Annotated in this window: 53 protein-coding genes (2 of these 53 cut by a window edge); 20 read left to right on the top strand and 33 right to left on the bottom strand. The window is 62.8% G+C overall.

Annotated features, from left to right (window positions below; all coding sequences use genetic code 11):
• A protein-coding gene (locus tag NKI06_RS01710) for an MDR family MFS transporter (protein WP_352983701.1) crosses the window boundary here: on the top strand, positions 1 to 565 show its final stretch. Its footprint begins 920 nt before the window's first position; only the last 565 of its 1485 coding nucleotides appear in the window; its start codon lies off the left edge, out of view; it ends in the stop codon at positions 563 to 565.
• A 14-nt stretch (positions 566 to 579) separates the two neighbouring features.
• Here the strand turns inward: NKI06_RS01710 and NKI06_RS01715 are convergent, their stop codons facing one another.
• From NKI06_RS01715 to NKI06_RS01725, 3 genes are all read right to left on the bottom strand, one after another.
• A complete protein-coding gene (locus tag NKI06_RS01715) occupies positions 580 to 1611 on the bottom strand; it encodes an NAD(P)/FAD-dependent oxidoreductase (protein WP_023673506.1) in 1032 nt (343 codons plus the stop codon).
• Positions 1612 to 1715: 104 nt separating this feature from the next.
• Positions 1716 to 2036, bottom strand: a complete 321-nt coding sequence (locus tag NKI06_RS01720) for a 2Fe-2S iron-sulfur cluster-binding protein (RefSeq protein ID WP_023673507.1) — start codon at positions 2034 to 2036, stop codon at positions 1716 to 1718.
• Positions 2037 to 2193: 157 nt separating this feature from the next.
• The gene (locus NKI06_RS01725) at positions 2194 to 2532 is read right to left on the bottom strand and encodes an Hpt domain-containing protein (RefSeq protein ID WP_023688665.1); all 339 of its coding nucleotides are present in this window, start codon (positions 2530 to 2532) and stop codon (positions 2194 to 2196) included.
• A 313-nt stretch (positions 2533 to 2845) separates the two neighbouring features.
• Here NKI06_RS01725 and NKI06_RS01730 point away from each other — a divergent pair, with 313 nt between their 5' ends.
• Both NKI06_RS01730 and NKI06_RS01735 read left to right on the top strand, forming a co-directional pair.
• On the top strand, positions 2846 to 9055 hold the full coding sequence (locus NKI06_RS01730; RefSeq protein WP_352983703.1) for a kinesin: 6210 nt from the start codon (positions 2846 to 2848) through the stop codon (positions 9053 to 9055).
• A 6-nt stretch (positions 9056 to 9061) separates the two neighbouring features.
• Positions 9062 to 9808, top strand: a complete 747-nt coding sequence (locus tag NKI06_RS01735) for an RNA ligase family protein (RefSeq protein WP_352983705.1) — start codon at positions 9062 to 9064, stop codon at positions 9806 to 9808.
• A 34-nt stretch (positions 9809 to 9842) separates the two neighbouring features.
• Here NKI06_RS01735 and NKI06_RS01740 read toward each other — a convergent pair whose 3' ends face one another.
• From NKI06_RS01740 to NKI06_RS01755, 4 genes are read right to left on the bottom strand one after another with little or no spacing between them, the layout of a single operon-like run.
• A complete protein-coding gene (locus NKI06_RS01740; protein ID WP_502900567.1) occupies positions 9843 to 10484 on the bottom strand; it encodes an ABC-type transport auxiliary lipoprotein family protein in 642 nt (213 codons plus the stop codon).
• Positions 10485 to 10521: 37 nt separating this feature from the next.
• On the bottom strand, positions 10522 to 11895 hold the full coding sequence (locus tag NKI06_RS01745) for an MlaD family protein (RefSeq protein ID WP_023669035.1): 1374 nt from the start codon (positions 11893 to 11895) through the stop codon (positions 10522 to 10524).
• A gap of 14 nt (positions 11896 to 11909) precedes the next feature.
• On the bottom strand, positions 11910 to 12728 hold the full coding sequence (locus tag NKI06_RS01750; protein WP_023694175.1) for an ABC transporter ATP-binding protein: 819 nt from the start codon (positions 12726 to 12728) through the stop codon (positions 11910 to 11912).
• Between the two features lies 1 nt (position 12729).
• On the bottom strand, positions 12730 to 13917 hold the full coding sequence (locus tag NKI06_RS01755) for an MlaE family ABC transporter permease (RefSeq protein WP_023708615.1): 1188 nt from the start codon (positions 13915 to 13917) through the stop codon (positions 12730 to 12732).
• A 77-nt stretch (positions 13918 to 13994) separates the two neighbouring features.
• Here NKI06_RS01755 and dgcA point away from each other — a divergent pair, with 77 nt between their 5' ends.
• On the top strand, positions 13995 to 14978 hold the full coding sequence (gene dgcA, locus NKI06_RS01760; protein ID WP_352983711.1) for an N-acetyl-D-Glu racemase DgcA: 984 nt from the start codon (positions 13995 to 13997) through the stop codon (positions 14976 to 14978).
• Here dgcA and NKI06_RS01765 read toward each other — a convergent pair.
• Positions 14949 to 16163 (bottom strand): MFS transporter, encoded by a 1215-nt coding sequence (locus tag NKI06_RS01765; protein ID WP_023715970.1) that lies wholly within the window; start codon positions 16161 to 16163, stop codon positions 14949 to 14951. The genes dgcA and NKI06_RS01765 overlap by 30 nt on opposite strands.
• A 104-nt stretch (positions 16164 to 16267) precedes the next feature.
• On the bottom strand, positions 16268 to 17083 hold the full coding sequence (locus tag NKI06_RS01770; protein WP_352512644.1) for a UDP-2,3-diacylglucosamine diphosphatase: 816 nt from the start codon (positions 17081 to 17083) through the stop codon (positions 16268 to 16270).
• Between the two features lie 120 nt (positions 17084 to 17203).
• Here NKI06_RS01770 and NKI06_RS01775 point away from each other — a divergent pair, with 120 nt between their 5' ends.
• Together NKI06_RS01775 and NKI06_RS01780 are read left to right on the top strand one after the other, a co-directional pair.
• Positions 17204 to 17983, top strand: coding sequence for an SDR family oxidoreductase (locus NKI06_RS01775; RefSeq protein WP_352983714.1), 780 nt, complete (start codon positions 17204 to 17206; stop codon positions 17981 to 17983).
• A 159-nt stretch (positions 17984 to 18142) separates the two neighbouring features.
• Positions 18143 to 20467 (top strand): NADP-dependent malic enzyme, encoded by a 2325-nt coding sequence (locus NKI06_RS01780; RefSeq protein ID WP_023684938.1) that lies wholly within the window; start codon positions 18143 to 18145, stop codon positions 20465 to 20467.
• A gap of 5 nt (positions 20468 to 20472) precedes the next feature.
• Here the strand turns inward: NKI06_RS01780 and NKI06_RS01785 are convergent, their stop codons facing one another.
• A complete protein-coding gene (locus tag NKI06_RS01785) occupies positions 20473 to 21093 on the bottom strand; it encodes a DUF1287 domain-containing protein (protein ID WP_352983716.1) in 621 nt (206 codons plus the stop codon).
• 199 nt (positions 21094 to 21292) lie between these two features.
• Here NKI06_RS01785 and NKI06_RS01790 point away from each other — a divergent pair, with 199 nt between their 5' ends.
• Positions 21293 to 22489: a DUF2865 domain-containing protein gene (locus NKI06_RS01790; protein WP_352650009.1), complete on the top strand. Its 1197-nt coding sequence runs from the start codon at positions 21293 to 21295 to the stop codon at positions 22487 to 22489.
• Here NKI06_RS01790 and gltX read toward each other — a convergent pair.
• Positions 22407 to 23780 (bottom strand): glutamate--tRNA ligase, encoded by a 1374-nt coding sequence (gltX, locus tag NKI06_RS01795; RefSeq protein ID WP_023690149.1) that lies wholly within the window; start codon positions 23778 to 23780, stop codon positions 22407 to 22409. The two genes, NKI06_RS01790 and gltX, sit on opposite strands and share 83 nt — an antisense overlap.
• A gap of 733 nt (positions 23781 to 24513) precedes the next feature.
• On the opposite strand from gltX, the gene NKI06_RS01800 reads away from it, so the two are divergent.
• The 4 genes from NKI06_RS01800 (at position 24514) to NKI06_RS01815 (ending at position 29990) form a co-directional block, all read left to right on the top strand.
• Positions 24514 to 28278: a vitamin B12-dependent ribonucleotide reductase gene (locus NKI06_RS01800; protein ID WP_352650012.1), complete on the top strand. Its 3765-nt coding sequence runs from the start codon at positions 24514 to 24516 to the stop codon at positions 28276 to 28278.
• A gap of 14 nt (positions 28279 to 28292) precedes the next feature.
• Positions 28293 to 28598, top strand: coding sequence for a helix-turn-helix domain-containing protein (locus tag NKI06_RS01805; protein ID WP_155929804.1), 306 nt, complete (start codon positions 28293 to 28295; stop codon positions 28596 to 28598).
• Positions 28595 to 29308, top strand: a complete 714-nt coding sequence (locus tag NKI06_RS01810) for an ImmA/IrrE family metallo-endopeptidase (RefSeq protein ID WP_155929802.1) — start codon at positions 28595 to 28597, stop codon at positions 29306 to 29308. The genes NKI06_RS01805 and NKI06_RS01810 overlap by 4 nt, the downstream gene beginning before the upstream one ends.
• 475 nt (positions 29309 to 29783) lie before the next feature.
• The gene (locus NKI06_RS01815) at positions 29784 to 29990 is read left to right on the top strand and encodes a type II toxin-antitoxin system HicB family antitoxin (protein WP_023816570.1); all 207 of its coding nucleotides are present in this window, start codon (positions 29784 to 29786) and stop codon (positions 29988 to 29990) included.
• A gap of 29 nt (positions 29991 to 30019) precedes the next feature.
• Here the strand turns inward: NKI06_RS01815 and NKI06_RS01820 are convergent, their stop codons facing one another.
• From NKI06_RS01820 to NKI06_RS01830, 3 genes are read right to left on the bottom strand one after another with little or no spacing between them, the layout of a single operon-like run.
• Positions 30020 to 30625, bottom strand: coding sequence for a hypothetical protein (locus NKI06_RS01820; protein WP_245261989.1), 606 nt, complete (start codon positions 30623 to 30625; stop codon positions 30020 to 30022).
• Positions 30626 to 30649: 24 nt separating this feature from the next.
• Positions 30650 to 31150 (bottom strand): hypothetical protein, encoded by a 501-nt coding sequence (locus NKI06_RS01825; RefSeq protein ID WP_352983719.1) that lies wholly within the window; start codon positions 31148 to 31150, stop codon positions 30650 to 30652.
• A gap of 27 nt (positions 31151 to 31177) precedes the next feature.
• Positions 31178 to 32149: a DUF3592 domain-containing protein gene (locus tag NKI06_RS01830; RefSeq protein WP_023697602.1), complete on the bottom strand. Its 972-nt coding sequence runs from the start codon at positions 32147 to 32149 to the stop codon at positions 31178 to 31180.
• 163 nt (positions 32150 to 32312) lie between these two features.
• On the opposite strand from NKI06_RS01830, the gene NKI06_RS01835 reads away from it, so the two are divergent.
• Positions 32313 to 33254, top strand: coding sequence for a phosphoribosylaminoimidazolesuccinocarboxamide synthase (locus NKI06_RS01835; protein WP_023700826.1), 942 nt, complete (start codon positions 32313 to 32315; stop codon positions 33252 to 33254).
• A gap of 20 nt (positions 33255 to 33274) precedes the next feature.
• Here NKI06_RS01835 and NKI06_RS01840 read toward each other — a convergent pair whose 3' ends face one another.
• Genes NKI06_RS01840 through NKI06_RS01850 form a run of 3 tightly spaced genes read right to left on the bottom strand, consistent with a single transcriptional unit; the run spans position 33275 to position 34964 of the window.
• A complete protein-coding gene (locus NKI06_RS01840; RefSeq protein ID WP_352983720.1) occupies positions 33275 to 34159 on the bottom strand; it encodes a DMT family transporter in 885 nt (294 codons plus the stop codon).
• Positions 34156 to 34764 (bottom strand): class I SAM-dependent DNA methyltransferase, encoded by a 609-nt coding sequence (locus tag NKI06_RS01845; protein WP_023669053.1) that lies wholly within the window; start codon positions 34762 to 34764, stop codon positions 34156 to 34158. Before NKI06_RS01845 ends, NKI06_RS01840 begins: the two co-directional genes overlap by 4 nt.
• A 26-nt stretch (positions 34765 to 34790) precedes the next feature.
• Complete coding sequence (locus tag NKI06_RS01850) at positions 34791 to 34964, bottom strand: hypothetical protein (RefSeq protein WP_023669054.1); 174 nt, start codon at positions 34962 to 34964, stop codon at positions 34791 to 34793.
• Positions 34965 to 35068: 104 nt separating this feature from the next.
• Between NKI06_RS01850 and NKI06_RS01855 the strand changes: the two genes are divergently transcribed.
• On the top strand, positions 35069 to 35995 hold the full coding sequence (locus NKI06_RS01855) for a LysR family transcriptional regulator (RefSeq protein WP_352983723.1): 927 nt from the start codon (positions 35069 to 35071) through the stop codon (positions 35993 to 35995).
• A 21-nt stretch (positions 35996 to 36016) separates the two neighbouring features.
• Here NKI06_RS01855 and NKI06_RS01860 read toward each other — a convergent pair whose 3' ends face one another.
• From NKI06_RS01860 to NKI06_RS01885, 6 genes are all read right to left on the bottom strand, one after another.
• Positions 36017 to 36523: a DUF2314 domain-containing protein gene (locus tag NKI06_RS01860; RefSeq protein ID WP_352983726.1), complete on the bottom strand. Its 507-nt coding sequence runs from the start codon at positions 36521 to 36523 to the stop codon at positions 36017 to 36019.
• Between the two features lie 153 nt (positions 36524 to 36676).
• Entirely contained in the window at positions 36677 to 37741 is a 1065-nt protein-coding gene (locus tag NKI06_RS01865; protein WP_352983729.1) for a glycoside hydrolase family 25 protein, read from the bottom strand.
• A 281-nt stretch (positions 37742 to 38022) separates the two neighbouring features.
• Positions 38023 to 38214, bottom strand: a complete 192-nt coding sequence (locus NKI06_RS01870; RefSeq protein WP_023669058.1) for a hypothetical protein — start codon at positions 38212 to 38214, stop codon at positions 38023 to 38025.
• 116 nt (positions 38215 to 38330) lie between these two features.
• Entirely contained in the window at positions 38331 to 38729 is a 399-nt protein-coding gene (locus NKI06_RS01875) for a GFA family protein (protein ID WP_023743108.1), read from the bottom strand.
• Between the two features lie 187 nt (positions 38730 to 38916).
• The gene (locus tag NKI06_RS01880; protein ID WP_352444721.1) at positions 38917 to 39873 is read right to left on the bottom strand and encodes an alpha/beta fold hydrolase; all 957 of its coding nucleotides are present in this window, start codon (positions 39871 to 39873) and stop codon (positions 38917 to 38919) included.
• A 115-nt stretch (positions 39874 to 39988) separates the two neighbouring features.
• Positions 39989 to 40237, bottom strand: a complete 249-nt coding sequence (locus NKI06_RS01885; RefSeq protein WP_023694150.1) for a ParB N-terminal domain-containing protein — start codon at positions 40235 to 40237, stop codon at positions 39989 to 39991.
• A gap of 169 nt (positions 40238 to 40406) precedes the next feature.
• Here NKI06_RS01885 and NKI06_RS01890 point away from each other — a divergent pair, with 169 nt between their 5' ends.
• From NKI06_RS01890 to NKI06_RS01910, 5 genes are all read left to right on the top strand, one after another.
• Complete coding sequence (locus NKI06_RS01890) at positions 40407 to 42038, top strand: N,N-dimethylformamidase beta subunit family domain-containing protein (RefSeq protein WP_352983732.1); 1632 nt, start codon at positions 40407 to 40409, stop codon at positions 42036 to 42038.
• Between the two features lies 1 nt (position 42039).
• Positions 42040 to 43413 (top strand): aminotransferase family protein, encoded by a 1374-nt coding sequence (locus NKI06_RS01895; RefSeq protein ID WP_023831285.1) that lies wholly within the window; start codon positions 42040 to 42042, stop codon positions 43411 to 43413.
• 10 nt (positions 43414 to 43423) lie between these two features.
• Positions 43424 to 44353 (top strand): 3,5-dioxohexanoate:acetyl-CoA acetone transferase, encoded by a 930-nt coding sequence (kce, locus tag NKI06_RS01900; RefSeq protein ID WP_023816557.1) that lies wholly within the window; start codon positions 43424 to 43426, stop codon positions 44351 to 44353.
• Between the two features lie 209 nt (positions 44354 to 44562).
• A complete protein-coding gene (locus tag NKI06_RS01905; protein WP_031196820.1) occupies positions 44563 to 45066 on the top strand; it encodes a GNAT family N-acetyltransferase in 504 nt (167 codons plus the stop codon).
• Positions 45063 to 46091, top strand: coding sequence for a histone deacetylase family protein (locus NKI06_RS01910; RefSeq protein ID WP_023708623.1), 1029 nt, complete (start codon positions 45063 to 45065; stop codon positions 46089 to 46091). The genes NKI06_RS01905 and NKI06_RS01910 overlap by 4 nt, the downstream gene beginning before the upstream one ends.
• A gap of 4 nt (positions 46092 to 46095) precedes the next feature.
• Here NKI06_RS01910 and NKI06_RS01915 read toward each other — a convergent pair whose 3' ends face one another.
• The 3 genes from NKI06_RS01915 to NKI06_RS01925 all read right to left on the bottom strand — a co-directional run bounded on the left by NKI06_RS01915 (position 46096) and on the right by NKI06_RS01925 (position 49135).
• Positions 46096 to 47358, bottom strand: a complete 1263-nt coding sequence (locus NKI06_RS01915; protein WP_352983735.1) for a cysteine desulfurase-like protein — start codon at positions 47356 to 47358, stop codon at positions 46096 to 46098.
• A gap of 51 nt (positions 47359 to 47409) precedes the next feature.
• On the bottom strand, positions 47410 to 48477 hold the full coding sequence (locus NKI06_RS01920; protein ID WP_352983738.1) for an aldo/keto reductase: 1068 nt from the start codon (positions 48475 to 48477) through the stop codon (positions 47410 to 47412).
• Between the two features lie 115 nt (positions 48478 to 48592).
• Positions 48593 to 49135: a hypothetical protein gene (locus NKI06_RS01925; protein WP_023706484.1), complete on the bottom strand. Its 543-nt coding sequence runs from the start codon at positions 49133 to 49135 to the stop codon at positions 48593 to 48595.
• Positions 49136 to 49461: 326 nt separating this feature from the next.
• Between NKI06_RS01925 and NKI06_RS01930 the strand changes: the two genes are divergently transcribed.
• Positions 49462 to 49626: a hypothetical protein gene (locus tag NKI06_RS01930; RefSeq protein WP_023706483.1), complete on the top strand. Its 165-nt coding sequence runs from the start codon at positions 49462 to 49464 to the stop codon at positions 49624 to 49626.
• Between the two features lie 58 nt (positions 49627 to 49684).
• Here NKI06_RS01930 and NKI06_RS01935 read toward each other — a convergent pair whose 3' ends face one another.
• On the bottom strand, positions 49685 to 50191 hold the full coding sequence (locus NKI06_RS01935) for a DUF1993 domain-containing protein (RefSeq protein WP_023669071.1): 507 nt from the start codon (positions 50189 to 50191) through the stop codon (positions 49685 to 49687).
• Positions 50192 to 50315: 124 nt separating this feature from the next.
• Here NKI06_RS01935 and NKI06_RS01940 point away from each other — a divergent pair, with 124 nt between their 5' ends.
• Positions 50316 to 51374, top strand: a complete 1059-nt coding sequence (locus NKI06_RS01940) for a DUF1176 domain-containing protein (RefSeq protein WP_352983742.1) — start codon at positions 50316 to 50318, stop codon at positions 51372 to 51374.
• 36 nt (positions 51375 to 51410) lie between these two features.
• Here the strand turns inward: NKI06_RS01940 and NKI06_RS01945 are convergent, their stop codons facing one another.
• The 6 genes from NKI06_RS01945 to NKI06_RS01970 form a co-directional block, all read right to left on the bottom strand.
• Positions 51411 to 52589 carry an epoxide hydrolase family protein gene (locus NKI06_RS01945; protein WP_023748576.1) on the bottom strand — a complete coding sequence of 393 codons (1179 nt, stop codon included), beginning with the start codon at positions 52587 to 52589 and terminating at the stop codon, positions 51411 to 51413.
• A 101-nt stretch (positions 52590 to 52690) separates the two neighbouring features.
• Positions 52691 to 53749 (bottom strand): alpha/beta hydrolase, encoded by a 1059-nt coding sequence (locus NKI06_RS01950; protein ID WP_352983744.1) that lies wholly within the window; start codon positions 53747 to 53749, stop codon positions 52691 to 52693.
• Between the two features lie 32 nt (positions 53750 to 53781).
• Positions 53782 to 55392, bottom strand: coding sequence for an NTP transferase domain-containing protein (locus tag NKI06_RS01955; protein ID WP_352983746.1), 1611 nt, complete (start codon positions 55390 to 55392; stop codon positions 53782 to 53784).
• The gene (locus tag NKI06_RS01960) at positions 55389 to 56093 is read right to left on the bottom strand and encodes an XdhC family protein (RefSeq protein WP_352983748.1); all 705 of its coding nucleotides are present in this window, start codon (positions 56091 to 56093) and stop codon (positions 55389 to 55391) included. Before NKI06_RS01960 ends, NKI06_RS01955 begins: the two co-directional genes overlap by 4 nt.
• 2 nt (positions 56094 to 56095) lie before the next feature.
• Positions 56096 to 56434, bottom strand: a complete 339-nt coding sequence (locus NKI06_RS01965) for an XdhC family protein (protein WP_023734542.1) — start codon at positions 56432 to 56434, stop codon at positions 56096 to 56098.
• A gap of 58 nt (positions 56435 to 56492) precedes the next feature.
• Positions 56493 to 56562: the final stretch of a vWA domain-containing protein gene (locus NKI06_RS01970; protein ID WP_352983750.1), read on the bottom strand. The gene runs 1196 nt beyond the window's last position; 70 of the gene's 1266 nt are visible here — the last part of the coding sequence; its start codon lies off the right edge, out of view; it ends in the stop codon at positions 56493 to 56495.

Raw genomic sequence — 56562 nt, forward strand, 5'->3', positions numbered from 1 at the left:
CATCGGGCTGTCGGTCAGCCAGTCGGGCCTTGCCATGCTCGGCCTGCTGCTCGGAACGGTCGCCGGCGCGACGTTCAGCGGCCGCACGATACCGCGCTTCTTCCACTACAAGCGTATCGCCATGGTCGGCGTTCTCTTCGCCATTATCTGTCTTGGCGTGCTCAGCCTGGTCGCCGGCCGCGCCTCGCTGCTGGTGGTCGAGCTCTTGACCATCTGCATCGGCCTTGGAAGCGGCACCACCTTCCCGGTCGCCACCGTATCGGTGCAGAACGCCGTCGATCGCGCGCATCTCGGCGTTGCCACCGGCGTGCTGACCTTCCTGCGTTCGCTGGGCAGCGCGCTCGGCGTCGCCATGCTTGGCGCCGTCGCGCTCGGCTATGGCCTGCCGCTTGCCGGCGAAGGCGCGCCGGCTGCCGGACAGATCGTCTCGGCGACGCCCTTCATGATGATCTTCCTTGCCGCGGCCGTCACGCTCGTGCTGGCGCTGATGACGCTGGCGCTGATGCCGGAGAAGTCACTGCGCGGCCGCGACGAGGCCGAGGCGCCGGTCGTTCTGGTGGAGTAAAAGCGCTGTAGGACCTACTCCACGACGCCGAGCTTCTTCTGCAGGCTGGTCGACGACGTCGTGTACTGGAAGACGATGCGCTCACCGGGGCTGATGATGCGCTTGGCGGCCTGCGCCATCAGCGCCACCTCGTGAAAACCCGACAGGATCAGCTTCAGCTTGCCTGGGTACCAGTTGATGTCGCCGACGGCAAAGATGCCTGGCACCGAAGTCTGGAATTTCTCGGTATCGACCGGGATGAGGTTCTCATGAAGGTTGAGCCCCCATTCGGCGATCGGGCCGAGCTTCATGGTCAGGCCGAAGAACGGCAGCATGCGCGTGCACGGCACCTCGATGTCGCCGTCAGGCCCGCCCTTGATGGTAGCAGAGGCCAGCTCGCCGTCGGCGCCGGTCAGGCCGCTCACCTGGCCGACCCGGAACTCCAGCTGCTTCATCTCCTGCATGGCATACATCTTGTTGACGCTGTCGGGCGCCGCCCTGAATTCCGCGCGCCGGTGGACCAGTGTCACGCTTTTTGCCACCGGCTGCAGGTTCAGCGTCCAGTCGAGTGCGGAATCGCCGCCGCCGACGATGACGAGGTCGTGGCCGCGGAATTCCTCCATACGGCGCACCGAATAGAAGACGCTCCTGCCCTCATAGGCCTCGATGCCGGGAATGGGCGGCCGTTTGGGCTGGAACGAGCCGCCACCGGCGGCGATCACCACCACCTTGGCTTCGAACACCTCGTTCTCGTCGGTGGTGACCCGAAATGAGCCGTCGTCAAGCTTTTCCAGGCTGGAGACCATGCGGTTGAAGGTAAAATCCGGCTTGAACGGGTGAATCTGCTCGAGCAGTCTGTCGACCAGGCCTTGCGCCGAGATCGATGGCCAGCCTGGAATGTCGTAGATCGGCTTTTCCGGATAGAGTTCGGCGCATTGGCCGCCCGGTCGGTCGAGGATGTCGATCAGATGGCACTTCATGTCGAAGAGGCCAAGTTCGAACACGGCGAACAGGCCGACCGGACCCGCCCCGACGATGAGTGCGTCCGTCTTGATTACATCGGTCATGCCAGGCGAGCCTCATTGTCAGACTGGGGCGAAACTGGCGCGAGACTGCATGAGCATTGGCCCGCTGCCAAGCGGCGGCGGGAAAAATCAGATGGTACGGGAGATCAACCCTGGCGAGCCGGCACGCGCACGACCAGGCCGTCAAGCGCGTCGCGCACCTTGATCTGGCAGGACAGCCGCGAGTTCGGCTGGACGTCATAGGCGAAGTCCAGCATGTCCTCTTCCATCGCCTCCGGCTCGCCGACCTCGGCCGTCCAGGCTTCGTCGACATAGACATGGCAGGTCGCGCAGGCGCAGGCGCCGCCGCATTCTGCCTCGATGCCCGGCACCGCGCTACGGATCGCATTCTCCATGACGGTCGAGCCGTTTTCGGCCTCGACATCGAAAGGAGTGCCGTCATGGGCAATGAAGGTCAGCTTGGTCATTTATCACCTGAAGGGAGTCCCAGCCGAGATAATCACTCCACCGGACAAGTCAACTGCGGCGCGAAAGCGCCGCTTTGTGACGTTTTTTCGGAAAGCTGGCCAAAGCACGCCCTGGCCCCGTCGATTCATCCCGGTGGCCGCTGCCGAGCGGCAGCCATTACCGGCTGATGGCGGCGATGAAATCGCGCACTTCCTCGATCAGGGTGCCGAGGCGCTTGAGGATGCGCGCATCTTCCGGCTGCTGTTCGATCGAGGTGGCGCAGTCGGCGATGGCAAAGGCGCCGACCCCGCGCGCCGAACCTTTCAGCCCATGCGCCAGAAGCAGTCGCTCCCTGACATCGGCATCGACTATTCTGTCGCGGACGGAAAGCGCCTGCTGTACGAACAGCGCCAATACCTCCTGTTCGAGGGCGCGATCGCCCATAGTCTGACGGGCCAGATGGGCCAGATCCACTGGGCGCGAACGGGCCGGTCCCGACGCATCGCCGCCCGGCATTGAGAAGGCAATGCCGCTTTCACCGCGTACCAATTTGAAACTCCTTGTGCCGATCGCCGAAAAAACTAGGCGATTTCCGTCGCCAACGCGTTAATGAATGGGCTGGAAAATTGTTGCCGTTGAGGCGGTTAGATCACGTTGTCGTTAACCTTATATTTAAAGTTTTACGTATCTCGCGGAATGCATGTTTTCTTTACCCCTGTGTGTCATTACGATACGAAGGTCCATTTTCAGCCTCCTGCGTGGGATAAGACGAGCCAGAATCAGGCAAAAATAAGAAGTCCCTCGGCAGCTAGTACAGGGTAGCGAAGGCATGGCGAAGAAACCAACGACGACCAGAACTCTCGACAGCGACGTAGCCAGGGAACTCGAAAAGGCACTAGACCTCGATCTCAGCGGAGACGGCAGCGGCGATCTCGATATCGCGGCGTCGATGGAAGATCTGGAAGCGCAGATATCGCAGGCCGCGGACGAACTGGCGCGCGAAGGCCGCCCCCAGAAGCCCGCCCCCGCTCAAAATGCGCCCGTCCAACAAAACCAGAGTGCGAAGCCGGCAGCCAAGCCCGCCGAGCTGCGCCCGGTCGAATCGCGCAACAGCGCGCAGCCAGCCGGCTTCAAGCCGGCAAACGATGACCGCCAGAAAGATTACAAGACGCTGCTGCACAGCCTCAACCGGCGCGCGTCTAGCACGATCTATTGGGTCGTGGCGTTCGTGTCGCTGGCCTGGATCGCCGGCGCCGGCGGCCTCGCCAATCTGCTGTTTGGCCCCAGCATCTGGAAAATTCGTACGTTCGATCAAATCCTGGCCCGCCCTGAACTGATCGGCCTAGCGATCGCGGCAATCATACCGGTCGTCCTGTTTTGGGCCTTCGCGGCGATGATCCGCCGCGCGCAGGAAATGCGCATTGCCGCGCAATCGATGACGGAGGTGGCTTTCCGCTTGGCGGAGCCGGAAAACCTCGCCCAAGACCGCGTGATGATGATCGGCCAGGCCGTTCGCCGTGAAGTGGCGGCGATGGGCGAAGGCATCGAGCGCACGCTGGCGCGCGCCGTCGAGCTCGAAACTCTGGTCCACAGCGAGGTCAACCAGATCGAACGCTCCTATTCGGAGAATGAATCGCGCATCCGGTCGCTGGTCGACGGGCTGGGCAGCGAGCGCGAAGCCGTCGTCACTCATGCCGAGCGCGTGCGCGCCTCGATCACCGGCGCGCATGAAACGCTGAAGGACGAGATCGGCGCCGCCTCCGACATTATTCGCGACTCTATCCTCAACGCGTCGACCAAGCTGTCGATGACGATCACGAATTCCGGCGACACGCTGATCGACCGCATCAATGAAAGCTCGATGTCGATCTTCGATTCCGTCGAAACCCGGCTGGATTCAATCACCGACAGGCTGTCGACGTCGGGCGAAGCCTTTGCTTCGCTGCTCGACACCCGCATCGCCAAGCTGACGGACACCACAGACGGCCTGACCCGGTCGCTGACCGACCTGCTCGACGACCGCACCACCGGTATGGTGTCGCTGCTCGGCGGCGCCGCCCGCACCCTGAGCTCGGAATTCGAGTCCAGCCTGAACGGCATCGAGCGGACGCTGGCCGAGCGGGGCCAGGCGCTGATCAGCGAATTTCAGACCCGCGCCGAAGCACTCGATACCGGCACGCAGAAGCTCAACGCCGCGCTCGAGGCGCGCGCCCGCCAGATCAACGAAACGCTGGTCGAGCGCGCCCGCGAGATCGCCCACACCTTTGCCGAGAGCAAGGATCATTTGTCGGCCATGATCGATCAGGGCAAGACCCAGATCGGCGCCGACATGGCCGACATCGTCTCGTCGACCTCGTCGATGCTCGAAGCCCGCGCCAGCGATTTCGCCGGCCGGATGGAAGCCGCCCGCCATGTCGTGTCGCGCTCATTCGACACCGACATCCAGCGTCTTGCCGATGCCCGTGTCGGCATCGAGGACGCCGTCGAAAACCACAGCCGCAAGCTGTCCGAAAGCCGCGAACGCATGGCGGCTGCCATGCAGGCGGACCTGGCGAAGTTCGCCGAGGGCCGCGCCGGCATCGATGCGGCCGTAACGAACCAGGTGCAGAAGCTGGCCGAAGGCCGCAACCTGATCTCGCGCGCCCTGGAAGAGGATCTGCGCAAGGTCAACGAGTCGCGCGCCGCCATCGACGCGTCGCTGGGCAGCCATCTCGAGCGGCTTGAAGAAGGCCGCAACCGGCTCAACCAGGCTTTGCATGAAGACTCCGGAAAACTTGTGCAAGCCCGTACGATCATTGACGAAATGGTCGCCGGGCATGTCGGTAAGCTGGCCGAAGGCCGCAACATTCTGTCGCGCGCCCTGGAAGCCGATCTCGGCAAGCTCGCCGACAGCCGCGCCTCGATTGACGGGCTGGTCGCCGGCCAGGTTGAAAAGATCGCCGAAGGCCGCGCCATCCTGGCCAAGGCGCTCGAAAACGACATTATCGGCATCAAGGGCGTGATCGAGAACCACTCGGCGAAACTGGCCGAGGACCGAACCGAACTCAGCAAGGCGCTGGAGAACGACCTGTCCGGCATCAGAGGCCTGCTCTCCGACCATTCGAGCCGGCTTGCCGACGATCGTGGCCTGTTGTCACAGACGCTCGAGGCCGACCTCGCCAAGCTCGCCGAGAGCCGGTCGAGCATCGACGGGCTGGTCGCCGGCCAGGTCGAGAAGCTGGCCGAGGGGCGCGATATCCTCAAGCGCGCGCTCGAAGCCGACCTCAACACCATCAAGGGTGCCATCGCGGGTCATTCCGACAAGGTGGCGGAAGAGCGCGGTCAGCTTTCCAGGGCACTGGAGGCCGACCTGCAGAATGTGAACAGCCTGATCGCCGACCACTCGAACCGGCTTGTCCAGGATCGTTCGACGCTATCCCAGGCGCTTAAGGATGACCTTCAGAATGTTAACAGCCTGATCACCGACCACTCGAGCCGGCTTGTCCAGGATCGTTCGACGCTATCCCAGGCGCTTCAGGACGATTTGCACAATGTCAGCGGCATCATGGCCGATCATCAAAACAGGCTCGTCCAGGACCGTTCGGCGCTCTCAAAGGCATTGGAAGACGACATCGCCAAGCTGGCGGAGAGCCGCTCCAACATCGATGGGCTGGTCGCCGGGCAGGTCGAGAAGCTTGCCGAGGGCCGAGACATCCTCACACGGGCGCTCGAAGCCGATCTCAATGCGATCAGGAGCGCCATTGCCGACCAGTCGCAGAAGCTGAGCGAAAACCGTGGCGAGTTCGCACGGGTGCTGGAAGCGGATTTGGAAAATGTCAACAGCCTGATCGAGGGTCACAGCGACAAGCTCGTCCGGGATCGCGCGACGCTGTCGAAGGCTCTCGAGGACGACCTCGCCAAGCTGGCCGAAAGCCGGTCGAGCATCGACGGACTGGTCGCAGGCCAGGTCGAGAAGCTGGCCGAGGGCCGAGACATCCTGAAACGTGCGCTGGAAGCCGACCTGCAGAAGCTGTCGGCAAGCCGCGGTGAGGTTGACGACATCATCGCCGGCCATGTCGGCAAGCTGGCCGAAGGCCGCAACATGTTGACCCAGGCGCTGGAAGACGATCTGGCAAAGCTCGCCGACATACGTAAGGACGTCGACCGCTCTCTGTCGGGCCATATCGACCAGATTGCCGGCAGAAGCACCGATATCTCGGCGGCAATCGCTGCCGATGTCGAGAAAATCGAGCAGGCCTTCAGCAAGCAGACCGGCATCATCGAAGAGCGCGCCGGAACCATGGAGCGCGCGTTGTCGGTGGGTGTCGACAATGTCCGCAGCGTGCTTGAAAAGAGCGCCGTCTTCGTTGCCGGCGCGCTGCGCGAGAAGGTGATGGAAGTCACCAGCGCGCTGCACGAACAGGCCGGTGCTGCCTTCAGTGACGCCGACCGCAAGATCGCCGAGCGTGCCGAGCAGACCTCGGCCGCCCTTTTGGCCCGGGCCGAGGACATCGCCCGCACCTTCGAGGACGCGGATCGCCGTCAGCACGCACGTGCCGAGGACACATCGAGCGCCCTGCTTGCTCGCGCCGAGGATACGACGAATGCCTTGCTTGCTCGCGCCGAAGACACAACGAGCGCGCTGCTTGCCCGGCATGACGAGACGTCGAACTCGCTGCTCGCCCGCGCCGAAGAAACGGCCGGACGGCTGGCTGCCCGCGCCGGCGAGATCGCCGGCACGTTCGACGCCGCCGACCAGAAGCTGGTCGCCCGCGCGGTCGAGACGGCGCAGTCGCTGGCCGACCGCGCCGGCGACATCCTGCGTAACTTCGAGGGCGCCGACCAGCGGCTGAGCATGCGCATCGGCGAATCCGCCGAAGCGCTGGCCGCCCGCGCCTCCGACCTCGGCCGCATCTTCGACGCCGCCGACCAGCAGCTGATCTCGCGCATTGCCGAGGGTGCGGACGCACTGTCGGCACGCGCCACCGAGATCAGCCGCATCTTCGACGAGGCCGATCACCGCCTGGTGTCGCGCATCGCCGATTCCACGTCGACCATCGGCGAGCATGCCGACAACATCGTCGGCGCCTTCGCCAGCACCGAGCAGCGTGTTGCCGAACGCGCACGCCAGACCGGCCAGGAACTTGCCGTCCACGCCCGCGAGATGGAGCAGGCTCTTGCCGGCGCCGACGAGCGGCTGGCCGCGAGCGTTGCGTCCGCAGCTTCGCGCGTCGAGGAACAGGTCGCCAACGTCGAGAACCGCCTTCTTTATACGACGGAGACGATGGGTCAGAAGCTCAACGAGCAGGTTTCCAGCGCAGAAGCTCAGCTGATCTCGCGCGCCAACACGATTGCGGAGACTTTTACCGCGGTCGGTCAGCACATCGGCCAGAGCACCAACGACGCTGCCAAGACCATCGGCACCAATACCCGCGAGCTCAACACGATGCTGGCGGCGCGTTCGGCCGAGATGGCGAAGATCCTGGACGAAACCGCGCGGCCGCTGGTCGAGCGCTTCGCCCAGGGCGGCTCGGAACTGCAAAAGAGCATGGAAGAGGTCACCGAACGCGCGACCGAGAAGTTGCGCAGCGAAAATGCCGCCCTCGTCAACGCGCTCGCCAGCCGCACCGCCGAAACGCTGTCGGCCGTCGAAGGCGCGCGCTCGTCGCTCGCCGATAGCGTCGCCGACCTCATCGGCCGCATGAGCGTCTCCAGTTCGCAGCTTGGTGAGCTGATCGAACAGGCGGCGATCAACCTCGGCCAGGTCGACGAACGTCTGAGCGGCAGCACGCAAAGCTTCGCGGCGACCACCGAAAAGGCCGCGCAGACCTTCGCCAGCTCGGCACGCCTGGTCGATTCGAACACCACGCGGCTTACCGAATTGTCGTCGTCGACCCTGCGCGAAGTGGCCTCGATCGCCACCAAGTTCGACGAGCACAGCCGCTTGCTGTCCTCGGCTTCGGATCTGTTGAGCTCGGCGCAGAGCAATCTCGAACACACGCTTGAGCGGCAGTCGTCGCTCGAAGACCTAGCCGTCGGCCTGGTCAAGAAGTCGGAAGACCTCGAGAAGGTCATGCGTTCGTTCGAAAACCTTGTCGGCCAGACGATGCAGAATGCCGAAGGCAAGACGCTGGCATCAGCCGACAAGATCCGCATCGCCATAACGGAAGTGGTCGATTCGGCAACCAGCCGGTTCGCCGACGCGACCGAGGAGATGCGGCGCACCGCAAGCTCGATCAAGAGCGAGCTCGACCTCACCCGCGCCGAGCTCAAGAAGGGCGTCATCGAGATGCCGGAAGAGGCCAAGGAATCGACCTCGGCGATCCGCCGTGCCGTTGCCGAGCAGATCAACGCGCTCAAGGAACTTTCGGATATCGTTGCGAAATCGGGACGCGGCGGCGACAATGCCGAACCGCGCGCCCTGCGCCCGCCGCCGCAGGCGCCAGTGCAGCGCCCGGCCGAGCCGGTACGCCGCCCGCCGCCGGCGCCACAGCCGGAGCGCCCTGCTCCGCAGGCGCCGCTGGGCGGCCTGCGCGGCACGCTCGATATCGAACGTCCTGCCGAAGCACCGCGCCAGCGCGACGCCAACGCCCGTACGCCGCAAGGCGGCTGGGTGCGCGATCTCCTGACCGGGGCATCCCGTGAGGAGGAAGTCGCCAGGCCGGCAGCGCCCGCGGAAGCACCGCGCGCGGCTCCCGCCCAGCGCTCGCCCCTGCATGTCATGGAGTCGCTCAACTCGCTCTCGGTCGATATCGCCCGGGCGATCGACCACGACGCCTCTATCGAGCTGTGGAACCGCTACCGGCGCGGCGAGCGTGACGTGTTCACGCGCCGCCTCTACACGCTCAAGGGCCAGCAGACCTTTGACGAAATCCGCCGCAAATATCAGGCCGAGGCGGAGTTCCGCGCCGCCGTCGACCGCTACTGCGACGATTTCGAGAAGCTGCTCAAGGACGTCTCGCGCAACGACCGCGACAACATCATGGCGCAGACCTACCTGACGTCGGACACCGGCAAGGTCTACACCATGCTGGCCCATGCGAGCGGCCGTTTGCACTAGCTACGATTGCTGCATCAAAATGAAGAAGGCGGGAAATTTCCCGCCTTTTTCGTTTGTCATGGATCGAACAATGACGAGCGCAAAGAACTCAGGCTGCCCTTGCTGGCGCGATGGGCTGCAAGCTATGCCTCCAGCATGAGGAAATACGGTCGCACCTTTCATCTGCCGATATCGGTCGGAGCCACCAGCGACGACAAGGTCATGGCGTCGCTTGAAGGACTAAGGGTGGCTGATCTTGTGGTCACCGAGAAGATGGATGGAGAGAACACAACCCTTCATCGCGATGGCTCTCACGCGCGCAGTCCCGATAGCCGTTATCATCCATCCCGAGACTGGCTGAAGGCATTTGCAGCAAATGTTTCACCGCAACTTGCTGACGATGAACGGATTGTCGGCGAGAACCTCTATGCCCGACATTCGGTTGCGTATGATGCGCTGCCGTCATTTTTTCTTGGCTTTGCATGGATCATCGGGACCGAGATTCAACCGTGGGATTTGACCCTGGCCCGGTTTGAGGAACTGGGCATCACTCCTGTTCCCACGCTCTATCGTGGGCCTTTCAGCCCCAACCTCTTCGATAATCTGGCTGCGTCCCTGGATAAGGCCAAGCAAGAAGGCTTTGTGGCTAGGGTTGCCGAAGCATTTGCTGAGGCAGACATGCCCATTCGCATGGGCAAATATGTACGGGCAGGACATGTCCAGAGTGAAACCCACTGGATGAAGGCAGTCACCAACCGTCTGGCAGGCGGCTAAGGTTCCTGGGTCTCAAGCGCCTCGCCGGGTTCCCTCAGATCACCGAGTCCGTCCAGCTCACGATATCCTTCGCCGCCTCGCCGAAGGCGCTGTCGAGCGCGTTGACATAGGCCGGATTGCCGCTGCCGGAGACGGGAGCGGATGCGGTAAAGCTTTTGGAGGCGCGCACCTCGCCGTTGCGGTCGTTCAGGATGCGTACGAAGAGATTGACCTCGGCATGCTCGCCGCCATTGACGCGGACTTCGAAGGAGCGGATCTCGACGATCAACTGGTAGTCGATCGCCAGCCCCTCGCCCGGCTTGCCGACGCCGGCAAAGCTGCCGGAGCGCTGGAAGGTTTCGGCGAGCCTCGCCTGCACGATCAGCGGCAGCCGGTCGGCCCATTGCGCGCCCTTGAGATACTGGATCGAGCGATCTGACGGCTTGATGACGATGTTCTGGCTGTCCAGCGCCTTGAGCGCGGATGGCTGGGCGATCAGGATCTGGCGGCGGCTGTGGCCATGGGCGTCGATCGACGGGGCGGACAGCTCGAACGTATCGAGTGGCGCCGGCTTGCCTCCCAATGCCGCGCAACCAGCCAGCGTCAGGCCAAGCAAAACGGCCGCCGATTTATACCCACCCAACCCGAACGTCACGCGTGATCCCCACTGTCCCCGGATCGTATGATGAATCCGCATCCGCGGTCCATGTAATTGCTGCGGGCGGGCACGGAAGTCAACGCCGTGCCCTGCCATCGAACTGCCGGACCTCGCCGTCGCCGCCCGACAGGATGCGCTGCGGGTTGCGGCTGAGATCGGTCACCGCCTCTTCGATGCGACTGATCGAACGCCGGCTGTCCTGGACCAGCGCCTCGACATTCGACAGGCCCTGGCCCGAGAAGCGCGCAATATTGTCGGTGATCGTGCCAAGCCGGGCGTTCAGCGTGTCGGCGACCTGCTTGAACGACTTCAGCGTGTCCCTGGCATCGGCCATGACGCCGTCGGCCTGGCCCGAACCGAGCAGCGTATCGACCCTTTTCAGGATGCCGTCGACGCGCACCGAGGCATCGTTGAGGCGCGACGCAAGCTGTTTGGCGTCCTTGATCGTCTCGTCGATGTCGTCGGCCCGGTCGGCGAACTTGTCGGTCACCTTGGCGATGTCGGCGGCGGCCTTGTTGGCGTTTTCGCTGGCCTTCTGAATGTTGGCGAGCGCCACGCGCACTTGTGCCGGATCGATGCCGTCGAGCACATTGTCGACCTTTGCCAGCGTGCCTTGCGTGCGCTTGGCGAAATCGTTGACCGAGCCGACCGCGGTATCGACGTTCTTGATCACGCCGTCGAGCTGTCCGCTGGTCTCCTTCAGATTGGCGGTGACGGCGTCCACATTGGCGACGATGCTCTTGATCTTGTCCTTGTCGACGGCATTGAGCAGGCCTTCGGCAGCCTTCAGTGTGCCGTCGAGCTTGCCGGAAACACCCTTCAACTCGTCCGACAGCGCGCTGACGGCGGTCAGGAACTTGTCGATGCCGTCGGCATTCCTGGCCAGCGCATCGGAAAATGTCTGGGCGTTCTTGACGGTCTGGGTCAGCGGCCCGCGCACATCCCTGGTGAAACCTTCGAGTTCGGAAAGCACCTTGTCGGCACGGGTGAAGATATTCTGCGCCGTCTGCAGCAGGTTGGTGACCGCCGATGGATTGGCGACGATCTCGGCGGTCCTGCCTTCCTTTGCCGCCTCTTCCAGCAGATTTGGTTCCTTTGGATCGGCGCCCTTCAATTCGATGTTGACCTGGCCGGCAAGGCTGGCGATGCCGATATCGGCCTGCGTCGATTTGGTGAGCGGCGTTGTCTGGTCGATCTCGGTCGTAGCAATGGCGGCATTGGGGTCATTGCGGTCGAAATAGACGCGCTTGACCACCCCGACCTTGACGCCGTTGAACAGCACCAGACTGCCGGGGCCGAGGCCGGAGGCCGAACCCTGAATGCGCACGCGCAGCTCCGCCGTCTCGCCGCGATCACCGATCTGGGCGGTCCAATAGACGAACCCGAACGCCGCCAGGATTGCAGCCAGGGTGAAAATGCCGACAATTACGTAGTTGGCTCTGGTTTCCATTGCCCCACTTATGTCTATGCGCGCGCGGCAAGATCAAGTTGCCGAGCCCGTTTTCCGCGGAAATAGGATTTGACCCACGGTTCTTCGCTTTTCAGCATGTCGTCGATCGTGCCTTCGACCAGGATTTTCTTGTTGCCGAGCACCGCCACGCGGTCGCAAGCGGTAAACAGCGTGTCGAGATCGTGCGTCACCATATAGACCGTCAAATCCATCGTATCGCGCAGCTTGACCACTAGTTCGTCGAATTCGGACGCGCTGATCGGGTCGAGGCCGGAAGTCGGCTCGTCGAGGAAGACGATGTCGGGGTCGAGCGCCAGCGCCCGCGCCAGGGCGGCGCGCTTGATCATGCCGCCCGAAAGCTCCGAGGGAAATTTTTGCGCGGCGTCCGGCGGCAGGCCGACCAGTTCGATCTTGAGCAAGGCCAGCTCGTCCATCAGTTTCTTCGGCAGATCGAGATATTCGCGCATCGGCACCTGCACGTTTTCCTGCACGGTCAACGCCGAAAACAGGGCGCCGTGCTGGAAAAGCACGCCAAGCCGCATATCGATGCGCAACCGTTCGATGTCGCTGGCCTTTTCGAGGTCGAGACCAAACAGCTTGATCGTGCCGGACTGCTTGTGCAGCAGGCCGAGAATCGTGCGCAGCAGCACCGATTTGCCGGCGCCCGAGGCGCCGACGAAACCGAGGATTTCGCCGCGCTTGATGTCGAGCGCCAGTTTGTCGAGGATCAGCTTGTCGTCCAGGGCAACGGTGATGTCGCGCACCGACAGCACGATATCGCTTTCGCCCGTTCCCTGCATAGCCTTGGTCGCCTTTGAGTTTCTGCGCATCATGTCAGAACTCGATCGATGCGTAGAAGATGGCGAAAAGGCCATCGAGGATGATGACGACGAAGATCGACTTCACCACCGAGGCGGTGACGTGCAGACCCAGCGATTCGGCGCTGCCGCCGACCTTCATGCCTTCAACGGAAGCAATGGTGCCGATGATCATGGCCATGAACGGCGCCTTGATCAGCCCGGCGAAGATGGTGCTGATATCGATCGCGCCGCGCAGCCGGTCGATGAAGGCCGTCGGCGCAATACCGGAATAAAGCCAGGCGGCTAGGATGCCGCCGCCAAGAGCGGCAAAATTGGCGACGATGGTGAGACAGGGCAGCGCGATCACCAGCGCCACCAGGCGCGGAAACACCAGCACGCCGATCGGGTTGAGGCCGATGACCTTCAGCGCGTCGACCTCTTCGCGCATCTTCATCGAGCCGATCTCGGCGGTGATGGCGCTGCCGGAGCGGCCGGCGATCATGATGGCGGTCATCAGCACACCGAGTTCGCGCAGGATCAGCACGCCGACCAGATCGACAACGAAAATGTTGGCGCCGAAATAATTGAGCTGGTAGGCGCCCTGCTGGGCGACGATGGCGCCGACGATCGCCGACATCAGCACCACCACGGGGATGGCGCCGACCCCCATGCGATCGATCTGGTTGAAGATCGCCGCCGGATTGATGGCATGGCCGCGCCCGAGCTTCATCTGGGCGCCGCCGATGGTGGCGCCGAGGATGTTCATCGAGGCGAGGAAATCGTCGCGCATCTCATAGATGCGGCGGCCGACCGCCTCCAGCCCGCGGAGGATGATGTTGGGGCGCCGGACGCCGCGCGATTCGGGCTCGCGCCGGACAGCTTCGCCAACGGCGCCGAGCAGGATCGAGGCGACATCGCTTTGCCCCTGCATCTTGATCTCGACACCCTTCTTTTCGAAGACACTGACCAGGCGATCGATCAGCCAGGCGCCGGCGGTGTCCATCTTCTCGATGTGGGAAAGATCCAAAGCGAGCGTCTGGAAGCCTTTGCGCTGCTCGATCTTGCGCATCTCGGCGTCGATCAGCGCCACTGTCGTTGTCGTCCAGATTCCAGAGAAAGCGCAGCCGAGGACGCCGCCCTCCTCGCCGACCGCAACGCGGGGCTGGTGGTCGGCCTCCTTGGCGGCGTTGCCGCTTGCGTCGCGTTTGCCGATGGTCAACATGGCGTCCTGTTTAGCCTGACGGGTCGTACCTGTCGATTTGCCGACGACGCGTTGTCGCATAGCCGGAGCAGAAAATTATGGCGCGTGTCATTTCGGTTGAGGCCGAGCGTTTTCCCATTGCCGGCACCTTCACCATCTCGCGCGGGTCGAAGACCGAAGCCGAAGTCATTACCTGCACGATCAGCGATGGGGACAATCGCGGATGGGGCGAATGCGTCCCCTACAAGCGCTATGGCGAGACCATGGAGGGGGTGCGCGACGCCACCGAGGCCATGCGCCGGCAGATAGAAGGCGGCATCAGCCGCAAGGACCTGCTCGATGCGATGCCGGCGGGTGCTGCCCGCAACGCCATCGATTGCGCCTTGTGGGACCTGGAGGCCAAGATCAGCGGCGTTGCGGTCGCAGACGCCATCCACGCTGTGCCCTTGTCGGCGCTGGTGACGGCCTACACGCTGTCGCTGGGCGAGCCGGAGGCGATGGCGGCGCAAGCCCGCGCCAATGCCGGGCGGCCGCTGCTCAAGGTCAAGATCGGCGGCGACAACGACTTGGCCCGCATCCGCGCCGTGACCGAAGCGGCGCCCGACAGCCGCATCATCCTCGACGCCAATGAAGGCTGGACCGATGCCAACATCATCGAGAATCTCGCTTTCGCCGCCGAACATGGGATAGCCCTGATCGAACAGCCGCTTCCCGCCGGCCATGATGCCATCCTGCGCCACATCGCGCATCCGCTGCCGATCTGCGCAGACGAAAGCGTCCACGAGGCGAAGGACCTCGAAGCGCTTGTCGGCCTCTATGACGCCGTCAACATCAAGCTCGATAAATCCGGCGGTCTGACCGCCGCCCTTACCCTTCGCAACCGCGCCCGGGAGCTGGGATTCGGCGTGATGGTCGGCTGCATGGTCGGCACGTCGCTGGCGATGGCGCCGGCTGTGTTGCTTGCACAGGGCGCCGAGTTCGTCGACCTCGATGGCCCGCTGCTGCTTGCCCGCGACCGCCAGCCCGGGCTCGTCTACCAGGGGTCGCTGGTGTCACCGCCTGACAGGATGCTGTGGGGCTGAACGCGCGGCGAGCCCGATCAGCGCCAGGCCGATGATGGCGATCGGGATCATCGCCAGGAAGCCGTCGACGCCGTAGCGCTCGTAAAGCGGGCCGGACGCCAGCGTCACCGCCGCCATGAAGAAGCCGTTGAAGAAATAGGCAATGCCTTGCGCCGCACCCGTGCGCTCTTCCGAAACCGTTTCGCCGATCATCTTCTGCAGGCCGATCAACACCATCGCCACCGACACCGAATGCAGGGTCTGGACGCCGAAGAAACCGGCGACGCCAAGCCCGAGTGGCCAGATCAGCGGAAAGGCGATCCAGCGCACGATGGAGCCGACGCCGGCGATCAGCATCACCTTGACGACCGAGACAGAGGCAAAAATACGGTTGAAAAACACGAACATGCAGACCTCGGCCACCACGCCCCAGGCCCACAGCAGGCCAACGACGGAATCGCTGATGCCGACCGATTTCCAGTAGATGGAGACAAAGCCGTAGAGGAAGGCATGGCTGGCGGTGATGATGCCGACGCCGAGGGTGAAATACAGGAAATACGGATTGAGAAGGCTCGGCGCCTGATGCTGGATGTCGGCGGCCGAAAGCGGCGAAGCCCGGCGCGGGCGGCCAAGCCGCGGCGCCAGCAATCCGGCGACGAGCGCGGCAGACAATGCCGCAAAGATGATTACCGGCACGGCCTGCGGGCTCGTCCAGGCCAGGATAAAGCCGCCTGCCACGTTGGCGCAGAGATAGGAGATCGAGCCCCATTTGCGCATCGCGGTGTAGTTCGAGCCGAAGCGGCGCACGCCCGACAGCGCGAGCGAATCGGCGATCGGCGAATGCGGCGTCCACACCACCGTCAGCGCCAGCGATACGGCAAGCACCGCCGCATAGGTGGGAGTGAGGAAATAGCCGGCGGAAAGCACCATCGTCGCGGCCACCAGCGCAATATAGACATCGGCCCTGTCCTTCGCCCGGTCCGCCAGCGCGGTCAGCAGCGGCGTCGTCACCACGCGCAGGAACATCGGCGCCGCCAGGATGATGGCGATCTGCTCGGCGTGGAAACCCTGGGCATGCAGCCACAGCGGGAAATAAGGCACATGCGTTCCCAGCGACACGAACAATGTCGCGAAGATCAGGCTCATGCGCAGTTCGAAATGGCGCGGCTTGACGAGTTGTTCAGGCGAGAGCGGCGGCAGCGACATGAATCGATCCAATTACGCTGCACAAAGGGCTGCAACGCAGATCGATCCCTTAACATGCGCGAAAGCGGTCCGAAACTGCCTGGACCGTTCGATTAACAGGAGGGTTATGCCGCTTCGACGACCCTGTCTTCGATCAGCAAGGGGATGAACGGCTCGTCCGGTGCTTCGGGCAGCACCAGCGCCCAGTGGATGATCTCCATCTTGCCGTCGAAATGTTCGACCACCGCCGTGCAGCTCTCCACCCAGTCGCCGGTGTTGATGTACTGCACATCCTCATAAGTCTCGATCGCGGCGTGATGGATGTGGCCGCAGATGACGCCGTCGACATGCGAGCGGCGGGCCTCCTCGGTCAGCACCGTCTGGAACGAACCGATGAAGTTCACCGCCTTCTTGACCTTGACCTTGGCCCAGGACGAGAACGACCAGTAGGGAAGGCCGAGCATATGGCGGAGCCTCGTCACCACGCGGTTGACCACCATCGCGGCGTCATAGGCGTAGTCGCCGAGGTAGGCCAGCCAGCGTGCATTGTGGACGACGGTATCGAACTGGTCGCCGTGGATGACCAGCAGGCGCCTGCCATCGGCGGTTTCGTGGATGGCGCGGTCGGCAACGACGATGCCGCCGAAATGCACGCCTTGGAACTGACGCGCGAATTCGTCGTGATTACCGGCGATATAGGTGATCGAGGTGCCCTTGCGCGCCTTGCGCAGCAGTTTCTGGACGACGTCATTGTGACTCTGCGGCCAATGCCAGCTGCGCCGCAGCCGCCAGCCGTCGACGATATCACCGACGAGATAGATGATATCGGCGTCGTGATACCGCAGGAAATCGATCAGGAACTCGGCCTTGGCCGCCTTCGATCCGAGATGCAGGTCGGATATGAACATGCTGCGGAAAGTGCGGGTTTCTGTACCGGACATCAGATCGTCACCGTTGCTTTCGCGCAGGCTATGCCCCGATTCATGCAACAACCGTATGACGGTTGCGATTGGGCCAGCCAAAGGGCTAGCGTGCCGCGCCAATCACAGGAGAAAATCGTCATGGATCTCGGCATCAAGGGCAAGAAGGCCATCGTCTGCGCATCGAGCAAGGGGCTGGGCCGCGGCTGCGCCATGGCGCTGGCCGAGGCCGGCTGCGATCTCGTCGTCAACGGCCGCAATGCCGAGCTGCTGGCAAAAACCGCAGCCGAACTGCGCGAACGCTACGGCGTGAAGGTGACCGAGATCGTCGGCGACGTCTCGAAACCCGAGGTGCAGAAGGCAATCCTGGCCGCCTGCCCCGACCCGGATATCCTGGTCAACAACAATGGCGGCCCGCCCTTGCGCGATTTCCGCGAACTCGACCGCGCAAAGATCCTCGAAGGCGTGACGCAGAACATGGTGACGCCGATCGAACTGGTGCAGGCCGTCATCGACGGCATGGCCATGCGCGGCTTCGGCCGCATCGTCAACATCACCTCGCTGTCGGTCTACGTCCCGATTCCCGGCCTCGATCTGTCGTCCGGCGCGCGAGCCGGGCTGACCTCGTTCCTGGCCGGCGTGGCGCGCACGGTGATCGACCGCAACGTCACCATCAACAGCCTGCTGCCGGGCAAGCTCGACACCGACCGGCTGCGCGGCCCGCATGAGGCCGGCACGATGGAAGACCCGGCAGCGGCCGCAGCGCGCAAGACCCGCATCAGCGCCGACGTTCCGGCCAAGCGGCTCGGCACGCCGGAAGAGTTCGGCCAGATCTGCGCCTTTCTGTGCTCGGCCCATGCCGGTTATCTCACCGGCCAGAACATCCCGGTCGATGGCGGCCTCTATGTCAGCGCGTTCTGAAGGGCTCAGTGCATCCTCAGCAGGATTTCCGCGCAACCGTTTGAAATAATTCGGTCTTTTCGGCCCCGGTTGTTTTAGCCGCCCTTGCGTTATTTGGCGTCGCGAAAAACCATTTTTGCGTGCTAAAAGGCTGCAAAGCAGGTTTGAGGGAGCGGCCGCATGGAAGGCGAGAACAAGAAAACGGCACGTTCGGACCTCGACGAAGCCGCCCTCTACTTCCACAAGCATCCAAGGCCGGGAAAGCTCGAGATTCAGGCAACCAAGCCGCTCGGCAACCAGCGCGATCTGGCGCTGGCCTATTCGCCGGGTGTTGCCGCGCCCTGCCTCGAAATCCGCGACAATCCGGCAACCGCGGCCGATTATACAGCGCGCGCCAATCTGGTCGGCGTCGTCTCCAACGGCTCGGCCGTGCTCGGGCTCGGCAATATCGGCCCGCTCGCCTCCAAGCCGGTGATGGAAGGCAAGGCGGTGCTGTTCAAGAAATTCGCCGGCATCGACGTCTTCGACATCGAGATCGACGCGCCGGGCATAGAGCGCATGGTCGAGACGATCTCGGCGCTGGAGCCGACTTTCGGCGGCATCAATCTCGAGGACATCAAGGCGCCCGAATGCTTCGAGGTCGAGGCGCAGTTGAAGGCCCGCATGGGCATTCCCGTCTTCCATGACGACCAGCATGGCACCGCCATCATCGTCGCCGCCGCCGTGCTCAACGGGCTGGAATTCGCCGGCAAGACCATTTCCGACATCAAGATCGTCACCTCAGGCGCCGGTGCGGCAGCGCTCGCCTGCCTCAACCTGTTGGTCTCGCTTGGCGCCAAGGTAGAGAATATCTGGGTCACCGACCGCTTCGGCGTCGCCTACAAGGGCCGCACCGACGAGATGGATCGCTGGAAAGACCCCTATGTGAAGGACACCGAGGCGCGCACGCTGGCCGATGTGATCCCTGGCGCCGACGTTTTTCTCGGCCTGTCGGCCGCCGGCGTGCTGAAGCCGGAATTGCTTGATCATATGGCGCCTAAGCCGTTGATCCTGGCGCTGGCCAACCCCAATCCCGAGATCATGCCGGAGGTCGCGCGCGCCGCCCGTCCCGACGCGATGATCTGCACCGGCCGTTCCGATTTTCCCAATCAGGTCAACAACGTGCTTTGTTTTCCTTACATCTTCCGCGGTGCGCTGGACTGCGGCGCCAGCGCCATCAACGAGGAGATGAAGATGGCCGCGGTCCGGGCGATTGCTGCCCTTGCCCGCGAGGAACCATCCGACGTCGCCGCCCGTGCCTATTCCGGCGAGACGCCGATCTTCGGACCCGACTTCCTGATCCCCTCGCCCTTCGACCCCCGCCTGATCCTGCGCATCGCGCCGGCGGTGGCCAAGGCTGCCTGCGACACCGGCGTCGCGACAAGGCCGATCACCGACTTCGCCGCCTATATCGACCAGCTCAACCGCTTCGTCTTCCGCTCCGGCCTGGTGATGAAGCCGGTGTTTTCGTCGGCCAAGGCGTCGACCGCCAAGCGCGTCATCTATGCCGACGGCGAGGATGAGCGCGTGTTGCGCGCAGCCCAGGTGGTGCTGGAGGAAGGCATTGCCGAGCCGATCCTGATCGGCCGCCCGCATGTCATCGAGGTCAGGCTGAAGCGCTACGGCCTGCGTATCAAGCCGGGCGTCGATTTCGGCCTGATCAACCCTGAGGACGATCCGCGCTACCGCCATTATGTCGACCTGTTGATCGAGCTTGCCGGCCGGCGCGGCGTGACGACGGAGGCCGCGCGCACCATGGTGCGCACCGACAATACGGTGATTGCGGCACTGGCGCTGAAGCGCGGCGATGCCGACGCCATGATCTGCGGCCTCGAGGGCCGTTTCGAGCGGCATCTGCGCAATGTGACGCTGGTCATCGGACCACGCGCAGGCGTCAAGGACCGCGACCTGTCGACGCTGTCGATGCTGATCTCGCAACGCGGCATCATCTTCCTCACCGACACCCATGTCTCGGTCGACCCGACGGCCGAGGAGATCGCCGAAATGACCATTCTGGCGGCCGAGGAAATCCAGCGCTTCGGCATCGAGCCGAAGGCGGCGCTGCTGTCGCATTCGGATTTCGGCTCGCGCGATTCTCCCAGCGCGCTGAAGATGCGGCAGGCGGCGGCGATCCTGGCGCGCGTTGCGCCCGACCTGCAATGCGACGGCGAGATGCATGCCGATTCAGCCCTATCGGAGCATCTGCGCCAGCGCGTCTATCCGCATTCGCGGCTGAAGGGCGAAGCCAATCTCCTGGTGTTCCCCAACCTCGACTCCGCCAACATCACGCTGACCGCGCTGCGCACGATGATGGACGCGCTGCATGTCGGTCCGATCCTGCTTGGCACCGACAAGCCGGCGCATATTTTAACGCCGTCGGTGACGTCGCGCGGCGTCGTCAATATGACGGCGCTGGCGGTGGTCGAGGCGGCGCACAAGGCGCAGGCGGTGGTTCATTTCGGCTGAGTTTCTCACGCAGGCGCGAAGCGGTAATGCCCGGTCTGCTTGAAGGCGAACAGCGTGTCCTCCTCGCGGGCGCCCGACCCGATATTGTGGATGACCAGCGCTCGTTCCGGCACGTCCGCCGAGCGTTCGGATGAGACGATGACGATGTGCGGCATGTTGCCGGGCAGCATCTGGGTGACGATATCGCCCGGCTGAAAGTCGGGAGGATACTCGCTGGCGGGCAAGGAAACTCCGTTGCGCCCGAAAAATGCGGCAAGATTGCCGACCCGTCGGTGGTCGATGTTTCGATCGGTCGCTTTCAGACCCCAGGTCTTGGGATAGGCGGCGAAATTGGCCGCCATATCCTCATGCACCAGCTTCTGCAGGTCGAGCTCGAAGGCGCGGCGATAGGCGCGCACGATGACGTCCGTGCACACGCCTCGATCCGGCGCGACATCGCCGCCGGGATAGTCGAGGCGGACATAGGCCGGGTCGTATAAGGTGGTGACGCCAATCTGCTCACGCGCGGCTTCGACCAATTTGCTGCGCCAGTCCGGAGCGGCTGGATTTCCCTGCGCCCGGGCGGCGGGCGCCGCCAGGCACAACAGACCGAACTGCAGCGCAGTTCGGCGGCTAATCGCGATCATGCCAGCTCCCGGGGCATTGCTGGATCGTGGGATATTCCGGGGCGATTGCGCCTTTTTCATGCAGCGGTGAGACCGCACAGTTGCCGCTATCCAAACCCCTCCTGCAACGCGTCTATGGGCTAAGACCATCTTTGGTTGTAGATTGAGGGAACGGTTAACCGCGAATCCGGTAGACAGGCAGGCAAGCGGGGTTCGGGCAATGACGGGCGGACGATGGAGGCTGAAGCATCTGGCTGCGCTGCTCGGCGCGCTTGTGCTTTCGGCCGTCGCCACCACTGAACCGCAGGCCGCCTCCCGCGTTTGCCGTCAACTGGAAGCCGAGCTTGCTTCTTCATCGAATGGCGGCGGCAATTCCAGCATGGTGCGGAAGTATGACAAGGCCATCTCCCGCCAGTTCGAACAGCTATCAAAGGTGCGCGGTCGTGCGAGCGATGCGAATTGCGGGTTTTCGCTGTTTTCGCGCAATGTCAGCCAATGTGCTGCGCTGAACAACAGCATCGATCGCATGAACGCCAATCTCGATGCGTTGCAAGCCAAGCGCGCGCAGCTTGCCGGCGGCGGCTTGCGGCGCGACCGCGGCCGCATCCTGGCCGCGCTCGACGCCAATGGCTGCCGTGACGAGCCCGCGCCGCGCCGGGAGCCGCTGCAGGAAGCCAGCCGCGAACCCGACGACGGCAATCTGTTCGACCAGCTTTTCGGCGGCAACCGGCAGATCGACACGCTCGATCAGCCCGATGATCCCGGCGAGGAGCGCAATGTGCGCCGGGTGCTCAATCAGCCCGGCGTGCCGGATTTCCCGACGGTCGGCGGCGAGTTCCATACGAGCTGCGTGCGCACCTGCGACGGCTATTTCTTCCCGATGTCGAACTCGGCTTCGCTCGGCGATTTCGAGCGCGACCAGAAGAATTGCGAATCGAGCTGCCCCGGCACCGAAATGCAGGTGTTCTATTCGCGCGGCATGGAAGACGATTCGGCCAACATGACGTCGTCGGTGACCGGCAGGCCCTACAGCGAGTTGCCGACCGCCTATCTCTACAAACAGCCCAACATGTCGCGGCCGCTGGCTTGTGGCTGCAATGCGCAGGCCGGAAATTTCGAGATCATCGGCGGCAACCCGCCACCGCCCGAGCAATCGCAGCCTGATACCGAGACAACGCCATTCATTCCGGTGCCGGCGGCCAAACCCGATCCGGGCGCGGATCCGGAGACGCTGGCCAATATGCAGGGCGGGCTCGACCGCGCTGCCATCAAGCGCCTTGCCGTCAAACCGGTGGTGTCGCCAGTGTCGCTGATCCCGCCGGACCAGCGCAAGGTCAGGGTCGTCGGGCCAACGTTCCTTCCCGACCCAGCAGCGGCAATAGATCTGCAAGCTCCGGCCCGGAAGCAAGTCCGGTAAGCGCCAGTCTCAGCGGCATGAACAGCGCCTTGCCCTTGCGGCCGCTGGCTTCCCTGATCCTGGCCGTCCAGTCTTTCCAGACCGTACCGGTCCACGGCTCTTCCGGCAACAGGTCGAAGGCCTGCTGCAGGAAGTCGCGATCCTCGTCGGAAAATTCCGGCGCGGGCTGCGGGCCGTCGGCAAGGATGCGCCACCAGCCGACCGCGTCGCTCAGCCGGTCGAGATTGCCGCGCACCGCCAGCCAGAACGGCTCGGCCTTGTCGCCGGAGATGCCGAGCACGATCAGCCGATCCCGCGCCTCGGAAAACGGCATGTGGTGCATGAGCGCACGATTGAGCACGAACAGCTCGTCCGGGTCGAATTTGGCCGCCGATTTCGACGTGGCGGCGGGATCGAAGCGCGCGGCCAGTGCCGGCATGTCATGCACCGCCGCGACATTTTCCGAGGTGCCGACAAGGACGGCCAGCGAAGCCACAGCCATCGGTTCGATGCCCTCCTCGCGCAGGCTTTCGATCGACAGCGCACCGCTGCGCTTCGACAGGCCCTCGCCCGAGGCCGTGGTCAAGAGATTGTGGTGGCCGAAGACAGGCGGCTCGGCGCCCAATGCCTTGAACAGCGCGATCTGCACGCCGGTGTTGGTGACGTGGTCGTCGCCGCGGATAACATGACTGACCCCCATCTCGATATCGTCGACGACCGAAGGCAGCGTGTAGAGATAAGTGCCGTCCTCGCGCCGCAGCACCGGATCGGACAGTGAGGCCAGATCGACGGTTTCCTCGCCGCGCACCAGATCGTTCCAGTGGATTTCGGTGCGTTCGGGCTGCAGCGGATCGCTGCTGAAATTCGGCAGCAGAAAGCGCCAGTGCGGCCGGCGGCCATCGGAGCGGTATTCGGCGATCTGCTGCTGCGAAAGCGCCAGCGCCTCGCGGCCATAGACCGGCGGCAGGCCGCGCGTGCGGCGCACCTTGCGGCGCAGGTCGAGTTCTTCGGGGGTCTCGTAGCAGGGATAGACAACGCCGGCTCTCTGCAGCCGCTCCACCGCCGCGTCGTAAGTTTCGAAGCGCCGCGACTGGTATTCGGTGGCGTCGGGAAAAATCCCCAGCCAGTGCAGGTCGTAGAGGATGGCGTCGGAAAATTCCTGCCTCGAGCGGGCAATGTCTGTGTCGTCGAAGCGCTGGATGAAACGGCCCTTGTTGTTCATGGCAAACAGCCAGTTGAACAAGGCGGTGCGGGCATTGCCGATATGAATGCGGCCGGTTGGTGAGGGGGCAAAACGGACGGTAACTGTCATGGGCGGGGCGTAACGGATGCTCTTGGAATTGACAAGACGCGCCCCCGCGCGACGCCAAAGACATAATGCACGCCAGCTAAAATGAAAAGGCTGTGAGCCAGAATCCGGCCGGGCCTGTCTCGGGTGAACCGCTCACCAGCGGTCCACGCCGGCAGAATCGGGCTTCCCTCAGCCGCTTTTTGTCCCCGTTATCCACATATGTGACACACAAGATGTTGGGGTCACAAAAGCTACGCAAACGAATCCTTGACGACGCAAACCGAGTCGCCTTTTATGTGCCATGTGCTCTTGTTGAGGGCGCGACCGGAGAGTTTCGAGCCCGGTCATTTTTCCCGGATTTTGTGCGTTTTGGCCATGATTTCCGCCTGTTTACGAGGCTGGCGGAAGCGTTGGATCGTGGGGGCTTCGGGAGCGAAAAGGGAGATTTGTCGGACTGGAATAAATTGTCTGTTAACACTATATTTAGTGTTTGCAGGCAGGTTCGACGCTAGATAGTGTGAATTTCCCTCGGTCGAGGGAATCGAGGAAAAATTCAGTTTTGAGGGACCCCGCAGGGTTCGGCGCAGAGTTGGAACAGCGGCTTCGTAAGAAGCTCGACCAGCAAGGCGACGAAGACTGCCACAAGGAGAGCCGGTGTTTTCGAACGCCGGCAGACGGCGGACATGCGCGTTTCGCATTGGGGGCAGAAATCCCCGGGGAAAAGCGCTATATATAGACAAAAGGGACCGGACCAATGCGCATCGAGCGTCGTTTCACCAAGCCAGGCCAATCAGCTTACGCGGAGATCGAATTCCGCAAGGCGCTTTCGGAGATCAAGAATCCGGACGGCTCGGTGGTGTTCCGCTTGGACAATATCGATGTGCCGGCGCAGTTCTCGCAGGTTGCCGCCGACATCCTGGCGCAGAAGTATTTCCGCAAGGCCGGCGTGCCCGCGCGCCTGAAGAAGGTCGAGGAGAACGACGTCCCCTCCTTCCTGTGGCGCTCCGTCGCCGACGAGGCCGAGCTTGCCAAGCTGCCGGAAGCCGAGCGCTACGGTTCCGAAATCGACGCCCGCCAGGTCTTCGACCGGCTGGCCGGCACCTGGACCTATTGGGGCTACAAGGGCGGCTACTTCAAGTCGGAAGAAGACGCGAGCGCCTTCCGCGACGAACTCGCCTATATGCTCGCCACCCAGCGCGTTGCGCCGAACTCGCCGCAATGGTTCAACACCGGCCTGCACTGGGCCTACGGCATCGATGGTCCGAGCCAGGGCCACTATTATGTCGACCCGTTTACCGGCAAGCTGACCAAGTCGAAGTCCTCCTACGAGCATCCGCAGCCGCATGCCTGTTTCATCCAGGGCGTGCAGGACGATCTCGTCAACGAAGGCGGCATCATGGACCTGTGGGTGCGCGAAGCGCGCCTGTTCAAATACGGCTCGGGCACCGGCTCCAATTTCTCCATGCTGCGCGGCGAAGGCGAAAAGCTGTCGGGCGGCGGCCGTTCGTCCGGCCTGATGAGCTTCCTCAAGATCGGCGACCGCGCGGCGGGCGCCATCAAGTCGGGCGGCACCACGCGTCGTGCAGCCAAGATGGTCATTGTCGACGCCGACCATCCCGATATCGAGGAATTCATCGACTGGAAAGTCAATGAAGAGCAGAAGGTGGCGTCGCTGGTCACCGGCTCCAAGATCGTGAAAAAACATCTCGAAGCGATCATGAAGGCCTGCATCAATTGCGAAGGCCATGATGACGACTGTTTCGACCCGGCGCTCAACTCCGCGCTGAAGCGCGAGATCAAGGCGGCCAAGAAGTCGGCCGTGCCCGAGAACTACATCTACCGCGTCATCCAGTTCGCCAAGCAGGGCTACACCTCGATGTCGTTCAAGACCTACGACACCGATTGGGATTCCGACGCCTACCTCACCGTCTCCGGCCAGAACTCCAACAATTCGGTGTCGCTGAAGGACAATTTCCTGCGCGCCGTCGAGGACGATGCCGACTGGCACCTGACCGCCCGCAAGGATGGCAAGGTGTTGAAGACGCTGAAGGCACGCGACCTCTGGGAAAAGATCGGCTACGCCGCCTGGGCTTCGGCCGATCCGGGCCTGCATTTCAACACGACGATGAACGACTGGCACACCTGCGCTTCGGCCGGTGCGATCCGGGCCTCGAACCCGTGCTCGGAATACATGTTCCTCGACGACACGGCCTGCAACCTGGCCTCGATTAACCTCCTGCCCTACCGCAATGCCGACGGCACCATCGACATCGCCGCCTACGAGCACACGGTGCGGCTGTGGACCGTCGTTCTGGAAATCTCGGTGATGATGGCGCAGTTCCCGTCGAAGGAGATCGCCAAGCAGTCGTACGAATACCGCACGCTTGGCCTCGGCTACGCCAATATTGGCGGCCTCTTGATGACGTCGGGCATTCCCTATGACTCCGACGAGGGCCGCGCCATCTGCGCCGCACTCACCGCCATCATGACCGGCATTGCCTATGCCACCTCGGCCGAGATGGCCGGCGAGCTCGGCGCCTTCGCCGATTACGACCGCAATGCGCAGAACATGCTGCGCGTCATGCGCAACCATCGCCGTGCCGCCTATGGCGAGAAACAGGGCTACGAGAAGCTCGCCGTCAATCCGGTGCCGCTGGTCGCGTCCGACCTGAAGCAGCAGGAATTGGCCACGCACGCCAAGGCTGCCTGGGACCGCGCCATCGAACTCGGCGAAGAGCATGGCTACCGCAATGCGCAGGCGACCGTGATTGCGCCGACCGGCACGATCGGCCTGGTTATGGATTGCGATACCACCGGCATCGAGCCCGACTTCGCGCTGGTGAAGTTCAAGAAGCTTGCCGGCGGCGGCTATTTCAAGATCATCAACCGCGCCGTGCCGGAAGCGCTGCGCACACTGGGTTACTCAGAAAGCCAGATCGCCGAGATCGAGGCCTATGCGGTCGGTCACGGCAACATGAACCAGGCGCCGGCGGTCAACCCCGGCTCGCTCAAGGCGAAGGGCTTCACCGACGACAAGATCGCGGCGCTCAATGCAGCACTGAAGTCGGCCTTCGACATCAAGTTCGTCTTCAACCAGTGGACGCTCGGCGCCGACTGGGTGAAGGAGACGTTCGGCTTCACCGATGAGCAGCTCAACGACTTCTCGTTCGAGATGCTGCCGGCGCTCGGCTTCTCCAGGAAGGACATCGAAGCCGCCAACATCCATGTCTGCGGTGCGATGACGCTGGAAGGCGCGCCCTTCCTCAAGGCCGAGCATCTCGCGGTGTTCGACTGCGCCAGCCCGTGCGGCAAGATCGGCAAGCGCTCGCTGTCCATCAACAGCCACATCCAGATGATGGCGGCGGCACAGCCTTTCATCTCCGGCGCCATCTCCAAGACCATCAACATGCCCAACGATGCGACGGTGGAAGACGCCAAGGGCGCCTACATGCTGTCGTGGAAGCTGGCGCTGAAGGCCAACGCGCTCTATCGCGACGGCTCGAAGCTGTCGCAGCCGCTCAATTCGTCGCTGCTCGCCGACAGCGAGGACGACGAGGACGATGCGGTCGAGCAGTTGATCGCGGCGCCCGCTTCACAGCGTGCCGTGCAGGTCACCGAGAAGATCGTCGAGCGCGTCATCGAACGCCTCTACCGCGATCGTGAAAAACTGCCGAATCGCCGCAAGGGCTACACCCAGAAGGCAGTCGTCGGCGGCCACAAGGTCTACCTGCGCACGGGCGAATTCGACGACGGCCGCATCGGCGAGATCTTCATCGACATGCACAAAGAAGGCGCCGCTTTCCGGGCGATGATGAACAACTTCGCCATCGCCATCTCGCTTGGCTTGCAATATGGCGTGCCGCTCGAGGAATTTGTCGAGGCCTTCACCTTCACCAAATTCGAGCCGGCCGGCATGGTGCAGGGCAACGACGCGATCAAGAATGCGACGTCGATCCTCGACTACGTGTTCCGCGAACTCGCCGTGTCCTACCTCGGCCGCCACGACCTCGCCCATGTCGACCAGTCGGATTTCGACAAGACGGCGCTCGGACGCGGTATCAACGAAGGCAAGGCGACGCCGTTCTCGAAGGGCCTTACCCGCGGCGCGTCACCAGTGAAGTTGGTGACGGGCTTAGGTGGCGACCCCAAGGGCTTTGCCGGATCACCCGCTGCGGCCCCTGCCCGTGTCACTCCAACTGCATTCTCGGGCTCCAACGTGCTAGCGCTGAAACCAGCAAGCGACGAAGCCATCGCCTACAAGCGCGACTATGAGGAGCGGGCCAAGGAATTGGTCGAAGACATCGTTTACGAAGAGGCAGCCGACCCAACCGGGCTGTTCACCGACGAAGCAGCGAAAGAAGCGGCCGAGGCAAAGGCACTTGCCTCTACGCGGCGTCAGCAATCATTGATGCAGGGCTATACCGGCAACGAATGCTCGGAATGCCACAACTTCACAATGGTGCGGAACGGGACCTGCGAGAAGTGCGACACCTGCGGTTCTACGAGCGGGTGCAGCTGAGAAGGAGCACCGAAATGGCTACAACAAAAGTTGTGGCGTCGAATGACCACTACCAGCTTACGCCCTTTGGACAGCTATGTACCGAAGGGCGTACAGCCATGACAATGACCCGACCTGAAATGGCAAAACTGGTAAATACAAGTCCCCGCGATATTTCTCTTATGGAGAGTGGCCAAAAGATACCCCCTGCGCACTATGTCGTGCTGGCGATGGGAGTTCTCGGCTTAGATCTTGAAGAGGTTGAAGCAGCACTTGCGGCCCAAGACCCGACTTACAGGCTTACGCGCGTTTCGCAGCCACGATACGGTGATGTGCGATGAAAAACGTCTATGTCGCCAAAGGAGCCTCTCTCCACCAAATCAATCGTTTGGCAGAGACAATTCGGACGTCCGCGTTTGGGCCTGGCGAAGGAGAACTGGATATAATTCGATATCTGGAAATCGATTTACCTAAGATTTTTCCGGGGCTTTATCTCTTCATAGAAGACGATGTAACGATGGGCTCGCGGCGCGCCTTCATTTCTGAAGATCCGCTGGGGATCGTTGTATCCGAGAGCATCTATGAGGCCGCCGCAAATAAGTCGGCGTTCGCTATGGAAGTTCTCCTCCATGAGGTTGGGCACCTGTTTCTACATCACAGGTATGCGGCGCTTGGCCTGAATAACGCTGACGCAGTATATAGCGACAGCGTCAGAAATACCCCCCTACCTAATAGCGCCGAATGGCAAGCAACAGCTTTTGCTCTTTGCTTCCTTTATCCGTATTCCTTTTGCAAAAAATATAAATCAGCAAACGAAATTCGGAAGTCATATAAATTGACTGAGAAGCAGGCCATTAGAATTAGTCGACACTTGAGTCGGCTTAAAGTACGAAAAAATGAAACCGTTGCGTCCAACGATGGCAATTGGATCAAAGCTGTAATTTCCGAACTCCCAAAAAGAGCTTCGTTGGAACGGACTCCGGACCCCCTCGGTCAACTCTCGTTATTTTTTAACGGCAAGCAATCACAGCGCGGCTCACTCAACGCATAGATATTTACGCCGCATGGACGGCATCCGCCGCTGCTGCGCGGCTATAGGGCAATACTGCTCCAGATACCAAACCCCTCTGCAGGAACGCCTGCGAGTGCCGCATGCAGAGTGACGGGATATTCTTAAATTAGCTGCGAGAAACTAAATCGTTACGTGCAAGACAGATTGCCTTGCACGTAAGACCCTTGTAGAACAAAGCAGCAACGCAAATAAAGGTCATAAAATGGCTAAGACACCGAAGACAGAACGCAATTCAGGGAAGATATGGCAACCGGCAGAGATTAAGCAGCTTAAGGTTTTGGCGAAAGATAACACCCCTACACGCATTATCGGCCTAAAGCTTGGCCGTACACCGGGAGCGGTGCAATCGAAGGCTTCTGAGGAAGGGGTGTCCCTAAAGCCCACAAACCAGTCTCCATACAATCGAAGAAAGGCCTGAGTAGGCTGATCGATCAAACCGATCTGTGAGTGGGCAATGCGTTACGCGGTAGTGATCGAAAAAACAGGAAACAATTTCTCTGCCTATGTGCCGGACTTACCCGGCTGCATCGCGACCGGTGCGACCGTGCCAGAAGTGGAAACCGAAGTTCGCGACGCTATACGCTTTCACATCGAAGGCTTGCGTGCCGATGGGCTGGACGTGCCGAAAGGCGTCAGCCTCGCGGAATACGTCGAAGCATAAGACAGATCCTGCGATCAGGATCTCAGCACCTACCCCGCCGACACCACCCGCAGCGTCTGCTCATCAAACAACGGCTCGTCCTGCCCCGCCCGTACGAACAGCACCTTCCGCCCCGCCGGTACCTCGAAATACTGGATGCCGTCCGGCATTTCGCCCCAGTCGCCGCAGGGCGGCTCGGGAACTTCGTCATTGGCTAGCGCCTTCAGCTCTTTCGCATAGGCAGCATCGGGGCTGAATGTGTAGCGTTTGACGCCGGCGGGCACGGTGCCCTCGGTGTAGGGCGTCAGCACGCAGCGGGCGCTGACTGATTTGTCGGTCTTTTCCAGCAACAGGCGCAACACCGCGGCCTCGGCGGTTTCGCCTGATTTGATGTCGAACACCTCGACCAGCGGATCGGGCGCGCCGCCATCGCTGTATTTGATGGCGAGCGCGTTGCCGACGAATTCGAAGTGGATCTGGCGAAAACCGAAATCGCAGCGCTGCACCCAGGCGGCCAAACCGACCGTCTTGTCGGCCAGTTTCTCCCAGACGCATTTGTCGATCGGCGGGCGCGATGGCGCCAGCTCGTCCGCCCGCGCTGCGGCTGATATCGTAGCCGAGGCAAACAGCGTGCAGATCCAGACAATCAGTCTCATGGCGTTATTCATCGCTGCATCCTGTCAAAGTGAAGGCGTCCCAGGCCGAGCCGTCCGGATTGGCATTGGCGAATCGGCAAATTCGGTGAAGGCCGCGCCGAAATCGGGCAGCAACAGCCCTTTCGGCGCCGGTGTCGCTTCGCGCGAATTCAGCTGCTCGGCGCCGCCTCCGGTCAAGGCATAGACCTGGCCCATCCATATCCGGCAGCGACCGCTGCCATCCTCCAGCCCCGCTTCGCGGTCGTCGTCGGTGCAGGCATAGCGGATGGTGCCGAGCGGAAACGAATTTTTGCCATTGGTCCAGGTGATGTCGGCCGGCAAGCGCGTGTCGGTGTTGGGGACGGTCACCGAAAACACTTCGGCCGTCAGTGCCGCCGGCTCATTGTTCAGCGGCCGGAATTGCAACACCGCGCCCGAACGCGGCTCGCGATAGGTGGCGTGGCTGAGCAGACACTCTCTTGCGCTCGCTGCCTGCACGGCGCCGAGCAGAGCCAGGCAAACGACGGCCAGCCTGCGAACGATCATTGGATGTCTCGTCATGAAAGTGGCGCCTCAGATAAAACCGACCAGCCAAGCCGCGCCGCCCAGAAACGCGGCCGAACAGACCCACAGCAGCCAAAGCCCGCGCACCCGGCATTCGAGCACTGCCGAGGCGGGGTTGGCTGGGTCGTAATGCACGTCGACCTTGCCGCCCTCGGCATAGCTGCGCGCCTGGCCGCTGACGAGGCGGGGCATTGAAGCGGTGACCGTGGCGCCGAAGGTGACGCGGTCTGAGGTGTAGTGCTGGCCTGCGACGCCGTAGCTGTACACGATGCGGGATTTGAAGACGGTGCTCCAGCGTCGATGGCTGCTGTAGTTTCGCAGCGTCTGCAGGCCCGAGGAGTCAATGCGGCCGGGGGCGACCGGCCATTTTGCCGCCTGCTCGGCAAGCGACTTCTGGACGAAGGCCATGCGCAGGATCATCAGGCCCATGAACAGCAGCAGCGCTCCGGCGCCGAGGTTCTGCGGCTTGGGCAGGTGCGGCCGGATCGCCTCCAGCACGCCACCGAGCGAAAACACCAGCACCACCGTGCCGATCACCAGCCCGGCCGAGAGCTTGACCATGAACTTGAAGGCGCCGTCCGGCAGGGTGCGTTCGATCACGGCCTTGCCCGGATCGGCCGGATTGTAGAAGACGGTCACTTCAGCGCCGGTGGGAAACTGCGCCAAGGTTTCGGTGACTTCGAAATTCCCCAGATTCTCCTTCACGCTGTAGCGCGAGCTTTGAAATTTCTTTTTACCGACCTTGTATTCGAAGGTGACCGCCGGAAAATTGCGCATCTCGGTGGTGTCGCTGCTGTCCGAGCCGACGCCCGACCTTCTGACTTCGCGCGCCTCGACGCGCGACGAGATGATCTTGCCCGGCGCCGGCAGCCAGTGGCTCATCGCCTGCACCTCGCGCCATTTGACGAAGGTGATGAACGACAGACCGCCCGCGATCGCGCAGGCAAATCCGACAATCAGAAATTTGAGCTCTACGTCCACCGCGTCCCCCAGGAGTGCCGGAAGCTGCAAATAGATAGCACGGCGAAGGCAATGTCTTGATTATTCGCAAAGGACGAACCGCCCTTCCTCGGGTATCGAAGCCCCCTCAACTTTGTTAAGAGTCGCCCAAACTGTTAGGAGCCATGAGACCAGGATGACAGCACTGCGCGTTCTCTCGGATGCCTTCATTCCGGAACTCCCGAACCACTACAAAGGCAAGGTCCGCGAGAATTACGATCTGCCGGATGGCCGCCGCATCATCATCGCCACCGACCGGCTGAGCGCCTTCGATGTGATCCTGACCGCAATACCGCTCAAGGGAGAGCTGCTGACGCAGACGGCGCGCTACTGGTTCGAGGAAACGGCGGACATCTGCCAAAACCATGTGCTCGATTATCCCGACCCCAATGTCGTTGTCGGCACCAGGCTCGACATTCTGCCGGTGGAAATCGTTGTTCGCGACTATCTCGCCGGCACCACCAGCACTTCGGTGCTGACGAAATACAAGAACGGCGAACGCGATATGTACGGCATCCGCCTGCCGGACGGACTGCGCGACAATGAGAAGCTGCCGCAGGCCATCATCACACCGACCAGCAAGGCGCTCGATGGCGGTCATGACGAGCCCTTGACGCGCGACGAGATTTTGACGCGCGGCCTGTTGTCGGAAGAGCAATGGGACACAGTCTCGCGCTATGCGCTGGCGCTGTTTGCGCGCGGCAAGGCGCTGGCCGCCAAGCGCGGCCTGATCCTGGTCGACACCAAATACGAGTTCGGCACGGACAAGGATGGCACCATCATCCTTGCCGATGAAATCCATACGCCCGATAGCAGCCGCTACTGGCTTGCGGCAAGCTATGAGGAGCGCTTCAAGGCAGGCGAGCGGCCGCAAAGCTTCGACAAGGACTTTATTCGCGCCTGGGTAACCGCGCGCTGCGATCCCTACAAGGACCGTATTCCGAAAATCCCCGCCGAACTCATCGAGCAGACGTCGCGTGTCTATACGCAGGCCTTTGAGACCATCACCGGCAAGACCTTCACCGCCGATATCTCGGGAAAGACGGTGCTGGACCGCATTCGCGAGAACCTGCGACCTTATTTCTGACGGCGGCTGGCGGCCGCCGGTCAACTTGCCGAGGTCGCGGACACGGACGGTTCTGGCGGAGCGCGCCACGTGCCGAGATATGATCCGCACAGGATGAGCGCGAAGGCCGCGACAATGCCGATATCGAGCGGCTCCGAAAGCACGAGCACGCCGGCTGCCACGGAGACGGCGGGCGCCACATAGGTTATGACGACCGCCCGTTCGGGGCCGATCTCCCGCACCAGCAAGAAGTAGGTGGCGAAGGCAATCGCCGTGCAAAACACGCCAAGACCGAGGATTGCGCCAACCACCATTGTCGACGGCATGGCCGCCGGCCAGGCCAACGCCGCCGGCACGGCGTAGATCAGCGCGGCCCCTGCCAGACAGACTGCCGTCAGCGAGGTTGCCGGCACATCGTTCAGCCAGCGCGACGCGATGATCGAACCCGAGGCATAGCAGGCCGCGGCCATGAGAATCTCGACGACCGCGAGAAATCCGCCACCCAAGGTCGGCAGCGCCAGCACGAAGACACCGGCAAAACCGAGGAAAAGGCCGGTCCAGCGGCGTATCCCCAGCCGCTCATCCGAGCCCATCAGCTTTGAGAGCGCGACGGTTACGGCCGGCGTCATGGCAATCAGCAGTCCGGCGGTGGAACTGTCGATGCTGACTTCGCCATGGGTGATCAGCCCCCATGGCAGGATCATCTCGACCAGACAGAATGCGGCGACCGCCCGCCAATGTGTCTTCAGCCATCCGAAACTGCGCTGGACAAGGACGAAGGGCAGCAGCGCGAGCGCGCCGACGGCTGTTCGGGCAAAGACCAGGAAGGGCACCGACACCTCGGCAACCGCCAGCTTGATCAACAAATAGGGAATGCCCCACAGGAGGCTGAGCAGCACGAACAAAAACAGTCCGCGGCGCGTCATGACGGCCTCACAGCCAGAAAGGTGGTCCACTCTTCGCGATCGCGGCCGACGTTGAATTCGTCTCCGACAAGGACCAGCCCGGCGTTTTCGAGGCGGGCCGCGAAGTCGTCCCTGCGCCAGTAGACCGTATGATATTCGCCGCTCTTCTCGCCATCGCCAATGCGCATCGAGACGAGGAAGGCGCCGCCCGGCCGCAACGACCCGGCAATCTTGGCAAGCACCTGGTCGGCCTGCTCGCGCGGCACGTGGATCAGGACGCACAAGGCCAGCACCGCGTCGTAGGGGCCTCCGAGATCGTCGGTGATGAGATCGAGAAACTCACCATGCTTGCCGCGTGCGGCCTGCAACTCGAGAAACCGCTTCGTTGCGTCTGTGCGCCGAACCTGGACACCGAGCCCTTCGACGAAGTCCGCATCGTATCCGGGTCCCGAACCGACTTCCAGAATCCGGCCGCCTTTGCCGGCGATCTTCACCAGGCGCTTCAGCCATTTCTGTTCTCTTTGGTTCGGAACGTGCCGCACCAGAGCGTCGTAGCGTTCGGCATAGTCCTCATAGGCGTTGATCGTTTGGCGGCTCTTCGCCAGATCCTCGGATGGCACAGTCATCTTTCCCCCATGGTCAAAGAGCTTGCTTAGCCAATGGTGCCGGGAGGCACGCGTCCGTCAAGCATACCGATATCCCTGAGGAAATGATCCGACAGCGAGCGGCGGTCGAGCAGGCCGCGCTTGCGAGGCCTGAACGGCGCGGTGAAGAGGTCGAGCACCGGGCGGCGAAGCGTGTTGTAGAGAGCGATGGTGGTGGTCATTGCCGTATCCTCCAGGGTTTGATCCGATGAATGCAGCATGCCGTTTTCCGGGCTTGGTTTCCAATCGAACGTCGCGTAGTATGCATCAGCGGGATTGATGCGTCATGAGCTGGGAACTGCCACCATTAGGAGCCATCAGGGTCTTTGAAGCCGCGGCCCGGCTGGGCAGTTTCACCAAGGCAGCCGAAGAACTCGGCATGACCCAATCAGCTGCCAGCTATCAGATAAAGGTGCTGGAAGAACGTGCCGGAACGCCGCTTTTCATAAGAAAAACAAGGCAGATCGCGCTGACCGAGGCCGGACAGCAGCTGGCGCCGCACGCAACAGGCGCGTTCTCGACCCTGGCCGACGCATGGGTCGCCACCAAGGGTGGAGCGACCGGCGTGCTGTCGGTGACGACCATGGAAACCTTCGCATCGAACTGGCTGGCCGTATGGCTTGGAACATTCCAGCTGATGCATCCCGACCTTGCCGTGAAGGTGAATACATCGCACGGGCTGGTCGATTTCACGCGCGGCGACATGGATGTCGGCATTCGCACCGGCAGTGGAAATTGGCCGGGCCTGACGGCTCACTATCTGTTCAAGGCGGACTATACGCCGATGCTCAGCCCGAGACTCGCCGAAAGCGTCGGCGGCATCCACCGCCCCGAGGATCTCTACCAACTGCCGCTATGCTGTGCCGACGATCCCTGGTGGGAAATCTGGTTCAAGGCTGCCGGCGTGCCGTTCGAGCCCGATCGCGTCATCGCTGGCCCGAAACTGGGTACGCAGGCCTATGATGCGATGGCGGCGCTGACCGACAAGGGCGCCGCGATCCTGACCAAAAACCTTTACAGCGCCCTGTTGGAAAAGGGCCAGTTGATACAGCCATTCGGCGTGCTTGGATCGGACGGCGACGGCTATTGGCTGGTGCATCTGGAGAGCCGCCGCAACGCGCCCAAAATCAAGGTGTTTCGCGACTGGGTGCTGGCGCAGACGGCAGAGATACGCGAACGCGAAAAGCGCGACAGCCCTCTAGGCCCGCGATAAAACTCGCCCGCGCCTCAACCCTCAGTCCTTGAAGGTCAACCCGTACTTTGCAACCTGCTCCTTCGGCATATCCGCAAGCGCCTGGCGCGTGGTGTAGCCGCCGTAGATCACCTTGCCGTTCTTGATCATCCAGTCCTCGACGTCGGCCTCGGTTACCGTCATCCTGTCGCCCATCTTGTACTTGTTGCCATTGACCGGCACGTCAGCAAGCAGGCCGATATAGGAGCCTTCGCTGTAGCCCACCAGCTGCAGCCAGATATGCTCGGTGGCGCCGTTCTGGGTCAGCGGGAATTTTACCGTGTAGGTGCCCGGCGTGCCGGCGTCCATCAGTTCGTGGAAGCGCTTGAGGGTCGAGCGGCCGCTGTCCTTGGCGGCCTGCATCGCCTTGTCCTCGGTGGAATAGGACACGACGTTCTGCTTCGACTCCGCCAGCGAAGCGCCACCTCCGCCCGGCATGTGGCCGAGCGAACTGAAAAACCCGTAGCCGACGGCGGCGGCAAGTGCGACAGCCACAACTGGATTGCGCATGGATCCCTCCGAAAACCCGATCACGGGCACGTTACCGGAAGGCTGTTGCGATACCGCTAAAGGACACAGTGAGCGGATCGTTAGCGAGACGCTGAAAATTCAACCCAAGGCGCAGCGGCAGGCAGCGCAGGCGCACCGGCACCGGCCTGACGTTCAGTCGGCGTCGGCGACGGTCGTCTGCCCGCCTGCCCATGCCCGCCAGGCGCGCTCGTCGCCATGGAAGACGTTGAGGTCGATGCGGCCGGTCACGCCGTGCGACAGGCCGGAGCCGGAGTACTGCCAGAACAGCCATTTGCGGCCGGGATAGACTTTTGAGGGATGCCGCGCCACGGCGCGCAGCCAGAACGGATAATCGAGAAACGCACCCTTGAGATTGTCGCGATAGAAATCCGGTGCGGTGTAGATGATGGGCCGCTGGCCGTAATGGCGCTCCAGCTTGTCCATGAACACCTTCATCTTTTCCAGCACGGTGGCCCGCGACGGCCGCCGCTTGCAGGAAGATTCGCCGTTCCACTCGACATCGATTACCGGTGGCAGCGCGCCTTCGACCCTCGGCACATTGCGGATGAACCAGTCGGCCTGCTCGCCCGCGGTGCGGCACCAGTAGAAGAAATGATAGGCGCCGCGCTTCAGCCCGGCGGCGTCGGCATTGCGCCAGTTCTTCATGAACATCGGGTCGAGATGGTCGCCGCCATCGGTCGCCTTGATATAGGCGAAGTTGGCGCCCTGGGCGCGCAGCTTGCCCCAGTTGACATTGCCCTGCCAGCGCGAGACGTCGACGCCGTGGACGGCAAGGTAGCGTGGCGAAGCCTTGCCGAAATTGATCGGCTTGGCGTCGCGAAAACCGTAGCGGGTGACCGGCGTGGCCAGCATGGCCGGCGCCGCGCGCGTCAACCGCTTCGGCGCAGACATCAGAGCGGCGGGCTCGAGCTGTGGTCTGGTGCTCCCCTGCGGCGTGCCCGCGACGATGGCCTCTTCTTCCTCGACCATGGAAAAGGGCGGCGCATTGTCGGCCACAGCGTTGTCGGCCACCATGTCGGACCGCATCGGCGCGAGGTCGGCGGTCTCCGCCGGAGCCGCTGTGACCGGCGCGCTCGGACGCACGACCGAACTGGTCGTCTCGTTCGACGGCTGCAAGCCATCGACGCCCGCTGTGGACGAACAGCCGGCAAGCCACAGCGATGCCAACATGAAACTGACGACGCCTGAAATCCGCATCTGGACCTGTACGCAAAACACAACAGACCGAAGGCAAACAGACGCCGCCGGACAAACCGGCCTCGATTACTAACGAGAAATTACCAACAAAGTTTGAATCAAGTTGTTAGGAATTGGCCCTCTTGTCTTCTCCCCCTGTGGGAGAAGGTGGATCGGCGCGTAGCGCCGAGACGGATGAGGGGTGTTCCAGCGGAGTGAGGCGTTGGCGTTCCCTGGAACACCCCTCATCCGACCGAGCTTCGCTCGGCCACCTTCTCCCACAAGGGGAGAAGGGGAAGCCCTTACCTTCCCAGCCATTGCTGCATGCAGCTTTTCGCCACCACATGCGCCGGTGGCACGGCGTCGGCGGCCGGGCGGCGGGCACGTTCGAGCAGCAGGCGAACCTGTTCGGGGCGCACGCGGTCACGCTCCATCACGAGGAGGACCATCGGATCGCTCAAAAGCTCGTCCAGGGTGCTGATTCTGTCGCTCATCGGTCGTCTCCTCGATACCGGCCCGCAGACGACAGATAGGCAGGCAATCATGGCCCGCCAATGACGCTTTGCCGGCTATGTCGTGGTTTCGGGATTAATTTCCGGTAAGGCCGGCGTCAGTTCGGAGGCGGCGCGCCTTCATGGTGCGGCAGGCCGTCATCTAGCTGCAGCCAGGGCTGCTTCGAGGCGGTCCACATATGCATTTCCGGCTTGAACAGCGAGGGATCATCGAGCGAGCCGGTGGTGATGCCGACGATGCCGGCGGAGTCGCGTCGGGAAAACAGCGTGGTGCCGCAAGCGGCGCAAAAGCCGCGCTTGAGGTCCGGAGAGGTGTTGACCGTCGCCACCTGCCCCTCGACCGTGACATCGTCGATGCGAAACAAAAGGCGGGCGTTGAACGCCGCGCCTATGACCTTCTGGCAGCGCCGGCAGTGGCAGACGCGCTGGTTGAGCGGCGCCGCCTCGGTGCCGTAGCGCACTGCCCCGCAATGGCATCCGCCCTGGTATTTCGTCATCATTCGAACCCATCACACTGAAGGTCTCTTGATGATATCGACAGGTACCTTTCGGTCAATTGAAAAGCCCTGATGGCGCCATCGATTGCGCTGATAGGACTAATGGCTGCGCCAGGGCTTCGTGGTTTCGCAGGCACAAAAAAGCCGGCCGCCTCTTCGAGACGGCCGGCATGTATTTTCAGGCAAGCTATTTCGTTTCGCTGAGGACTTCGTCCCAGGTCTTCACCTTGGTTTCGCCATTGAGGAAGGGCAGTGCCGCGGCCGTCAGCTCCGGTGCGAAGAATACGTCGTAGTGGGTGCGATTGGGAATGATGGCCAGCCGGTTCTGCGACAGGTTCTCACGCATCCAGCCGGCATCCTTCAGCCCGCCGCCGATCATCTGGTAGAACCTGATCTCGTGCTCGGGCTTGTACATGTCGCTGTCGCCATAGGCCAGCATAACTGGCATCTTCAGCTTCGCCACATCGGCGGAATAGTCGTAATCCTTGCGCATGAAATTGCCCAGCGCATCGAGCAGTTTGGGGAAATCGTCGGGACGTGGGGCGACGGCGACGTAGGATTTGTACATCGGCGTGTCCTTCATGAAATCGGCGGCGGCCGCGCTCACCTGCGCCTGCTGGCCGCGCATCTCGTCATAGAAGCCATTGGCGGCGAAGCCGGTCGAGACCAGGACCAGCCGGCGCACCGTCTCGGGATGCTGGACGGCCATACGGAAGGCGACGCCGCCGCCCAGCGAATAGCCAAGCACGTCGACCTTGTCATAGCCGAGCGCCTTGACGATACCAGCCATGTCGTCGCCCATCCCCTCAAGGCTGAAGGGTCGCTCGCCGAGCGCGGTGCGGCCATGGCCCTGCAGGTCAACGGCAATGATGGTGCGGTTTTCCGCCAGCTTCGGCAGCAGCGGCGCGAACATGTCCGACGTGCCAAGGCCGCCATGCAGCAGAAGCAGCGGTTCGCCCTTGCCGTAGACGGCATAGTAGTAATTCAGGCCGTCGATCGGCAGCAGGCCGGACTTTTCCGGCTTCGGCATGGCTGTTGCTTCGGTGGTCATGGCGGGCTTGGTCTCCTCTGCATTGGCTGGGCCGGGCGCTACGAACAAGGCAGCGACCGAGGCAAGAATGGCGAAATAGATTGGTCTGGACATGTCGGTCTCCTCGGTTCCCCCCAAGGACGAGCGAGCACGCCGCGTGCCGACATGCCCTGCGAAAAAATCTGCAGAGGAATGACCGGTTTGGCTGTTGTCGATCGGGTCGCGCGCCTCAGTGGCGCTTGGCCTGCACCAGATAGGCGTCGATCTCGGTCTCGCCGAGCCATTTGGCGGCTTCCAGCCGGTGCAGGCCCTCGACCAGGATGTGGCGCTTGCCGTCATTGCGAACCTGGATCGGCGTCTTCATGCCGTTTTCCAGTATGTCTTCGGCCAGGTGCCGGACCGTTTCGGGATGAAGCGTCTTCTTGCGCGCCGTCGGCACGTAGATGTCGTCGACCTTGACCTTCTGCACTCTCAGCATACCGGCTCCCGAGGCGGAAAATGCCGCCTCGCCTGAGATAGTCGGTTTGCCAGGTGCGGCCAAGAGCGGCCAAGCAATTGTGTCGTATGCAATTGCTGGCCCGATCGTTTCCATTTGACGCTTGGCCGGCAGATGGCCGAAATGGCGGCCTGTCACTTTTCCGGTGTTCATGACCCATCTGCCAACCGAATTTCCCGATTTCGGACTGACGCCTGAGCAGCGCCGCGAGGCAGTGCGCGGCCATTACTATGAATGGCCGGGAATGGACGGCGAGCGGGGCGAGATCTGGTGCTATTCTGATCGATTTTCCTACCGCGCCGGCGAGACCGTGACGCTGCATGTCAGCTCGACGGCGCCGCGCTTCAGCATTTTCATTGTCCGCGACGGCGGCAGCGAGACAAAGGTCTTCGAGCAAACGGGGCTTTCGGCGCGCTGGCAGGATACGCCCGACCAGTGCTCGGTCGAAGGCTGCGGCTGGGAGGCGTCTTTCGAATTTCGCATCAGCGACGATTGGCCATCCGGCGCCTATCGGCTGACGCTGACGGCGGACGGGCGCGAGCCCATCCATTGCCATCACCTCATCATCGTCGCGCCCCTGCCCGGCAGAAAACCCGGTCGCGTGCTGCAGGTGGCGGGGACCGGCACCTGGCTGTCCTACAACACATGGGGCGGCTCCAACGCCTATCAAGGCATCACCGGCCCGGGCCGCGACCAATATGCGCGCATGGTGTCGACCCAGCGGCCCTGGTGCCGCGGCTTCGTGGTGCTGCCCAAGGATGCGCCGCGCGTGCCGCTGGAGGTTGCGGTGCCGCCGAAAACAGTGCCGCGCTATCCGCACATGGAATGGGCGTACGCCACCGGACATTCGAAGAAATACACCTCCTCCGGCTGGGCGAGCTATGACAGCCACTTCTTCCGCTTTGCCGAGCGCGCCGGCTATGGCGTCGATCTCGCCAGCCAGCACGATTTGCACTTCTCGCCCGAGATCCTCGACGGCTACGACTGTGTGGTCTTCGTCGGCCATGACGAGTACTGGACCTGGGAAATGCGGGACGCCGTCGACAGCTACGTCGAGCGCGGCGGCCATGCGGCGCGCTTTGCCGGCAATTTCATGTGGCAGACGAGGCTCGAGGACGAAGGCCGCCGGCAGGTCTGTTACAAATACCGCGCGCGGGCCGAGGACCCCGCCTATAGCAGCGACGTCACCCGCGCCACCAATTCCTGGGAAGCGCCGGAGATCGGCCGTCCCGGCGCTATGACCTTCGGCCTCAACGCGACCCGCGGCGTCTATGCCGGCTGGGGCGGATGCGCACCGCGCGGCGTGCGCGGCTTTCCGGTCTATCGGCCCGAGCACTGGGCCTTCGCCGGCACCGGCATCTATTATGGCGACCTGCTCGGCGCCGACAGCCATGTCTATGGCTATGAGGTCGACGGGCTCGATTTCGAGATCCGCGGCGGCCTGCCCTATCCGACACCGGACAGCGGTGCGCCTGACGGGCTGCAGGTGCTGGCCGTCGGCATGGCGAGCCAGGTCGAGGAAAGCGCCGACATCCCGATCGAGGACCAGTTTCTCACCGACGAGGATGGCCGCTTTACGGCCGAAACGCTGTTTGGCGAGGCGACCGACGTCAATCTGGAAAAGGTCAAACGCGGCAACGGCATGATCGTCAATTTCCCGCGCGGCAAGGGCGAGGTTTTCCACGCCGGAAGCTGCGAATGGGTCGCCGGCCTGCTCAGGCAGGACCCGATGGTCGAGCGCGTGACCAGGAATGTAATCGACCGCTATCTCGGAAAGACCTGACATGCAGAAGCCCTCCTCCGCCGGTTCAGAAACGCGCGCGCCATCGCACCTGTTCTACCTCTCCAGCCTGCGCCGGCCGCTGATCGACCGCGCCGAAGGCATCTATATGTGGACGCAGGACGGCCGCCGCTTCATCGACGGATCGAGCGGGCCGATGGTCGCCAATATCGGTCACTCCAACCGCAATGTGCTGGACGCCATGAAGCGGCAGATGGACCGCGCCACCTTCGCCTACCGGCTGCATTTCGAGAACGAACCGGCGGAAGAACTGGCGCGGGAACTCGCCGGCAAACTGCCGGAGGGCATGGACCGAATCTTCTTCGTCTCGGGCGGTTCGGAAGCGACGGAATCCTGCATCAAGCTGGCGCGGCAATGGGCGGTCGCGGCCAGCCAGCCGAAGCGCTGGAAGGTTATCACGCGTTTTCCCTCCTATCATGGCGGCACGCTGGGTTCGCTTTCGATAACCGGCGACGATGCGCTGGCCGAAACGTTCACACCGATGATGCGGGTGATGCCGACCGTGCCGGCGCCGACGGCATGGCGCGACCGCGACAATCTTTCGATGGAGCAGCGCGGCGTCCGCTATGCCGACATGCTGGAGGAGAAGATCCAGGCCGAGGGCCCGGACAGCGTGCTCGCCTTCATCATGGAGCCGATCGGCGGTGCGGCGACTTCGGCCCTCGTCGCACCGGACAGCTATTATCCGCGTATACGCGAGATCTGCGACCGCTACGGCATCCTGCTCATCCATGATGAAGTGATGAGCGGCGCCGGCCGCACCGGAAAATTCCTTGGCGGCGACCATTGGAACTGCAAGCCCGACATCGTCGCGCTGTCGAAGGGGCTTGGCTCCGGCTATGCGCCGCTCGGCGCGCTGGCCGCCCCGATGCGGCTGGTCGAGCCGCTGCTGGCGTCGGGCGGCTTCCAGCATGGCCACACCTATGCTGGCAATCCGCTCGCCTGCGCGGCCGGGCTCGCCGTGCTCGGCGAGATGGACCGCCTCGACCTGATCGCCAATGCCGCCGCGATGGGCGACGTGCTGATGGACGGGCTGAAAGGGCTGGCGAAGCGTTTTCCGTTCATCGCCGATGTCCGAGGCAAAGGCCTGCTCACCGGCGCCGAGATGGTTGCCGATCCCGAAACTCTACGGCCGATCGAACAGGGCAAGAAAGCCACGCAGCGCCTGCTCGACCTCGCCTACGAGCGCGGGCTGATCATCTACGGCCGCAGGGTCAAGGGCGGTGTCGACAGCGACAATTTCATGGTGGCGCCGCCGATGATCGTCACGGCTGAAGAGGTCGGCGAGATCATTTCCATCATCGGCGATTCGCTGGAAGTTCTGGCCGCCGAACTCGACCTGCCGGTCGAAGGCTGAGGGCTAAAGAATGGCGCCGAGGAAAGTCATCATCACCTGCGCGGTCACTGGCTCGGTGCACACCCCGTCCATGTCGCCCTATCTGCCGGTGACGCCGGACCAGATCGCGACCGACGCCATCGCGGCGGCCGAGGCTGGCGCCTCAATCCTGCATCTCCACGCCCGCGATCCCAAAGACGGCCGGCCGACCGCCGATCCTGAGGTGTTCATGCAGTTCCTGCCGCGCATCAAGCAAGCGACCGATGCGGTGATCAACATCACCACCGGCGGTTCGTCGCTGATGACGCTCGACCAGCGGCTGGCGGCACCACTGCGGGCCGAGCCGGAAATGTGTTCGCTGAACATGGGCTCGATGAATTTCGCGCTGTTCCCGATGCTCGACAAGCCAAGGGAATGGCAGCACGAGTGGGAACCAAAGCTGCTCGAAGCCACCCGCGACACCATCTTCAAGAACACCTTTGCCGATATGGAAGGCGTGCTCGAAAAGCTCGGCAAGGGCTGCGGCACGCGCTTCGAGTTCGAATGCTACGATGTCGGCCATCTCTATTCGCTGGCGCATTTCCGCGACCGCGGGCTGGTGTCGGGGCCGCTGTTCATTCAATTCGTGCTCGGCATTCTGGGTGGCATCGGTGCCGATCCCGACAATCTCATCCACATGAAGCGCATTGCCGACAAGCTGTTCGGCGACAGCTACCAGTTCTCGGTGCTCGCCGCCGGCCGCCACCAGATGCCGCTGATCTCGATCGCAGCGGCGATGGGCGGCAATGTCCGCGTCGGGCTGGAGGACAGTCTCTACGACGGACGCCAGCTGGCGAAATCCAACGCCGACCAGGTGCGCAGGATACGTGGCATTCTCGATGGCCTGTCGTTGGAGGTGGCCACACCGGCGGAGGCGCGGGAGATGCTGGCGCTGAAGGGTGGGGACCGGGTGGCGTTTTGAGATGATTGATCTGCGATGATGGCGTTCTGGCACACCCCCCTCTGGCCTGCCGGACATCTCACCCCCAAGGGGGGAGATCGGATGTCACTGCGGCCTTCGCCAATCTCAATCGTTGCAAAATGGATGGCAGCGCCAAAGCTGCCAATCTCCCCCCTTGAGGGTGAGATGTCCGGCAGGACAGAGGGGGGTGCCTGGGCGCCTTGCCTATCGTGAGTACAGTCACCCTCCGCCCCGGCACCATCGACGACGTCGACACCATCCATGCCGCGCTGCTCAAGCTCGGCACCCATATCGGCGCGCATCAGGAGATCACGTCCACTGCCGACGATCTCCGCCGCTACGGCTTTGGCGACAAACCCGCCTTCTCCACCCTGATCGCCGAGATCGGCGGCGATTTTGCGGGGCTCTGCCTGCATTTCCCGATCTTCTCGACATGGATGGGGCGGCCCGGCGTCTATATCCAGGACCTCTATGTCGAGGACCGGTTTCGCGGCCGCAAGATCGGCGAAAGACTGCTGCGCCGGGTCGCGCGCGACTGCCGCCGGGATGGCGGCGCCTATCTCAGGCTGTCCGTCGACACCGACAATGACGGCGCCAAGGCTTTTTATGAGCGGCTGGGCATCGCCTGGTCGAGCTACGAGCAGACGCAGAAGATTGTTGGCGATGCCTTTTTCGCCTTTGCCGATGCAGCGCAGGATGGGGACGCGGAATGAAAGCCTTCTTTGCCGAGGAGCAGAAACGCCACGACCCGAAGGCCTTTCTGTCCAGCGGTACGCCGCAGCCCAATCCCGAACAGCCGGAGCGGGTAGAGCGATTGTTAGCCGGCGCAAAATCCGCCGGATTGATGATCGAGCGGCCCAGGGAACATGGCCTAGGCCCGGTGGCGGCCGTGCATACGCCGGAGTATCTCGCCTTCCTCGAACACATTTTTGCGCGCTGGCAGCGCATCGAGAGCGCATCCGCGGAAGTCATCCCCAACATCCATCCACTGGCCCGCACAGGGTCCTATCCGGCCTCGGCGGTCGGCCAGGCCGGCTACCACATGGCCGACACCGCTTGCCCGATTTCGGCCGAGACCTGGCAGAGCGCGCTGTGGAGCGCCTGGAGCGCGGTCGAGGCGGCTGAAACCGTCATGGCTGGCGCGCCCGCCGCCTATGCGCTCTGCCGGCCACCCGGGCACCATGCCTTTGCCGATGTCGCCGGCGGCTTCTGCTTCATCAACAATTCAGCGGTCGCGGCCCAGGTGTTGCGCAAGCAGGCAGCGCGGGTGGTGATCCTCGATGTCGACCTGCATCACGGCAATGGCACGCAAGGCATCTTTTATACGCGTTCCGACGTCCTGACGGTGTCGCTGCACGCCGATCCGGTGCGCTTCTATCCGTTCTTCTGGGGCCATGCCGATGAGCGCGGCGAAGGTCCGGGCCTCGGCTATAATTTCAACCTGCCATTGCCGCGCAAATCAGCCGACGCGGCGTTTCTGGAGGCCCTCGAAGTGGCGTTCCAGCGTATCCGCGCCTTTTCGCCGGACGCGCTGGTCGTGGCGCTCGGTCTCGATGCGTTCGAGGGCGATCCGTTCGGCGGGCTTTCGGTGACCACGCCCGGTTTCTCGCGGATCGGCGAGGCAATTGCCAAGCTCGGCCTGCCGACGGTTATCGTCCAGGAAGGCGGCTATCTTTGCGACGCGCTCGGCGACAATCTCACGGCGTTCCTCACCGGTTTCGGCGGCAAACAGCGATAGCTGACTAGCGCTGCTGCCTCAGCATGGCGATCACCCGGTGCACGCTTTCCAACGTCTCGTCGATCTCTGCCGCCGTGTTGTAGTGCGCAATACCGATGCGCACGACTCCCTGCTCGGCCGGAATGCCGAGATGGTGGACGATCTCCCAGGCGTAGTTGTGACCCGACCATAGAAAAATGTTCTCGGCATTCATCTGCCGCACGATCGTCTCTGGCACGATGCCGTCGACGGTGAAGGACACGGTCGGCACGCGCTCAATGACACGCTTCTGATCTGTGATGCCGCGGATGGTCAGGCCCTCAATGGCGGACAGCCCATCGATCAGCCTCAGCGCCAGCGGGTTTTCGTAGGCGATCGACACTTCGTATGCCTTTGCGATCTTTTGCCTTCGCGAACCGCCCTCGCCGGCCGCAGCACCGAGTTCGGCGAAGTAATCGACCGCTGCGGTAAGTCCGGCCATCAGTTCGATCTGCGGCGTACCGAGTTCGAAGCGCTCCGGCAGGCCATTGGACGAGCAACGGCATTTGTAGGGTTTCAGCGCATCGATGATGTCGCGGCGGCCCCAAAGAATGCCCATGTGCGGGCCGAAGAACTTGTAGGCAGAGCAAACCAGGAAGTCGCAGCCGAGGTCCTGCACGTCGACCAGCCCATGCGGCGCGAACTGCACGGCGTCGACATAGACCACCGCGCCGGCCTGTTTGGCGATGGCCGTCAGCGCTTTCACCCGATTGATCGAGCCGGTGAGGTTCGAGGCATAGTTCAGCGCAACGAGTTTTGTCCTGTCGGTAAGCAGAGCGCTGAGCGCCGCCTCCTCGACCTGCCAGCTGTTCTCGTCGAAAGGCAGGAAGCGCACCAAGAGGCAAAGATCTTCGGCCAGTTGCAGCCAGGGCGAGACATTGCCCTCATGATCCATGCGGGTGACGATGATCTCGTCGCCCGGCTTGAAGCCGCGGCCGAGCGTGCGCGACATGTGATAGGTCAGCGTCGTCATGTTGGCGCCGATGATTATTTCCTCCGCGCTCGCTGCACCCAGGAAATCGGCCATCGCCGCATGGGCGTCGTCGAACACCTTTTGCGCGGCAAGCGTGGTTTCGAAATAGCCGCCGAGATTGGCGTTGGTGGTGAGGAGGCAGCGCGCCACCGCATCGGCAACCGCTTGCGGCACCTGGGTGCCGGCCGGATTGTCGAGATAGATGCGACGGCGGCCGTTATCGGTCAGGTCCAGCGCCGGAAATTTTCCCCTGACGGTCTCGATCGGAAAATCCATGGCTGTCCCTTCCCCTTGTCTTTGCTCGGCAATTCCGGCCAAACGGTCTGCTTATGGGCACGGATTGCCGACGCGCTGGTGGATCGCATCCACGCCCTTCTGCATCTCGTCGGTCCAGGTCACATCGGCTGACGACAGCGCCATCTCAAGCTGGGCAATCGTCGTCGCGCCGATGATGCTGGACGTGACGAAAGGCCGGCTGGCGACATAGGCGTTGGCAAACAGCGCCGGTTCAAGGCCGAAGGAACGCGCCAGTTTGTTGTATGCGAGCTGCGCCTCCGCCGCATTTGGCGTCTCGTAGCGCTGGCCGCGGTTGAACAGCTGCGAGCGCGAACCCTGCGGCCGTGCGCCATGGTCGTATTTGCCGGTGAGATAGCCCTGCGCCAGCGGCGAATAGGCGAGAAAGCCGACATCCTCGCGTTCGCAGGCCTCGGCGAGGTTCACCTCGAACGTGCGGTTGACCAGATTGTAGGCGTTCTGCAGCGAAACGACGCGCGGGCCGACGCCCTTGTCGGCCTCGGCAATGAAGCGCATGACGCCCCAGGAGCTTTCGTTCGACAGGCCGAGATGGCGGATCTTTCCCGCCTTCACCAGCTCCTCGAAGACGGCGAGCGTCTCGGCGATCGGCGTCTCGCCGGGCGGTGCGCCAACGGCATCGGCACGGCGCGGCACAGCACCCACGCGGGTCGGGTTGGCGCCCCAGGGGATGTCGCGCTCCGGCCAATGGATCTGATAGAGATCGAGATAGTCGGTGCCGAGCTTGGACAGCGATTTGTCGATGGCGTCAAAGATATCGGCGCGCACCAATTTCGACGGACGGTCGCCACGAAACCAGCTGTTGGCGGTGCGGCCGACCACCTTCGAGGCCAGGATCACCTTGTCGCGGTTGCCCTTGGCCTTCATCCAGCTGCCGATGATCTTTTCCGTGCGCCCCTGCGTCTCAGCCTTGGGCGGGATCGGGTAGAGCTCGGCGGTGTCGATGAAATTCACGCCGCGCTCAAAAGTCAGATCCATCTGCGCATGGCCATCGGCCTCGGTGTTCTGCTCGCCCCAGGTCATCGACCCCAGGCAGATCTGGGTCACAAGAAGATCGGTCCGACCGAGACGGCGTTTATGCATCGAATTTTCTCCGGCGGGAATTGCGCGGCTACGCTGGAAGGAAGCCGCATCTATAGGGAAAGCGGCGCCGCTCTCCAACCCTTAGCGGACCGACTTTTGCGTGAACCCTGGAAAGTCAGCGCCGGACGCCAGCCAAAGCGCGCCGCTTGGCCTCGTCGATCAGCATGTTGGCCACCTGCATGCGGATCATTGCGCGCTGGCGCAGATGCGGCGCGACGCGGTCGGGGTGGTTGGCGAAGGCGAAGCTGCGGCGCATGCGGCCGAGATCGGCGTTCTTGACTGGATGATCGAGGCCGAGCTCGACGGCGATCGCGTCAGGGTCGATCGGCGGCAGCTTTTCCTCGGGCTTTGCCTCTTCGCCGGCCAGCGCCAGCTTGGCATGATCGAGAAGGGCTGCGAATTCGGCGGCGAGATCGGCTCCCGCCTCGCGGTATTCGGCTGCGAACGTTTCGCCCGAGACCTTGATGCGGCCGGAATGAAGCTCGTCGGCCACGGAGAGATAGTCGAACGGGATCGACGGCCGGGCGCTCGTCTCTTCCGCCGCCTCATCCTTGTCGGAGGCAACGAACAGATCGTCGAGCAAGGAAGCGAAATCCCGCTTGGCGCCGATGTCAGCCTCCCCCTCGTTTAAGCGTGCGAACAGAGCCGGTCGCAGCATAGAACCGGCTCGTTAAAAATGAATGCCGCTGATCTTAACCAGTTTAGGCGTTCGCCGGGCTTGCGCGACCGGTTGATGGTGCAGCTCAACAAAAAGCCGGACTGCATTTGCATGCAGTCCGGAAATTCGCCAGGAGTGGCGAGGAAAAGCCGGCCATGTGCCAGCGTCTATGCGTACGGTCGGCACCAGTCATAAGTTTCAGCGGGTGAGCCAATTGTGCCGAAAAAATTGCGCCCCCGGCATGGCTGCCATGCAAATGCTGCACTGCACAATCTTCATAATTTGCCTATACTCGAAGATGTGGAGGATCAACTAGGGGCCGAATCATGGGGTTCTTCACTGAAATGTTTGCCCGTCCGCGTCCGCAGGAGCATCTGCGTTATCGTTCCGCCCTGGCACTGCTGCACTCGATGAGCAATGCCGACCGCGCCGACATCGGCATCAAGCCGGCCGACTTCCCGCGCATAGCCCGCGAAATGTCCGTGCGCTGAACCAGCGCGAGACGAGGTTTCCCGGCAGCGACCGGGAAACCTCGGAATGCCGAATTCGTCAACGATTACCGAGATAGGCGCCCTTGGTCAGCGGCACGCCATTGTGGCGCAGGATGTCGTAGGCGGTGGTCACGTGGAAATAGAAGTTGGGCATGGCGACATGCAGCAGATACTGCATGCCGGGCATCGAGGCTTCGCGCTGGCCAAACTTCAGTTCGACCACCCTTTCATCCGAACCATCGAATTCGGCGGCCGAGAATGACGCCAGCAGATCGAGCGTCTTGGTCAGGCGCGCCTGAAGCTCGGCGAAGGTCGCTTCATTGTCTTCGTATTTCGGCACCTCGCGACGGGCCAGCCTTGATGGCGCGCCCTTGGCGTGGTCGGTGGCGACCTGCACCTGCCTGACCAGCGCGTACATGTCGGGCGCCAACCTCGCGGTCAAAAACACCTGCGGGTCGATCTTGCGCTCGGTTGCATTCTGTTCGGCCGCCGACAGCACGCCGGACAGCGCCTTCAGCCTGGCCGAAAACACCGGCACCGAGGCTTCATACATCGATAGTGTCACGTTCAAATCTCCATTGCGGCTGAAGCGCCGACGGCGGGACGTAGCGCCTTCCCGGAGGATTTTTCAAGCGTCACCACGTCGCCGCAATCGATGTGATAGAATCCTGTCGTGGTGGAGATCCCCGATGAGACTTGTCTTTCTGGCAGCGACCGCTTTTTTCTCCCTTGCTGTATCCAGCCAAGCTTTGTTGGCCGATGATGACCCGGCGACCGATGACCAGGCACCTTATGTCGACGACAGGTCGGATGCCGCAGCGGTGGTCCGTTCGCTCTACAGTGCCATCAACCGGCACGAATTCGCCCGCGCCTGGGCTTACTACGGCGATACCAAGCCGGCAAAGGATTTCGACACTTTCGTCAAGGGCTATGACGGCACCGACAAGGTCGACGTGGAAACCGGCGCCATTTCCGATGAAGGTGCCGCCGGCAGCATCTATTACAGCGTTCCTGTCGCCATCCGCGCCACCGACAAGGACGGCAATGAAGCGGTCTTCGCCGGCTGCTACACGCTGCGCCAGGTCAGCGCTCAGATCCAGGCCCCGCCGTTCCGACCGATCTTTATCGACAAGGGCGCGCTGAAGCCGTCCAAGGCCGATTTCGAGGAGGCGCTGCCGCCAAGCTGTGGTGACGGGCCGCCGCCGCCGAAGAAGGACACCGCACTCGAGCACGTGAAGAAACTGTTCGCCGCCGATTATGGCGATCAGTGTGACAAGCAGTTTCTCGGCGAGGAGCCGAACATCTTTTCGATCAAATACAAGGCAAAGGACGCGGCTGCCAGCGATCCCGACAAGGAAACGCGGCTTTTCGAGTTCTACTGCCAAGCGGCAGCCTATAACGCAAGTTCGGTCTACTACATGACCGACGAAGTATCGGGCGTGCGGCAGTTGCAGTTCACCGAGCCCGAAATGGATATCCGTTACGAGAACAATGACAGCGACGGCAAACTGCTGGGCATGGATATCATCGGCTTCCGCACCACCGGCTGGGCGGCCAATTCCGAATATGACGAAGACGCCAAGACGCTGACCACGTTCAACAAATGGCGCGGCATCGGCGACGCCTCGGACAAGGGGATATACCTGTTCCGTAACGGCGATTTCTCCCTCGTCCAATATGATGTGGACGCGTCTTACGATGGCGAGGAGAACCCGCAGACGGTGGTCGACTACAACACCGCGCCGTAGGGGTCTTAGCAGGAACCGCCGCGCTCAAGCAGTCCTTCACATTCGCCTTCTCGTTTCAGGCCGCGAACGCATCGGCCGGAAGAAGGCGCGAATGTCCTCGACCAGAAGACTCGGTTCCTCCAGCGCAGCGAAATGGCCGCCTCGCGGCATCGATGTCCATCGCTGAACGTCAAAGACCCGCGCCACCCAGGATCGAGGCGGCATCGGCAACTCGCGAGGGAAAAGCGCTACCCCAAATGGCGGCGAAACGCGTTCCAGCGTCTCGAACGCAAGAGGGAACAGTCGATTCTCCTTGTAGAGTCGCAAGGACGAGGTGAGCGCGTTGCTGAACCAATAGAGAGAAACATCCGTAAGGAGCGTGTCCATGCCGAAGGTGCGCTCCACGTCACCGTCGCAATCGCTCCAGCTACGGAACTTCTCGATCATCCAGGCTGCGAGACCGATCGGCGAGTCTGTCAGAGCATAAGCAAGCGTCTGAGGCTTCGTGCCCTGCAGATGGGCATAGGCGCCCTCCGTTGCCGTCCAGGCCGCGGCCTTTTCCAGAAAGGCCTGCTCCTCAACGGTGACAGGTGGCAGACCTGCACCCAAGGGTGGCCGATAGCTCCCGGGAATGTAATTGACGTGGACGCCAAGCACGCTTTCGGAATGGAGCCGTGCCATCCAGGCGGAAACGCCCGCGCCGATGTCGCCTCCTTGGGAAGCGAAGCGGTCGTAGCCGAGCCCGCGCATCAACTGTACCCATAACTCCGCGATGCGGCCGGAATGGAAGCCTGGTTCCGTCGGCGCCTGGGAAAAGCCGTATCCGGGCAAGGAGGGAACTACCACGTGGAAAGCGTCGGCCGGGTCACCACCATGGGCAGCTGGGTCTGCCAGCAATGGAATGACGTGTTCCATTTCGATGAACGAGCCGGGCCAGCCATGCGTTATGATCAGCGGCAGCGGCGCCGGTCCGTTGCCTGGCTGGTGGACAAAGTGGACATCTAGGTTGTTCAGCCTCGTCAGATATTGCGGCAGCCGGTTCAGCCGCGCCTCTTGCACTCTCCAGTCGAAGCGGTCTCGCCAGTAATCCGCAAGGCGCTTGATAAACGGCAGCTCGGCCCCATCGCTCCAGCCCGCTTCGCTTAGCGGAATTGGCCATCGTGTTGCGCTAAGCCGGCGCTGGAGATCTTCAAGTTGTTCGTTCGGAATTTGGATCTTGAAGGGGTGGGCGTCCATCGCTGTGCTTCCGATCTGTTGGATCACATCAGCCTACACCTAAGAGGATATCGGCCGAACCATGATTGCCAAAACCAAGGGGCACCTCTGGGCGATATGCCTCAAGGCGCCTTCGACAGCATCCAGTTCAGCGTTTGGCGCCAGTCCACCATGCGGATCGGCGTGCCGTGGGTGCCGGTCTCGAACCGGACGAACCGGGTCGGATAGGGATAGGCTTTGGAACTCGCAATGATGGAACGGAAGAAGGCTTCCTGCTTCTCCACGGGAAAGACCGGGTCCTTGCTGCCCTGGCCGAAGAACACCGGCACGTGACGCCTGTAAGCCGGGCTCGACAGGAAACTGTCATCCCATAGCGAGCCGAGCAGCAGCAGCCCGTTGATGCGCCGTCCCGTATCGTTGCGGCCGGCCAGCTTCCAGCACAGCGCGCCGCCCATCGAGCCACAGGCGACGAAGATTTTCGCGTCCGGCGAGGCCTCGGCATAATGGCCGATCAGCGCCGCGACCTGGGCCGCGCCCTTGTCGCCGAAATCGGTGAAATCGGGTGAGAGATAGAGGCCGCCATTGCCGGCCATCAGGTTCTTGATTCGGTTGAAGTTGCCGCCGAAGGTAAAGTCGTCGACGCCCTGCTTGCGGCTGCCGCCCTGCCCGTGTAGGTAAAGCACGATGATGCCGGCGCCCTCGGTCTTGCCGACAGCGACATGCCTGACATCGCCGGCATCGGTTTTCAGCAGCAGGTCCTGCTGCACCTTGCGCACGCCGACATCGACATACTTAGCCTGCACCCGGCGCTCCGGCACCTGGTCGCGGGCGTTGATGTCGCGCAGCTCCTGGTAGTCGATGATCGTGTAGGCGCCTTTGTCCGTGGACGAGAGCGTCGCCGGATAGGCGAAGAGATCGTCCTTGTAGGGTTTTAGCTCGAGCGCGTCGGCTGGGGCGGCTGAGAACAGGAAAAGGAGTGAAACCAGAAGGGTATGGAGCGCGGCCGCCCCCCTCTGGCCTGCCGGCCATCTCCCCCTCAAGGGGGGAGATTGGATGTCACGCCGCCTTCCGCCAATCTTCAAAGCCGCAGGATAGACGCCGCCATCGAAACTGCCAATCTCCCCCCTTGAGGGGGAGATGGCCGGCAGGCCAGAGGGGGGTGCGACGGTACGATTAGCCATGCCTCAGCCATGCGTTTTTCAGCTTCGGTTTGTCAATCCTGCAGCACGCCGCCGGCGTCTTCGAGCGCCTCGCGGGTGTCGACATCGATCGATGCTCCGTCGCCGATCTCGACGTCGATGACGTCCAGTCCCTCGGCCTCGACCAGATGGCGGGCGCCGGTGTCGCCCTCGAGATGGGCGATACCTCCAAACAGCGAACGCGGCAAAAGCACCGGATTGCCGCGGCGGCCGTCATGGGCGGCACGCACCACTGAGCGGCCGCCGTCCCTACGGAAGGCCTCGATCAGCCGGTCGAGATCGGTCGAGGAAATGCCCGGCATGTCGCCGAGGACGATCATGGCGCCGGCCGCCTCGGCTCCAACGCGGGCAATGCCGGCTTTTAGAGACGAGGACAGGCCGTCGGCAAAATCCGGATTGTCGGCAAAGATCACGTCGAGGCCCGAGAGCGCGGCGTGCACCCGCTCGCGCTGATGGCCGGTGACGACAACGGTGGCAGAAGCCTTGGAATCGAGCGCCCGTTCAGCGGTGCGGCGCACCAGCGGCTTGCCGTCGAACAGCGCCAGAAGCTTGTTCGGCCCGCCCATGCGGCTGGAGCGACCGGCGGCCAGAAGCACGATCTCGACCTTCAGCCCGGCTCTCGCCGGCAGCGGCTCGCGCGGCTGCGGCCTGGTCGGGATTTCCATCAAGAGGCCGCCAACGCCCATGCCGGCGATGTCCTTGGCTGTGACGTCGAGGCCGGCGATCAGCCTGTCGAGCACCCAATCGAAACCGTTCTCCTTGGGGCTGCGGGCGCAACCGGGCGCGCCGATGACGCGCTTGCCGTCGAGCGTGCCCAGCACCAGCAGATTGCCGGGATCGACGGGCATGCCCGCGCGGATCACCGTGCCGCCCGCGCGTTCAATCGCCGCCGGAACGACATCGTTGAAATCGCTCATCGCCGAGGCGCCGAAGATCACCACCATGTCGTTGTCGCGCGCCAGCGCGGCCGCTGCCTCGGCTACAGGCGCGATCTCGTGCGGCGTGCGGCGCTCCGTCGTCAGCTGGCCGCCGGAGCGTGCCAGCCGGGCCTCGGTGACGCGCAGCGTCTTGTCGAGCACGCTGGCCTTGATGCCGGGCAGCATCGTCTGAATGACGCCGATGCGCACCGGCTGATAAGCGTTGACGGCGAAGATCTCGCCACCGGCGCAGATTTTCACCACCTTGTCGACCAAAGCTGAGGCGACGGCGAAGGGGATGATCTTGACCGTCGCCACCATTTGCCCCGTCTCGACCGGCGCGTGCTGCGCCAGCGTGGCGATGGTGATGGTCGGGTCGACCGCATTGATGGCGTCGATCATGGCGGCATCGACGGTGAAGAGACCGGCGGCCTTGGCATGGAGGTTGACGCGGCCGGTCGCGGCAGGTTTTGCCTCGATGTTGCGGTGGGCCATGCTGGCAGCAATCTTTTCGGCCGCCGCATCCTCGCTGAGGTCATCGGCGGCAAGCACCGCCACGACGATCTCGGTAATGCCGGCCGCCTTCAGCACCGCCACGTCCTGCGTGCTCAGCCTGTGCGCCTTGCGGAAACGCCGCTCGCCCGCCGTCGTGGCATGCGCCAGCACCGCGCCTTGCGCCTGGTCGATTGGAACCGGACCGAATCTCACGCCGCAGCGCCTTTCGATTCCAGCCCGCGCGAGCGAAAGGCGTGGATCGTCTGCGCCAGGATGGCGACGGCGATCTCGGCCGGGCTCGCCGCGCCAATGTCGAGGCCGATCGGGGCGTGGATGCGAGAGATCTGGTCGGCGGTCGCGCCCAGCGCCAGCAAGCGCTCGACGCGCTTGGCGTGGGTTTTGCGGCTACCGAGCGCGCCGACATAGAAACAGTTGGCGTCGAGCGCGGCCTTCAGTGCGAAATCGTCGATCTTCGGATCATGGGTTACGGCGGCGAGCGCCGTATAGCTGTCGAGCGGCTGGCGTTTCAGCACATCCTCCGGCCATTCGGCATGGAGTGCTACATCGGGAAAACGGTCCGGGGTGGCGAAGGCGGTGCGCGGATCGACGATCTCCAGGGGATAGCCGGCGATCCTGGCCATCGGCGCCAGCGCCTGACTGATATGGACGGCGCCGACTACCACCAGGCGCGGCTGCGGCAAATGCGCGTTGAGGAAGAAGGTGCGCCCTTCAGCCTCGACCGAACCGGAATTGCCGGTGCGAAATGCCTTGGCGATCGCTTGCCCGAGATCGCCGGCAACCTGGTCGCCTTCGCGCACGATGCGGTCGCGGCCGTCGCCGAGATCGGTGACCAGGATCGCGGCGCGGCGGGCCCGGCGTTCGGCATTGAGCGTTTTGAGAGCGTAGGGATCCATGCCTAACCAAGCCGCTCCACATAGACCTTGATGCGGCCGCCGCAGGACAGGCCGACCTGCCAGGCGGTTTCGTCGGCAACGCCGAACTCCAGCATTTTGGCCTTGCCGCTATCGATGACGTCGATCGCCTCGCTTACCACGGCGCCCTCGACGCAGCCGCCCGAGACCGAGCCGTGGAAATTGCCTTCGGCGTCGATGACCAGATGACTGCCGACCGGCCTCGGCGCCGAACCCCAGGTCTCGACCACAGTGGCGATGGCGACATCCTTGCCGTCCTTCATCCAGCCTTCCGCGATGATCAAGGGGTCGCGGGCCTCATCGAGATAGATGCTGTTGTCCATGATCGCTTGCCTCAAAGTCTGTTTTTCTCTGGGAGCCTGTTTTCGGAATCCACTATGGCTATGCGGCGCGCCTGACACCAGCGTCCAGCCAGCGACGCGGATCGACCGAAGCGGCGAATTTCTTGTCC

Origin of the sequence: Mesorhizobium sp. M0772 (assembly GCF_040320135.1) — a bacterium.
GTDB lineage: Bacteria > Pseudomonadota > Alphaproteobacteria > Rhizobiales > Rhizobiaceae > Mesorhizobium.

What these genes read in the sequence shown, in the direction of transcription:
- NKI06_RS01925 (WP_023706484.1), bottom strand. Translation starts at nt 49,135, where the DNA reads ATGCTGCGACCGGCTCTGTTCGCACGCTTAAACGAGGGGGAGGCTGAC.
- NKI06_RS01820 (WP_245261989.1), bottom strand. Translation starts at nt 30,625, where the DNA reads ATGAGACTGATTGTCTGGATCTGCACGCTGTTTGCCTCGGCTACGATA.
- NKI06_RS01845 (WP_023669053.1), bottom strand. Translation starts at nt 34,764, where the DNA reads ATGACTGTGCCATCCGAGGATCTGGCGAAGAGCCGCCAAACGATCAAC.
- NKI06_RS01815 (WP_023816570.1), top strand. Translation starts at nt 29,784, where the DNA reads ATGCGTTACGCGGTAGTGATCGAAAAAACAGGAAACAATTTCTCTGCC.
- NKI06_RS01810 (WP_155929802.1), top strand. Translation starts at nt 28,595, where the DNA reads ATGAAAAACGTCTATGTCGCCAAAGGAGCCTCTCTCCACCAAATCAAT.
- NKI06_RS01950 (WP_352983744.1), bottom strand. Translation starts at nt 53,749, where the DNA reads ATGGCTAATCGTACCGTCGCACCCCCCTCTGGCCTGCCGGCCATCTCC.
- NKI06_RS01800 (WP_352650012.1), top strand. Translation starts at nt 24,514, where the DNA reads ATGCGCATCGAGCGTCGTTTCACCAAGCCAGGCCAATCAGCTTACGCG.
- NKI06_RS01765 (WP_023715970.1), bottom strand. Translation starts at nt 16,163, where the DNA reads ATGTCGCTGCCGCCGCTCTCGCCTGAACAACTCGTCAAGCCGCGCCAT.
- NKI06_RS01885 (WP_023694150.1), bottom strand. Translation starts at nt 40,237, where the DNA reads ATGCTGAGAGTGCAGAAGGTCAAGGTCGACGACATCTACGTGCCGACG.
- NKI06_RS01755 (WP_023708615.1), bottom strand. Translation starts at nt 13,917, where the DNA reads ATGTTGACCATCGGCAAACGCGACGCAAGCGGCAACGCCGCCAAGGAG.
- NKI06_RS01890 (WP_352983732.1), top strand. Translation starts at nt 40,407, where the DNA reads ATGACCCATCTGCCAACCGAATTTCCCGATTTCGGACTGACGCCTGAG.
- NKI06_RS01785 (WP_352983716.1), bottom strand. Translation starts at nt 21,093, where the DNA reads ATGATCGCGATTAGCCGCCGAACTGCGCTGCAGTTCGGTCTGTTGTGC.
- NKI06_RS01880 (WP_352444721.1), bottom strand. Translation starts at nt 39,873, where the DNA reads ATGTCCAGACCAATCTATTTCGCCATTCTTGCCTCGGTCGCTGCCTTG.
- NKI06_RS01715 (WP_023673506.1), bottom strand. Translation starts at nt 1,611, where the DNA reads ATGACCGATGTAATCAAGACGGACGCACTCATCGTCGGGGCGGGTCCG.
- NKI06_RS01940 (WP_352983742.1), top strand. Translation starts at nt 50,316, where the DNA reads ATGAGACTTGTCTTTCTGGCAGCGACCGCTTTTTTCTCCCTTGCTGTA.
- NKI06_RS01730 (WP_352983703.1), top strand. Translation starts at nt 2,846, where the DNA reads ATGGCGAAGAAACCAACGACGACCAGAACTCTCGACAGCGACGTAGCC.
- dgcA (WP_352983711.1), top strand. Translation starts at nt 13,995, where the DNA reads ATGGCGCGTGTCATTTCGGTTGAGGCCGAGCGTTTTCCCATTGCCGGC.
- NKI06_RS01870 (WP_023669058.1), bottom strand. Translation starts at nt 38,214, where the DNA reads ATGAGCGACAGAATCAGCACCCTGGACGAGCTTTTGAGCGATCCGATG.
- NKI06_RS01780 (WP_023684938.1), top strand. Translation starts at nt 18,143, where the DNA reads ATGGAAGGCGAGAACAAGAAAACGGCACGTTCGGACCTCGACGAAGCC.
- NKI06_RS01850 (WP_023669054.1), bottom strand. Translation starts at nt 34,964, where the DNA reads ATGACCACCACCATCGCTCTCTACAACACGCTTCGCCGCCCGGTGCTC.
- NKI06_RS01930 (WP_023706483.1), top strand. Translation starts at nt 49,462, where the DNA reads ATGGGGTTCTTCACTGAAATGTTTGCCCGTCCGCGTCCGCAGGAGCAT.
- NKI06_RS01965 (WP_023734542.1), bottom strand. Translation starts at nt 56,434, where the DNA reads ATGGACAACAGCATCTATCTCGATGAGGCCCGCGACCCCTTGATCATC.
- NKI06_RS01945 (WP_023748576.1), bottom strand. Translation starts at nt 52,589, where the DNA reads ATGGACGCCCACCCCTTCAAGATCCAAATTCCGAACGAACAACTTGAA.
- NKI06_RS01825 (WP_352983719.1), bottom strand. Translation starts at nt 31,150, where the DNA reads ATGATCGTTCGCAGGCTGGCCGTCGTTTGCCTGGCTCTGCTCGGCGCC.
- NKI06_RS01920 (WP_352983738.1), bottom strand. Translation starts at nt 48,477, where the DNA reads ATGCATAAACGCCGTCTCGGTCGGACCGATCTTCTTGTGACCCAGATC.
- NKI06_RS01805 (WP_155929804.1), top strand. Translation starts at nt 28,293, where the DNA reads ATGGCTACAACAAAAGTTGTGGCGTCGAATGACCACTACCAGCTTACG.
- NKI06_RS01910 (WP_023708623.1), top strand. Translation starts at nt 45,063, where the DNA reads ATGAAAGCCTTCTTTGCCGAGGAGCAGAAACGCCACGACCCGAAGGCC.
- NKI06_RS01750 (WP_023694175.1), bottom strand. Translation starts at nt 12,728, where the DNA reads ATGATGCGCAGAAACTCAAAGGCGACCAAGGCTATGCAGGGAACGGGC.
- NKI06_RS01960 (WP_352983748.1), bottom strand. Translation starts at nt 56,093, where the DNA reads ATGGATCCCTACGCTCTCAAAACGCTCAATGCCGAACGCCGGGCCCGC.
- NKI06_RS01725 (WP_023688665.1), bottom strand. Translation starts at nt 2,532, where the DNA reads ATGCCGGGCGGCGATGCGTCGGGACCGGCCCGTTCGCGCCCAGTGGAT.
- NKI06_RS01855 (WP_352983723.1), top strand. Translation starts at nt 35,069, where the DNA reads ATGAGCTGGGAACTGCCACCATTAGGAGCCATCAGGGTCTTTGAAGCC.
- gltX (WP_023690149.1), bottom strand. Translation starts at nt 23,780, where the DNA reads ATGACAGTTACCGTCCGTTTTGCCCCCTCACCAACCGGCCGCATTCAT.
- NKI06_RS01770 (WP_352512644.1), bottom strand. Translation starts at nt 17,083, where the DNA reads ATGTCCGGTACAGAAACCCGCACTTTCCGCAGCATGTTCATATCCGAC.
- NKI06_RS01860 (WP_352983726.1), bottom strand. Translation starts at nt 36,523, where the DNA reads ATGCGCAATCCAGTTGTGGCTGTCGCACTTGCCGCCGCCGTCGGCTAC.
- NKI06_RS01895 (WP_023831285.1), top strand. Translation starts at nt 42,040, where the DNA reads ATGCAGAAGCCCTCCTCCGCCGGTTCAGAAACGCGCGCGCCATCGCAC.
- NKI06_RS01840 (WP_352983720.1), bottom strand. Translation starts at nt 34,159, where the DNA reads ATGACGCGCCGCGGACTGTTTTTGTTCGTGCTGCTCAGCCTCCTGTGG.
- kce (WP_023816557.1), top strand. Translation starts at nt 43,424, where the DNA reads ATGGCGCCGAGGAAAGTCATCATCACCTGCGCGGTCACTGGCTCGGTG.
- NKI06_RS01745 (WP_023669035.1), bottom strand. Translation starts at nt 11,895, where the DNA reads ATGGAAACCAGAGCCAACTACGTAATTGTCGGCATTTTCACCCTGGCT.
- NKI06_RS01875 (WP_023743108.1), bottom strand. Translation starts at nt 38,729, where the DNA reads ATGACGAAATACCAGGGCGGATGCCATTGCGGGGCAGTGCGCTACGGC.
- NKI06_RS01740 (WP_502900567.1), bottom strand. Translation starts at nt 10,484, where the DNA reads ATGCGGATTCATCATACGATCCGGGGACAGTGGGGATCACGCGTGACG.
- NKI06_RS01720 (WP_023673507.1), bottom strand. Translation starts at nt 2,036, where the DNA reads ATGACCAAGCTGACCTTCATTGCCCATGACGGCACTCCTTTCGATGTC.
- NKI06_RS01790 (WP_352650009.1), top strand. Translation starts at nt 21,293, where the DNA reads ATGACGGGCGGACGATGGAGGCTGAAGCATCTGGCTGCGCTGCTCGGC.
- NKI06_RS01775 (WP_352983714.1), top strand. Translation starts at nt 17,204, where the DNA reads ATGGATCTCGGCATCAAGGGCAAGAAGGCCATCGTCTGCGCATCGAGC.
- NKI06_RS01915 (WP_352983735.1), bottom strand. Translation starts at nt 47,358, where the DNA reads ATGGATTTTCCGATCGAGACCGTCAGGGGAAAATTTCCGGCGCTGGAC.
- NKI06_RS01865 (WP_352983729.1), bottom strand. Translation starts at nt 37,741, where the DNA reads ATGCGGATTTCAGGCGTCGTCAGTTTCATGTTGGCATCGCTGTGGCTT.